We start from the raw sequence: 57671 nt of genomic DNA on the forward strand, positions 1-57671 counted from the left end.
GCCCCTTTTCGTCGCAGACCACGCCGTAACCCTGATCGATCTGCTGATTTTCGGTTCCCCGGTCGCGCGAAAGCGCCATCCACCCGGCGTCAACCAGCACCCATCCCTTTTCCGGCTTGGACCCGATCACGGTCGCCAACACGGAAACCGCGATATCGTCGATGCCACAGACCCCGACCCCGTGCTGGACGAGATCGAAGAACATGTAGACCCCAGCGCGCAACTCCGTGACCCCCTCAAGATTGCTGGCGAAGTGTGCGGTCGGCGTCGAACCGAGGCTGACGATCGGGCAGGCATGGCCGTGAGCGCGCAAGGTTTCGGCCGCGCGCACCGTAGCTGAACGCTCGTTTTCGGCTGCTTTGACCAGCGCATCGGGCGTGCTCAAGGTATAGGACTCGCCCGCATGGGCGAGGACGCCGACGAGATTAGCGCCCGCTTCGACGACCCTGTTGGCCACTCCGAGCAACTTCGGGTCGTCCGGCCTCAAGCCGCCGCGATGGTGATCGCAGTCCAGTTCGATGAAGACGGACGGCGTCACGCCGATTGCTTGGCGCACGTCGGCCAAAACATCAGCCTGCTCCACAGAATCGAGCAGCAGCTTCAGGTCGACGCCAGTACGGCGACAAAGCTCCATGGCGCGCATGGCCGAAGCCGGTGAGATACCAACCGCATAGGTCATGTCTCGAAAGCCATTGCCCGCGAAATACTCCGCCTCAGCGATGGTCGAGACCGTGATCGGACCAGGTTCTGGATGGAACGCGCATCGGGCGACGTCGATGCTTTTGGCCGTCTTCATATGCGGGCGCAGCACCACGCCAAGCTTCCTGGCGCGCTCGGCCAGACCCTGGATGTTGCGCTCGAGCCGCCCATGGTCCAGAAGCAGCGCTGGGGTGACTAAGGCGTCGATGGTGGTAGCCCTTTCGCTCACTGCCAGGTTTGCCGCCACCTTGTTCATAGTCTCGTTTCCTAAGTGAACGACTGGTTTGCCAACGCATACATATGGGCGGGCCGCTCAGGGACGGGTCGTTGCCCTTTGACCATGGCGGTCGCACTGCCGGATCGCCGAAGACCAAGGCTCTCAAGCCAGTCGCCCAATCCATCCTCGGCATAGACGTCGATGCGAACGAATTGATCGTGAAGCTTCGAAAGCTGGGCGAGGATCAAAAGCCGCGCGTCCTCCACGCTCTCGGCTGCACAGGGGCCGACGACATAGCCACGGCCAAACCTCCTGGCGATAGCGTAGCCTGCAATTCGTCCATTGCGCTCAATGACCAATGCGTTGCCCACATCAGCGAGGGCAGCGACCATCGATAGCCGGGGCATGCCCGTTGCCCGTTCGTCGAAGGCCTGGATCGCCGCGAGGTCGGAGGTTGTGGCTTGACGGATGCCGTCGCGGGGACTCCGTGTCACGGCAACAGTCAGCGACCCCTGGTGCTGAAGCACCGTGCCCCAGGCAGTGAAGCCGCGTCGCCTGTAGAGCGCCAGCCCCTCTTCGGTTGAGTTGAGCAGCACGTTGCGACCGTGTGTCGCCTCAAGCAATCCATCAAAGAGCCGGGCGCCGTTGCCGCCGCCTTGCGCGGACCCAGTAACTATGATCATCCCGAGCGTGGCATAGGAATGTCCGTAACTCCACGACATGGCCGTGCCAATCAATTGTCCTGCCCGCTCGAGGACCAGGCCATTGCCGACCATCACGGCAAATTCCCAATCCTCCTGGCGGTAGGGCCAAGCCATCTCCTGCGACAGCTTCAGCGCGCCCGGCAAATGGCGGGTTTCCAATTTCATCAGCTCGGTCGGGGCGCTGACGATATGTCTGTCATGCTCAAAGGCCATAAGGTGCAACGCTGTCACTTGATCCAGAGTCGGATTGAAGTCGAACCTTAGAGTCACGCCCGGCGGACAGATTTCGCTGCTGTTTTGCCCCTTCAAATCAGCGGGATTATTCGTTTTTAGCAGTTCCTCGGCATGCCAAATCGCGCAAATCGGGCGAGGAATACCTGGCACTTTGAATCGCCGCTTCATGGTTGCCCGCGATCGGCCTCACGTCCGCAACATCCCAATGACATCGCCGCAACACTCCCCGGTGATAAAACGCTTGATGCTCAGGAGGAATTTTTGATGATCTACATCAGCGAAGAGGAGGCAGCCGCCCTCGTCACGCATGAACTTGCTTTCGAGGCGGCGCGCGAGGCCCTCGTGGCGGCGGCATCGCGGCAGAGCTTGGTCTTTCCCGCTGTTCTCGGACGCGCACAGGACGCGACCAATACCTTCTCAATCAAATCCGGTTCGTCGGCCGACCTCACCGGAGTGAAAATTGGCTCCTTCTGGCCGGGCAATCCGGCACGTGGCCTTCCCCGCCACAACTCCACCATCGTGCTGCTCGATCGGCATACAGGTCGGCTCGGCGCCATAATCGAGGCCGGGAAGATCAACGCCTACAGGACGGCCGCCGCCGACGCAGTTGCGGCCGATCTTCTTGCGCGCAAGCAAGCCAAGGTTCTTGCGATCTTCGGCGCCGGCAATCAGGCGAGCTTCGAAGTGATGGCGCTGGCACGCATCCGCCCAATCGAGACCGTGCTGGTCGTCGCCCGGCCTTCGCCGCGGCGCGACGCTTTTGTCGATCGGATCGGCGAATGGGGACTGAAGGCGCGCGCTGCCTTGCCGGAAGAAGCCGTGCGCGCGGCCGACATCGTGGTGACGGCGACACCCGCGCGCGAACCGCTGTTCGATGCCGCTTGGGTGGGGCCCGGAACGCATATCGTCAGCATGGGGTCGGATGCTCCGGGCAAGCGCGAATTGCCGAGCGAATTATTTCCCGAGGCGCGTCTTTTTTGTGATCTGCTTTCCCAGTCCGTCGAGATCGGCGAGTTCCAGTACGTGCGCGACGAGATCGACGCTGTGCTTGCGGTAACACCAATCGGCGAGGTCATTGAAAGGCGCGCGCCCGGACGCCGCTTCGACAATGAGATCACGGTCTTCGATAGTTCCGGTATCTCCCTGCAGGACCTCTACATGGCCGACGCGCTGATCCGCGCAAAGGCGTCCCGCCGCTGATCAGCTTCGCACCGACAGGCCCCAGCCCGATCGATTTCCGACACAACTGGAGTGCTCTCCGGCAACAAGGTGACCCGCTCTACAGTCGTGTCTGCGGCGGGCACGCCAAAGGCGTTGCCCACGTGGTATTTCGGGCGATCAGCGGCTGGCGCGCCAGAAGGCGAGACGGTCCTGCAACCGATAGCTCTGGATAATCGCCGGCATGAACCACGGATTGCCACGATAGAGCGGGACAGCCGAAGGCGGTCGAAAGTCGAACGCCGTGCGCGACTGCTCGCCATGCCCCATCAACTTGTGCGCCGCACGCATGCCAATCCATGGCGCCCAGACCACGCCCGAACCGCAGAAGCCGGACGCATAGACCACACCGTCCTTCTCGAAGATGCGGGGCAGCATGTCTCGGTTCATCGCCACATTGCCGAACCAGCAATGCGAAAGGCGCACGTTCTCCAACTCCGGGAAAAGGTTCACCAGTCCCTTGCGTAGGAGAAGTTTCGGCGCTGCGGGATCGCCGACGCGAGAACTGTCACGGCCGCCCAGCAGGATACGTTTCCCGTCGGGCGACGGGCGATAATAGAAACCGAGTTGCCGGTTCTCGGTGATCGTCATCAGCTTCGGCATCAGTCGCGCCATGACATCGGGCGCAAGTTCTTCGGTGACGATGATCCGGCTGCGGACCGGAACCAGGCGGCGGCGCAGGAAGGGAGCGGCGCCGTCGGTATAGCCGTTGGTACAGACCAGAACCTGCCGTGCATCCACCGTCCCAGCCGACGTCACGACGCGGAAGCCCGAACCGTTCCCCTCGATCGACTTGACCACTGTATGCGAATGGACCGTCAACCCGGATGCGAGCGCCACCCGCAGGAGCTCAGCATGGAATTTTGCGGGGTGCAGGCCGCCAATGTCCATCCGGACGGTTCCGCCGCGGTAGAAGTCGGTGCCGATATAATTTCGCTGCTCGGCATGCGGAACGGCGTAGGATTCGATCCCCAATTTCGTCGCCAGCGTCTCGGCGCCGCGCGCCATGTTCCCATACTGTTCATATCCGAAAGCGCCTTTGAATTGACCAACCAGTCGGAAGTCGCAGTCGAGCCCTTCGGTCTTGATGAAGTCGTAGAGGAATTCGCGTGCGACCTTGCCCTCGGCCTCGATCGCCACGGCCTTCTCTTCCCCGAAGCGCCGGGTGATCGTGGCATAGTCCGGCCGGATGCTCCCGCTCGTAATCCCGCCGTTGCGGGTAGAAGCACCCTCGCCCGGATTCATCGCATCAAAAGCTGCGACCGAGCGCCCTTCGCGCGCCAGCGCAAGCCCGGCCGAAAGCCCGGCATAGCCCGCGCCGACAATCACCACGTCGAGCTTCCTTGCCAGCGGCTGCCTCGGCAGCGGCATGACGGGCGCCGCTTCCCACCAGTAGGGTGTGTTCTTGTCGGCGATATGAGGTTCTTGCACGTGGCTGACTTCTCGCTGCATTGCGGGGTAAAGATCTGCGGTCGGTGAAACTTCAGATGTGGTCGTCTCGGACGTCGAGTGCATCACGCAGCCCGTCACCGATGAAATTGAAACTGGTTACCGCAATGGTGATTGCGGCTCCGGGAATGATTGCCAGCCAAGGTGCGCTGCCCAGATATTGCTGGGCGCCATTGAGCATGTTGCCCCAGCTAGGCAATGGCGGCTGGATCCCATAGCCGAGGAAGCTGATGTAGGCTTCCATGAGAATGGCACGCGCGACCGTCAAAGTGGAAGCAACGATAATCGGCCCCATGGCGTTGGGCAGTATCTCCCGGAACATGATGTGGGTGCCGCTCAATCCCAGCATTCGGCCAGCCAGGACGAACTCGCGTTCGCGTAACGAGCGGACCTCCGCTTCCACAATACGAGCAACCTCCATCCAACTGGTGAGGGCGATAATGACGGTGATCATCACAGGACTGGGCTTCAGTGCGGCAGCCAGCGCCAGCAGCAGAAAGATCGATGGGAATGACAGGAATCCATCGACCGTGCGCATCAGCGTGGCCCCAACCCAGCCGCCGCGATAGCCGGCAATCACGCCCACCAGGGTGCCGATGAGCGTCGACAAAACCATGGCAAAGAAACCGACCAGCAGCGAGATTCGTCCCGCCATCAAAAGCCTTGCCGCCACGTCGCGGCCAAGCGGATCGGTGCCTAGAAAGTGGTAGCCCGTCAGCGGGGGGGCAAAGCGGGCCCGCAGATCGATATACAGTGAGTCATAAGGCAGGAGATGGGGGCCGAGGACGCAAGCGAGGCTCAGGAAGATGATCATCGCCAACCCGAGCAGTGCCAAGCGATGCCGCATGAAACGAAGTGCCGCGCGGTTGTTTCTCCAGCGGCTTGGAGCTGCATTTGCGGTGAGAGCGGTCATATCGGCTGTCTCCTGTCGGGGAAGTTGCGCGCTCAAGCCAGGCGAATGCGCGGATCGACAATAGCGACGACAATGTCCGCGATCAGGTTTCCAAGCAGAACGAGGATGGCGGAGAACATCAGCAGCCCCATCACAACCGGATAGTCGCTGTAACCAAGGCTATCGAGGAACAACCGTCCCATTCCTGGCCAGGTAAAGACGGTTTCGGTCACGAGCGCGCCAGTGAGGACGCTGGGAAGCTGCATCCCGGCCAAGGTAATCATCGGCAAAAGTGCGTTGCCGACGACATGCTTCATCAGAATCCGGCGTTCACTCAACCCCTTGGCCCGGGCCGTCTTGACGAAGTCCTGGCTAATGGCGTCGAGAGTAGCCGTCCGCATGTAGCGACTCCAGATCGCGACATGGACCAGCGACAGCACGATACTTGGCAGGATCAGATGGTGGAGATAGCCCAGGATCGAGGCATCGCCGATCTCGGACATATTGCCCGCGGGCAGCCAGCCCAACTTCAGGGAAAAGATATAGATGCCGACGAGGCCGAACCAGAAGGTAGGGACCGACAACGCGACCATGGCACCGACAGTTGCGAGATAGTCGAACAGCGAGTAGCGGCGTGTGGCGCCCCGGATTCCGATCCAGGCGCCAATGGAGATCGCAATCGCGGTTGAGGACCCCATCAGCAGCAGCGTGGCAAAGAGATGGCTACCGATCACCTTCAAGACCGGCGCTCCGTCACGGAAGGAGTGACCCCAGTCGCCCCGCACCAGCCGCCATGCCCAGTCCAGATATTGGATCCATATGGGTCGATCGAGGCCCAGCAACCCCTTGAGCCGCTCGATGTCCTGCTGGGTCATTCCGGGATCGAGCCCAAATTGGGCCAGCGGGCCGCCGGGAAGGAGGTTCAGAATGCCGAAGCCGATGATCGAAACGATCACAAGCAGCACCAGGCTCTGCGAGAGGCGATTGAGCAGGAAGCCGCGCATTCGAGTCCTCCGTTGTGGGTTGACTATTTTAGTCTGTTGCCGCCGCCGCGACGGAATGGGGCGGCGGCAACTGCGTGGATTAGGCCTTCCACTGCCAGGCCGCGGCATTCCACGATGCGGTGCGGGTGTTGGCGTTGGGCTCGAAGCCGTCCAGCCCTTTCTTGCGCCCGAGGACGATTGTGTAGGCGAACAGCGGCAGGAAGGGCAGATCGTGGCGCACCACTTCCTGCACGCGATTATAGATCCCGCGCCGTTCTTCCGGATCGAAGCTGCGAGCACCCTTTTCGAGCAGGGCATCGACCTCAGGATTGGAATATTGCCCGGTGTTCGAACCGTGTCCGCCTTGAGCGGCGATTGCCTTCGTATGCAGCCGGTTTGTGGCGTCTGGGTCCGCGGCAATCAGATAGGTGACGCCAACCATGGCGGTGTCGAATTGCGACTTCAGCCAGAACTCGCCCCACATGACTGCAGCCGGTAAATTCGAGATCGTCATCTCGACGCCGATCTCGGCAAACGTCTGCTGCAGAAACTGCTGCGTCTGCTCGCGAAGGTTGTTGCCAGACGTTGTCGAGTTGGAGAAGGACAGCCGAACTCCATCCTTGGCGCGGATTCCATCCGGGCCCGGCTTCCAGCCGGCCTCATCCAGAATCTGACGCGCCCGGTCCAGATTGAACTCCTGAACCGGCAGGTTCGGGTCGTAATAGTAGGACTCCTTCGGCATGAAGGTCTCGGTGAGAGTCCCAACGCCGTAATAGATCGTGTCGACGATCGCCTTCCTGTCCAAGGCGGCGTAGAGCGCCTGGCGCACTGCCAGGTCCTTGAACTGCGGGCGGCCCAAATTGAGGTAGATCGACTCCAGCGATGCCCCTGTCTCCAGTGTCACCACGCGGTCTGGTAGCTCCCGGGCTTCAGTATAATGGTCGGCGGTGATGAACGACTGATCGACCAGGTCCACGTCGCCGCTCTTGAACTGCGTGTAGAGCACCGTCATGTCGGGGATGTATTTGAAGATGAGCTGCTCGACATAGGGACCTTCGCCGGCGTACTCAGGATTGGCGACGAGCTCGATGTGATCGCCCGCGACGCGCTGGCCCCATTTGAATGCGCCGGTGCCGACCGGCGCCTGGTTGAACGCGGCTGTGTTCGGATCGGCCTCTTTCCCCAGAATGTGCTTTGGCACGATAAAGGTTTCGGCCAGGAACGAAAGATAGGGTGCAAAAGCCTCCTTCATCCGCCATGTGATCTCGGTGGGCGAAACCACTGTGATGTCCTGGACGAGCGAATGGCCGCTCGTACGCCAGGCGCGAAACTTCGGATTCGTGATGAGTTCAAGCGTGAATTTCACGTCCTCGGCCGTGAAGGGCTCACCGTCGTGCCAGCGGGCATTGTCGCGCAACCGGATGCGCCAGTTGAGACCGTCCTCCGAAATGCCGCCGTTCTTCTGGCTTGGCACCTCGGCTGCGAGGTTTGGATGTAGGCCACCTTGGGGATCCATGCGGACCAGCGCGTCGAAAACCGAGAAATGGACCGCGTCATCGACTTCGATATGCGCCATCAGCGGATTGAACACGGTCGGCTCTTGCGAGAGACCGACGATGACGCGACCGGCCGGGCCTGCAGGAGGAGTCTTGGCGAAGGCGGGCTTGCCCAACAGATTGGGCGCGATGAGGCCTGCAGCCCCGCCTAGCGCCATCAGTCGCAGCGCTTCGCGCCTCGAGTAGTTGGACGTAGTCGATGAATTTTTGGTCATTGTAGTTCCTCTCTTGTTATCTCTTATGCGTTTGCTGCTACTGGACGGGCATTGCCCGGCCGCTCCCCTGGAATGGCCGCCACGAGTTGGCGCGTGTAGGCTGCCTGCGGATTCAGGAATATCTGCGAGGGCGGTCCGCGCTCGACGATGCGACCCTTCTGCATCACGGCGATCTCGTCGCAGATCTGGCTGGCGACGCGCAGGTCGTGGGTGATGAAGAGCATCGACACGTCGGTCTCGCGCTGGATCTGGTCCAGAAGTTGCAGGATCTGCGCCTGGATCGACACGTCGAGCGCGGAGACCGCCTCGTCGGCAATCAAAAGCTTCGGCTTGAACATCAAAGCCCGGGCGATGCCGATGCGCTGGCGTTGCCCACCAGAAAACTCGTGCGGATAGCGGTCGAAGGCGCCGGCATCGAGACCGACATGGGCCAGAAGCGTCCGCGCTTCTTCGCGCGCCTGGGCAAAAGGCATCCCGTGTGCCACCGGGCCTATCGTGATGATGTGGCCGACCGTTGAGCGTGGGTTCAGAGACGCGAAGGGATCCTGAAAGATCATCTGGATCCGTGGTCTGAGCGGGCGGAACTTCGCTTCGGAAAGCTTGGCTATGTCAGATCCCTCGAACAAAATCTCGCCGCCGTCGCTGTCCAGCAATTTGATCAGCAGCCGGCCCAGCGAGGATTTGCCCGAACCGCTCTCGCCTACGACCCCCAGGGTGCGGCCAGGCGCCAGTTCGAACGAAACCTCGTTCACTGCTTTCACAATTCGCTGCGCGCCGAACAGCGCACTGCCGCCACGATAGGTCTTCACCAGACCCTCAACCTTCAGGATCGGCACCTTGCTGGCGGACTCCGCACGAGAGCGATCCTCGCCGGTCAGATGCGGTACGGCCGCGATCAGGCGCTGGGTATAAGGATCCTTGGGCGCCTTCAAGACCTGCTCGGCGCTGCCCTGCTCGACGATGTGACCTTTTTCCATCACCACGACACTGTCTGCGATCTCGGCCACCACGCCGAAATCGTGGGTGATGAACATCACGCTCATGCCCTTGCGGCGCTGAATGTCGCGGATCAGTTCCAGGATCTGTGCCTGGGTGGTGACGTCGAGCGCGGTGGTTGGTTCATCCGCGATCAGCACCGTCGGCTCGAGCGCCAGGGCCATGGCTATCATGACGCGCTGCCGCTGCCCGCCCGAGAGCCGGAAAGGGTACTGGTGATACATGAGTTCGGGATCTGGCAGGCCCACTTCGGTGAGCAGCTCGATGGCGCGGTCGCGGCAGGTTTTTGGCGTACCGTATCCATGCGCGGCCATGACCTCGTCGATCTGTGCGCCCACGGTCATCAAGGGATTGAGCGCCGAGAGCGGATCCTGAAAGATCATCGACACGACCCGCCCACGCAGGTTGCGCAGCTTGTCGGGCGACATGCCGATGATGTTCATCCCCTCCAACTGTATTGAACCCGATGAGACGCGGATCACCTTGGGCAGGAGCCCCATGATCGCGTTCGCCGTGACCGACTTGCCTGATCCGGACTCGCCTATGATGCAGAGGATTTGACCGCGTTTCAGATCGAAGGAAATGTTCTTGACAGCATGGGTTCGTTCCATGCCTTTCGGCAAATTCACCGTGAGGTCGCGCACCGAAAGCGCCACATCGTGAGAGGCTACGGCCTGGATGCTTGCGACCATCTGGATCACCTCCCCTTTCAACCGAGCGCGTCCACCCTGTTGCTGACCGCAACATCGCCCCTTGAGCAGCAACGCGTCACCGTAGCAGCCGTAGCCTGGCCATCTCGGCGCTTCGCGCGCTGAGGCTGCGAGAGACGGATTCTACTCATCTTGGCGGCTCCCTTATGAAGTCCGGTCCCCGTACCGGACATTGTTCCCTTTTCCTGGAGAACGCTCCAAACGGGCAAGCTCTGCCTATCGGAGGTCCTCTGGAGCTTGCCTGCCGTAAGGAAGGGTACCCCGTTCTTGCAGCCAGTTTGACTGTTCTGTTTCCGCAGAGTCTTCGAAACTTGGCCCTCGGGCGGCAGGAACTTCTGAAAAGAACATCCAGTTCGGCATTTCACTCTGTTCCCGTTTCGACGCAGAAACCGGGATCAGCCGACCAAATCCTTCATCCGGCAATACGCGCCCATGAGGGATAGGACCAAGGCTTTCCGGTGTACATCGGCACCATGTGCAGGCCATGCCGCCGAGCGGATTGGTGACCAGGCGGCCCATCGCAATGTCGGCCAAGGCGCTGCGATCAAGGTCGACGACTGTGCCGTGTGCCGCCCATGCCGCAGATGAGGCGACTGCATGAAGTGTACTCCTGCCGGCTCGCGCAGCGAACTTTTCGCGCAATAATTGCCTGTCCTGGGAGGTGCTAAACGCAGGATATTCCGTCCAGGCACAAATTCCGCAGCCTGCCTCTGCGGACGGGAGGTTAGGATGGTTCAAATTACCGGAGTCTCATCCATGTCCGCGCCGCTCATGCACATCGACTGCAGCCCTTCTCTCCCTCGCGAGGCGGACGTCGTCGTAATCGGCGGCGGCGTGGTGGGCGTGTTCAGCGCATATTATCTGGCGCGCCGCGGCCTCAAGGTCGCCCTGGTCGAGAAGGGGCGTATCGCGGCCGAGCAGTCCAGCCGCAACTGGGGCTGGTGCCGCCAACAGAACCGCGATGCACGTGAGCTGCCGATGGCGACCAAGAGCCTCGACTTCTGGGAGAAGGTAGCACAGGAAACCGGCCAAGACACCGGCTTTCGCCGCTGCGGGCTCCTCTATCTCTCACAAGACGAAAATGAGCTGGCAGGCTGGGCAAAGTGGCGCGATTTTGCGAGAACGGTCGGGGTCACCACGCACATGCTGAGCCCGGAAGAAGCCACCGAACGGGGCAAAGCGACGGGCCGCAAATGGAAAGGTGGCGTGTTCTCGCCAACTGACGGAACGGCGGACCCTTCCAGGGCGGTGCCGGTTGCGGCGCGCGGCATCATAACGGCGGGCGGCACCCTACATCAGCACTGCGCGGCGCGCGGGCTGGAGTTGAGCGCCGGCCGGGTGAGCGCCGTGGTGACCGAAGCTGGCACCATCCAGACAAAGACCGTTGTCATGGCCGGAGGCGCGTGGGCTTCTTCCTTCTGCAACCAGCTTGGCATGCGCTTCCCGCAAGCTGCCGTGCGTCAGTCCATTCTAGCCGTGGCACCAGGCGCAAACGGTCTGCCGGATGCCCTGCATACCGCGCGCGTCTCTCTGACGCGGCGCAGCAACGGTGGATACGCGCTGGCGATCAGCGGGCGGGCGCGTGTCGATCCAACGCCGCAGCAGTTCAGGTTCAGCCGCGAGTTTGTACCTATGTTCGCCCGCCGCTGGCGCAATCTCACCCCAGGCGCCTTCGAGGGCTGGCGTCAAGGCCATGAAAGCCTGCGCAAATGGGCCCTCGACGACATCACGCCAATGGAACGGAACCGGATTCTCGACCCAAAGCCCGACATGGGACAGCTTCGGCTGACATATCGAAGAGCCTGCGAATTGATCCCCGAATTCCAACGCGTCTCGATCTCCGACGTCTGGGCGGGTTATATCGACAGCACGCCCGACGGCATTCCCGCGATCGGTGAGGTGGAGGGGATTCCGGGCTTCATCCTGGCGGCGGGATTCAGTGGTCACGGCTTCGGGATTGGCCCCGGCGCGGGGCATATGATCGCCGACATCATCACAGGCGGCGAGCCTATTGTCGATCCGCGTCCTTATAGGCCCGAGCGTCTGAAGACCGCTGCGTGGGGCAAGGTCGCTGAATTCTGAGAAGACCGTCTTGCCAAGGTACAATCGATCGCACACGAGATTGAGGTCACGAGGCGGCCAGCACCAAAACAGGGAAGTGACGATGCGCGAATATGAGATTGCCGCTATTCCTGCCGACGGGATCGGCCCAGAGGTGATTGCCGCAGGTCTCCAGGCGCTTGAGGCGCTGCAGCAGCGCTGCGGTGACTTCAAGCTGCGCGTCCAGCACTTCGACTGGGGCTCAGATTACTACAAGGCCCACGGTCGCATGATGCCCGAAGATGGGGCGGCGCAACTGAAGCGCTTCGACGCTATCTTCTTTGGCGCGGTAGGCGCTCCCGATCTGCCCGACGATATCACGCTCTGGGGCCTCCGGCTGCCGATTTGCCAAGGCTTTGATCAGTACGCCAACGTGCGGCCGACCAGAATCTTGCGCGGGATTGTTTCGCCGCTGGAGGGCGTTGGCCCTGGCGACCTGGATTGGGTGATCGTGCGTGAGAATTCCGAGGGCGAGTATTCGGGCCACGGCGGCCGCGCCCATCGTGGCCTCCCCGAGGAGGTCGGAACCGAGGTCGCGATCTTCACGCGCGTCGGCGTCACCCGCATCATGCGCTATGCATTCCGGCTGGCGCAGTCACGGCCGCGAAAGCTCCTGACAGTTGTTACGAAATCCAACGCGCAGCGTCACGGCATGGTAATGTGGGACGAAATCGCAGCCGAGGTGGCGCGGGAATTCCCGGACGTCGCGTGGGACAAGATGCTGGTCGATGCTATGACGGTGCGTATGACGTTGAAACCTCGGAGCCTGGATACGATCGTCGCCACCAATCTTCACGCCGACATATTGTCGGACCTTGCAGGCGCGCTCGCGGGCAGTCTCGGCGTTGCACCGACCGCCAACATTGATCCTGAGCGGCGCTATCCCTCGATGTTTGAGCCAATTCACGGCTCGGCATTCGACATCGCCGGCAAGGGTATTGCCAACCCGGTCGCCACCTTCTGGACCGCTGCCCAGATGCTCGAACATCTGGGCGAGAGCGCAGCGGCCGTGCGGTTGATGAGCGCTGTGGAAACGGTGACGAGTGAAGGCGTGCTGACGCCGGACGTGGGAGGGACAGCGACCACGCAGGAGGTGACGGACGCCGTCTGTCGGGCGATCCGCGGTTCGAACGTGTGACAGGTTTCCAATGAAGCTCGACAAGATCGATATCAAGATCTTATCCCAACTGCAAAAGAACGGGCGGGTCACCAATGTTGAGCTTGCCGACTTGGTCAACCTTTCGCCGAGCCCTTGCCTGATGCGGGTGAAGAAGCTTCAGGCGGAAGGCTTCATCACCGGCTATTCCGCCCAGATCGACGTGTCCAAGCTCGGACAGACTCTAACAATCTTCACCGAAGTCACGCTCAAGCACCATCAACAGAACGACTTCGCGAGATTTCTCACCGCAATTCAAAAAGTCGATTCTGTCATCGAATGCCATCTGGTTTCAGGCGGTTACGACTATCTTGTGAAGTTTGTCACAGCGGGCATCAGCGAGTATCAGACGATCATGGAGCGCATGATCGAATTGGATATCGGGATCGACAAGTATTTCAGCTTCGTCGTGCTGAAATCACCGATCGTGAAATCCCATTTGCCTCTCGATGTCATTTTCGACAGATGAGAAGGCTGCTCCGCAGTCTTGGACCCTCGAGAGCCGCGCGCCAGCGCTCCCTCTTGCTGTTTTCGCCGCGCTTGTGCAACGGCAAGATTCCACATACCGGCAAATTGCTTGGCATTTGGCAGACGGCGCCATGACCTGAGAATTTTCTTTGGGGCCGCCAGGCGCCTATCGGATTGACCGAGATCGCTTCGGCGATGGCAATGATCATCCCTTCATCGCCGCCCGCACGTCTTTGTCTTCTAGGGTTTGATCCAGCGTCATCCGCGTGCGCTCGAGGATAGCATCGATGTCGTCGTCCGTGCAGCAGAGCGGCGGCGCATAGCCGAGGATGCCGCTGTTGAAGGCACGGATGACAAGGCCGTTCGCCCACGCGCGCTCGAAAATGCGGCGCCCCGGATCGGCCGCCGCGGGCAGCGGCGTCTTGCGTACCTTGTCGGTGACCAACTCGATTGCTGCCAGCATGCCGCGACCGCGAATGTCGCCAACCAGCGGGTGGTCGGCGAGCGAGCGAAGGCCTTCCATCAAGCGCTTCCCGGCCTTGCGCCCGTTCTCGAGCAAGCCATCTTCATAGAGACGCAGACATTCGAGCCCGACCGCCGCGCTCACGGGATGGGCCGAATAAGTATAGCCATGGCCGACGGCCGCTTTGCCGGCTCCGTCCGCGATCGTATTGTACACGCGGTCCGACATGAAGACAGCGCCCATCGGCACGTAGCCCGAGGTCAGTCCCTTCGCCGTGGTCATGAAATCCGGCACGACCTCGTCTTTCTCACAGGCGAAGAGCGGGCCGGTGCGGCCGAAGGCAGTGATAACTTCGTCGGCAACGAACAGAATGTCGTGTTCCCTGCATACGGCGTGCAGAGCCTTCAGCCAACCTGTCGGTGGAACGAGGACACCGCCCGAACCCTGGATGGGTTCGGCGTAGAAAGCCGCAACGCGGCCTGCGCCGAGTTCCGCGATTTTGGCCCGCAGGGCCGCGACCGATGCATCGATGATCGCCTGCGGGTCGGAACCGACGGGATTGCGATAGGTGTAGTGCGAAGGAATTTTGTGCTGCCAATCGTATGGCACGCCGAAACCCGCATGGAAGGCTGGGATCGCTGTCAGGCCTGACCCTGCCGTCGAAGATCCATGGTAGCCATACTCGACCGAGATGAACTGGTCCTTTTGCGGCTCATCCTTGGCATGGTAGTAATAGCGAATGAAGCGGATCGTACTGTCGACCGCGTCAGAGCCGCCAAGCGTGAAATAGACATGGTTCAAATCGCCGGGCGCCAGTTCGGCAAGCCTGGCAGCAAGGCGAATGGCAGGCTCGGATCCCAGCCCGAAATATCCCGTCGCATAGGGAAGCTCTCTCAGCTGCTTTGCCGCCGCCTCAACAACGCTTTCCTGGCCGTATCCGATGTTGACGCACCATAGACCGGCAAATCCGTCCAGCAGGGTTTTTCCGCTTGCATCGGTCACTGTTGCACCCTTGGCGGATTTGAGCACCCGCACGCCCGTCTCCTCGTGGCTCCGATAGCATGAAAACGGGTGAACCAGATGTGCGCGATCGAGTTCGATCAGTGAGTTTGCCAGCATTTCTTTCCTCCCGATTCAGCGTAGTGCCTGACTGACGAGAGCATAGGTTGGGTGTGGCTTGGTTTCATCCTTGAGCTCTTTTTCAGCGTGATCTGCTGCGCGGTCATGATTCATTCCGAGCCTGAATTCTCCTAGGCCGAAGATAGGCGGCCGCGGGCGGCAGTTCCTCCCGACCAGAACCTGAGCGATAGGCGTTTTGACTTTCCTATGTCGCCGGCGCCGCATCTTATGCCGATGCACGGCTGAAGGATCGCGCTCCCGCCGAAGCTCGAAACGAACTCAGGCGCAACTCTCTGCCAAAGCTCTCACGCAATACAAAACAATCTGCTTCAGGGCGCATCGAATGCGGCGACTAGTCTTCTCCGGTTCTCATTATGATCCTTGCTGTTAAAGGCACGCAGTGCCGACAGGATTGGAAGGATCGACGCCCATGACCCAGTTCAGACCGAAATACATTACCTTCGACTGCTATGGCACGCTGACCAACTTCGACATGGCCGGCGCGGCGCGGCGCGTTTATGGTGCGCGGCTATCCGCAACCGGGATGGCGCAGTTCATCAAGGATTTCTCGGCCTATCGCCTCGATGAGGTTCTTGGCGCCTGGAAGCCCTATAGCGAGGTCGTGCACAATTCCGTGGAGCGCGCCTGCAAGCGCAACAACGTGACGTTCCGGCCCGAGGATGCCCAGCGCATCTATGCAGAAATACCGACATGGGGTCCGCACACGGATGTCCCGGCGGGCCTGGCCAAGGTCGCCAAGGAGATTCCGCTGGTGATCCTGTCGAACTCCATGAAGAGCTTGATCATGTCGAACGTGGAGAAACTTGGCGCACCCTTCCACATGGTCATCACGGCCGAGGAGACCGGCGCCTACAAGCCGCATATGAAGGGCTTCGAGTACATGTTCGACAAGCTCGGCTGCGGCCCGGAAGACATCACGCATGTGTCGTCCTCATTCCGCTACGATCTCATGACTGCCTATGACCTTGGCATCAAGAGCAAGGTCTGGGTGAATCGCGGCCACGAGCCCGCGAACCCCTTCTACGAATACATCGAGATCAAGGACATCGGCGGTCTGGCCGGCGCCGTCGGACTGGAGCCTGTTCGGGAATTCGCCTGAACGTCTGTTTGCTGGCGCAGTCGCACCAGACTGAGGCACTCCCAAACGTTAATAATCACTGATCGCAATAGAAAAGGGGCGGTTTTCACCGCCCCTTTCTTGTTCAAGCGCTTTGGGTGCTGCAGGGGTTTCCACCTGCATACAAGACAACTAACTAAGCCCGCCAACATGAAGCGTCTTGACCTCGAGATATTCCTCGATGCCGAGCTGCGATCCTTCGCGCCCCACCCCTGACTGCTTGACACCACCGAAAGGCGCAACCTCGGTCGAGATCATGCCTGTGTTGAGCCCGACCATGCCGAACTCCAGCGCCTCGGCCACACGCCATGACCGCTTGAGGTTGTCGGTGTAGAAGTAGGCGGCAAGGCCGAATGGCGTACCGTTCGCGATCGCGATGGCCTCTTCGTCCGTCTCGAAGCGAAAAAGCGGCGCCACCGGACCGAAGGTTTCTTCCGACGCCAGAAGCATCTCGGTCGTAGCCTCTCCCAGCACGACGGGCCGTGCATATTGCTTGCCGTCGGGCACCGTCTCGCTTTGGGCGATGATCCGTGCGCCTTTCGCCTGTGCATCCGCGATGTGACGCTCGATCTTGTCGATCGCGGCCGCGTTGATCATCGGGCCGATCTCAGTGCCGTCATCGGTCCCTGCGCCAACCCTCATCCGCGCTACGCGCTGGCTCAGCTTTTCGGCGAAAGCGTTGTATACGCCTGCCTGCACGAGAATCCGGTTCGCGCAGACGCAGGTTTGACCGCCATTGCGGAACTTGGATGCGATCACCCCTTCAACTGCCTTGTCCAGATCGGCGTCGTCAAAGACGATAAAGGGTGCGTTGCCACCAAGCTCGAGGCTGAGCCGCTTGATGCTATCGGCCGCGCCACGCATGAGCAGCGCACCGACGCGGGTCGAACCGGTGAATGAGATCTTGCGCACCGTCTCGTTGGCCACCAGTTCGTTGCCGATTGCGATGGGCATGCCGGTCACAATGTTAATCACGCCGGCAGGGATACCTGCCCGTTCCGCCAGAACGCCGAGCGCCAGCGCCGAGAATGGCGTGAATTCCGATGGCTTGATGACAACCGTACAACCCGCGGCCAGCGCCGGTGCCACTTTGCGCGTGATCATCGCGTTGGGAAAATTCCACGGCGTGATGATGGCGCAGACGCCGACAGATTCTTTCAGCACTAGAATGCGACGATCGGCCGTGGGTGACGGAATCGTCGAGCCACCGATCCGGCGCGCCTCTTCCGCAAACCATTTCACGAAAGATGCGCCATAGCGGATTTCCGCCACCGCCTCGGCAACCGGCTTGCCTTGTTCCAGCGTCAGCAGGAGCGCGAGATCCTGTTCGTGCTGGCGGATGAGGTCGTGCCAGCGCTCCAGCAGTCCTGCACGCTCGGCATGGGTCTTCTTCTTCCAGCTTTTGAAGGCCCCAGCCGCGGCATCGATTGCCGCTCTCGTCTCGTTCTCCCCCATTGCGGGAACGGTGCCGAGAACACTTTGGCTGGCGGGGTCAATGACATCGACCGCGCCCTTCGTTTCCGCATCCCGCCAGACACCGCCAATCAGCGCCTGCTGCCGGAAAAGGTCGGAGTCGTTGAACATGCCAAGCTTCGTCATAGCATTCATGGTCTTTCCTCTGCTCTTTCAGCTTAATCCTGCCAGCACGGCCTGCGTGATTGCTTCAGTGCTGTCCTTGCCTGGGATCGTGCCAATCCCCCGCGCAGTTGCGGTCTCGATTGCCGACATCACTTCTGCCGCAGCCTGCCCCTCGCCCAGGTGCCCGAGCATCATCGCACCGGACCAGATCGCGGCGATCGGATTGGCGACGCCGAGATGCGCAATGTCGGGCGCCGAACCATGGACCGGCTCGAACATGGAAGGCGCGCTGCGATCGGGATTGATATTGGCGGAGGCGGCGTAACCCAGCCCGCCCTGAATGGCCGCTCCAATGTCCGTGAGGATGTCGCCGAAAAGGTTCGATGCGACGATTACGTCGAGGCTTTCCGGCGCCAGCACCATGCGAGCGGCAATGGCGTCGATGTGGTAGTGCGAGACCTCCACATCGGCATAGTCTTTCGCCACCTCCCGCGTGACCTCATCCCAGAAAACCATGGAGTGTTTCTGCGCGTTGGATTTGGTGACAGATGCGAGCTTGTTGCGACGCGCCCGCGCCTGTTCGAAACCGAAACGGATGATCCGTTCGACACCCGTACGCGTGAAGATCGCAGTCTCAACCGCGACCTCATCGGCCGTGCCGGAATGAACGCGCCCGCCGGCGCCGGAATATTCGCCTTCCGTATTCTCGCGGATGCACAGGATGTCGAAACGATCAGAGCGGAGCGGCCCCTGAACGCCCGGCAACAGCCGGTGCGGTCGTATGTTGGCGTACTGCGTGAACCCTTTCCGGATCGGCAGGAGCAGTCCGTGAAGCGATACTGAGTCGGGCACTTCCGCGGACCAGCCCACAGCGCCGAGATAGATCGAATCGAATTTTCGAAGTGTCTCGATGCCGTCTGACGGCATCATTGCACCGGTCTCCAGGTAGTAGGCGCACGACCATGGGAATCTTGTGTCATCAAGGGCGAAACCGCCCCGCTTAGCCGCCGCCTGCAGCACCTGCCATGCCGCCTGCGTCACGTCCTTGCCGATGCCATCGCCGGGGAGGAGCGCTATCTTGTAGATCTTCATTGATGGAGGTCCTCGTTCGCACTAGCGTCATCGGAACAATAGTGGACCGCCCGCCGCATTTTCCGTCGAGGACGAGCCGCCCGACGGCGTCGAATCGCGTCGGGTGGGACTTGGAAAGTCGATTGTTCTGAACTGCGCGCGCTATTCGGCCTTGAGCGTTAGGCTTAGTCGTAAACGCTGACGTAGATCTTGCGCACGGTTTCGATCGTGCGCCAGACGCCGACGAAACCGGGTTTCATCACAAAACTGTCGCCGGTGCGGTAGGTCTTGGTCTCACCGCCCTTCTCCTCGATTTCGACGAGACCCGAAACGATGTGGCAGAACTCCCAGGTAGTGCCCTTGATAGAATGCGTCTCGCCGGGCGTCGCCTCCCAGACGCCGGTCAGAACTTTCTCACCTTTCGAGGCATCTTGCGCCCAGGTCTTGAAGGATGGATTGCCGGAAATGAGCCGCTCCGGAGCCGGTAATGCCTCCTTCGGCGCGAACCCTGGAGCTGTGTCGATCGTGATCAGAAGTGACATGTGATGTTTCCTGGTTAGTAGCCGAGTGTCCGATCGACGAGGCCGATCAGTTCTTCTCCGGCGCGGTGGCGCCGGATATTGTCGACGACGGATTGCGCCGCCGTATGCGGTTGCGTCGCCGAGGCGATGTGCGGCGTTATCATCACCCTCGGATGCGACCACAGCGGATGGTCTTGCGGGAGCGGTTCTGGATCAGTGACATCAAGCATCGCCGCAGATACGTGACCGGTGTCGAGCGCGTTGATCAGCGCGGCCTGGCCTAGTTGCGGACCCCTGCCGACATGCAGCAGCTGCGCCCCGACGGGCAGTAAGTCGAAGAACTCTGCATCGAGCATGCCGTGCGTTTGTTCCGTGAGAGGGAGCAGGCAGACGAGAATATCCGTTTGCTTCAGAAAGCCCGCGAGTTGGTGCGTGCCGTGAAAACAGGCGACGTCCTCGATCCGCTTTTCGCTGCGGCTCCACCCGGCAAGCGGAAACTGGAACGGCTTTAAGCGCTCGATAGCCGCGCGGGCCAGCATGCCAAGGCCGAGAAAGCCAACCCGGCGATCGGCCGCCTGTCGGGCGACAATCGGTTGCCAAAGGCACCTTTTCTGCTGCTCGAGATAAGCGGGCATCTCCCGGTGGAGCGCCAACACGCCGAGCGCGACGTATTCCTGCATCATGCGTATGATGCCGTCCTCGACCATGCGCACCAGCTTCACGTGGCTTGGCACCACGTCCTGCTTGAACTGGTCGACCCCCGCTCCGATGGAAAAGAGCACTTCCAGATTGCGGTAGCGCGACATCTCGTCCGGCACTGTCCAGGTGATGAGATAGCGCACCCTCTCCGGCTCCATCTCGTCCCCTGAATGGAAGAATTCCAGATCCGGGAGCTGGCGCGCAAATATCTCGCGAAAGACCGCAGCACGCGCGGTATCGGAATTGAAAAGAAACGCCATGACCGCCCCTCCCTCAGGCCGCAAGACGCGCGCCGAGCCCCTCGATCATCTTCCGGCAAGCGGCGAGTTCACCAATCTCGATATATTCGTCGGCACGATGAGCACGCCCGATGTCGCCAGGGCCGCAAATGATCGCATCGATGCCGGCCTGCTGGTAAAGCCCTGCCTCTGTGCCGTAACTGACCGCTGTGAGCGGCTCCTGACCCGTGAGCTCCGTCAGAACGGCCGCCAGCTCGCTCCCGTTCGCGGGCGCAAGGGCGGGATAGGTGCTCAGTTCGTGCCACGCCACATCGAAGCCGCTGTCTCGCAGGGCGAAAAGCCAGGCCTTGACCGGCTCAAGCAGGGAGGCTGGAGGAACGCCGGGCACGGCACGCGCCTCGATATCGGCGGTGCAGTGGCCAGGGATGATGTTGACCGCCTGTCCACCGGCGATGACGCCCACATGCAAGGAAGAATATGGGGGCTCGAAATTTTGATCTAGCGGCCCGTCGGCGAGCGATTGGCCGTAGGCCACGGCGTGCGTGATGACGCCGGCCATGGCGTGCACGGCATTGAGTCCGAGATCGGGGCGTGAGGAATGGCCGGATCGCCCGATCACCTCGAGCCGCGCGGCCGCCTTGCCCTTGTGCGCGCGCACAGGCTGCATCCGGCTCGGCTCGCCGACAATCGCGCCAACCGGCCTCTCGCATAAGCTCGGCAACGCGGCCAGGAGATGCGGCACACCACGGCACCCCGCTTCTTCGTCATAGGAGAATGCGAGATGAACTGGCTGCCGCAGGTTCATCGCCGCAAGTGCTGGGAGCGCGGCCAATGCGCAGGCGAGGAAGCCCTTCATGTCGGTGGTGCCGCGGCCGTAAAGCCTGCCGCCCTCGCTGCGCAGGACGAATGGGTCCGAGCTCCATTCCGGCTCGCCGGCCGGCACGACATCCACATGTCCGGAGATGATATAGCCCCGACGCTGGCGCGGGCCGATCGTGACGAAGAGGTTGGACCGGTCGCCCTCGGGACCGGGTAGAACCGTCACCTCGGCTCCGGCTGCCTGACAGTAGTCGCGGATCCAATCGACGATCGCGCCGTTTGGCGTGCCCACAACAGAGTGAAATCCAATCAGTTTCGCGAGGATTTCTTCCACGTTCATGGCGGTCCGCTCTGCTCGCACATTATCACCGGGTGCAAGCAGCCTATCCGCAGCCGGCAGTGTTCCCTGCCGAATTGCGTCGTGCTTTGGCCGAAGATTGCGAAAAAGCACCTCGAACCAGCGAAACCTGCTGGCTTTCCCGTATAATGCTGCGGCAAAAGAGGCATGTCACGACGTGGCGATCGATAACAGGATCAACACCACGTGCCTTGCGCATTCGTTGAAGGAGCGGATCGACTGAGATGCAGAGATCAGTACGCCTGAAATCCTTCGAACTGGCCGCGCGGGACATCAATGATGTCGACGTTGAGCTGCTGCACGCGCTGTCGATCTCGGTTCGCTGGCCGCATCGGCCCAAGGACTGGAACCTACTACGTCGCGCCGGCCAAGGCATCGTTGCCGTTGATGGTATTGGACGCGTTTTCGGCAGCGCGATGTGGTTTCCTCAAGGGGACGATTTCGCCACCATCGGCGTAGTGATCACAACGCCCCGCACGCAAGCGCAAGGAGGCGGCCGATGGCTCATGGACTTGGTGCTCGAGCAGTGCGGCAATCGCAACTTGGCACTCAATGCTACCCATGCTGCGTATCCTCTTTATGTCTCACTCGGTTTCACGACCGAGGCGACTGTATACATGCGCCAGGGGGAGGTCCCACAGACACTCCCAACAATGCCGGCCCTGGACGGTCAATTGCAGGCGCTATCGAGCGACAGGCTGAAGGAGATCACGGCGCTGGATACGCGCGCGTTTGGGACAAACCGGGAGAGGCTGCTCGCGTTGCTCGCAGCCGACGCCTCAATCTACACTTTGAGCCGCGGCGGCGAGATCGTCGGCTATTCCATGTGTCGCGAGTTCGGACGTGGCCATGTGATCGGCCCCATGGTCGCGCGCAACGATCCAGACGCGGTCCATCTCGCAGCTGTCCATCTGAGAAATCTTGCAGGACGGTTCGCCCGACTCGATACCCGGGAGAAGGATGGGGTGTTTGCCGCATTTCTCCAGCAGTGCGGCCTTGTCATTGCCGAGACCGTTACGACCATGTCCAAAGGGCTCCGATTCCTGAACCGGGAAGAAAACAGACCATGGGTTTATGGATTGGCCGGCCACGCCTTGAGCTGAGTACATAATCAACACCGCTGAAAAGCGCCGCTGGCAGACTGTGGGGTGGTGCCGTTCCCAACCCTTGTCGCCTTGGCGTTGGCATCTCTGGTTTGCCGTTCGCTTTGGGGCGGGCAATTCTTTGTTCGGACCTATCCACCATGCATGGCCGGCGGATGCATCACAGGCTCACTTATCAGACCAGAAAGTAAGGGCTCGGAAGTGCGGGCCAAGCACAGATGCTACGCTTCGCTTGCGGCATAGTTGATCGACGTGATCGGCAGTCCGCTGCTTCGGTGTTGTCATACAACTCACGCGCTAACCCACGGCAAAACATTTTGCGCGACAGACGGCGGGGGCAGCTCCTGCGTCCGTTGACAGTCGTCATGCTCGGTTGGAGGATGAGGAAGGTCAACGGCGATAGCCATACGGGAAGGCAATGGTCCAACCGCCAGATACCGGACACCGTCCTGGCAGCGTCGTAGCGGTCATCGTCATTTGTTTGATCATCGTTGCTTTGTTCTACATAGGCTTCAGATACTCAAGGCCGGGCCAGGGTACTCTCGTTATTCCTGGCGGTACGCAGCAGCAACCGTGAATTCGCCCCCGGCGCGCCGATGCGGAGCCGTTCTCGGACTACCAAAGGTGCCCTGGCGGGACTGGGGGCCCCGCAGAATGGTCCGACTCCACCAAGCACTAGACCGCCCTGATCAGCCGGAGCAGAGAAAGTGCTTCGAAAAAGGTTCCCTTGCGAAAGGCGAGATAGGTCGGCGCTTCGACACCGTGGAACCGGCGCTTGAAGGCCGCCTGACCCTGCAGGTTGAAACGGGTGCGATTGACCCACGGCGATTCATAGGCGCGCTGGAAGGCGCGCCGCCAGAAATCATTTTCGGCAAACCCGCTAGGTCCGACTTCGACAAGCGGCGACAGGCCGAGGGTGACGACGGAAACACCTTCGTCGCGAAAGCGATCGACCGCGAATTTGGTCAGTCCGATCTCGGCATGCGCCGAGGCATCAATGTGCTTGCGCTTGAACGAGGTCGTGTAGCCGATGACCTTGCCGCCACTGAACAGCGGATCGAAATCCAGCAAGGCGACGAGCTCTCCATCCGGACCGTGCAGGACGAAGCGGCGCATGTCGACGCCAAGGTGATCGGCAAAAGGCCTGTTGAGAAATCTCATCTCCCAGCGCTTGACGATGCGGTCGGCCCGCCAATTCTGGGAGAGCCTGGCAATCTCGTCGAGGAAGACGGTCCCGTTGTCCTCCGCGAAGGAAAACCCCTTCCTCAAGAGCCAGCGTTCGGAATAGCGCACTGTCTCATTGCGCTTTCCGGAAAAATCGTGGCCGGGCAGGACAAGCCTGGTGTCGACGCCGAGGCGGTTGACCTGATAGCCAAGCCCGGCAAGCACACGCGCCGTCTGTTCGCTGATCTGCACGAACCACGGGCTGTCGGTAACTTCGATGAAACGTCTGATATAGTCGCGCCGATCGGCCGGATCAGCTACTGGATCACCGAGCGCGAAATGATGTCGCGTTTTGCTGCCGTAAGCGATGTAGCCCTGGGCATCGCCGAAGTAATGAAGCCCCTTCTGCACGGCGGTCGAATAGGCAAGGGAAAAATCGCCATAGCGACGAACCAGCGCCAGGCGCTCGACATGGTTCAGCTGCAGCCGCGGTATTTTAGGCCCGCAGTTTTCCAGGAATTGATCGAGGCGTCTTCGCAGTGACGGCATGGTCGACATTCGCGTGCCGGCTAGGCCGATGAAAGAGCTGACGGACCCCAAACCGATCATATTGCCGCGAGCTGATCCTGATCGCAGGGCGGCATGATTACCCGGCCGGAACTGCCAGATTCCTAGGCGCAATCTGCCAACGGTCCGGCACTAAGGCGGCACCACGCATTGTTGCCGACGCCCAGCCTGACGGCAGGTTGCTGCTGCGCCCTTGGCGACACGAAAATCAATGCCATTTTCGGAAGCGCCCAGGTCACCTGGCAAGCTCTTATCGAACCGCGCTCTGAGAAGATTCTGCTTGATCGGAAGCCAGGAACTCGTCGCGTTCTGCTATCCACAAATCGGCGTAGTCGACATTCTGCCACTCGGCAAACCACGGGCCGCCGCTGGTATAGTGGACCGCCTTGGGTGTGCCGACAGCAGGCTTTTCGTTCCAGCCCTCGAGCCAATTCCACTCTACCGGCAATGAACCCAAATCTTTGTCGGCAACCCACTGCATTCGGTGAAGATAGGCGCCACTTTCCTGATTCACGACCTCTGGCGTGAGCGATTTGACCGAAGGATGCGCGCAATTGAACAGCATCAGCGACGACCAGTTTTTCCGAGGATAGGACGTCTGGGCCACGCCATCCATCTTGGTTGTGGCCTTCGGCGTATAGTCATGCTGGACGCAATAGACCGCCTTGTCCGAGTCCGCATACTTCAGCAGGCCTGCGACGTCACCAAGCCACAGGAAATCGCAATCGCAAAACAGGGCCCAACCCGTGTAGTCGGCGAGAAAGGGCGTCAGAAAGCGCGTGTAGGTGAACTCCGTTGAGGCGAGCGGATCTTTTTCCCGCCAGTACAGCCCGCGGGCACGCATCTCGTCCTGTTTGATCGGAATGACGGAGACAGGCGCCGACGCATGTTTGAGCAGCGACTGCCGCGCGACGTCGTACGCGATCGTCTCACGGCTGTCCCATCCGATAAATACCCTAAACGCATCAGTCATATTCACTACCCTGGCTTTCGATTTTAACGGTCGTACACTAGCTAGTTGGCGATGGCTCGGCAACAATGGCGGTCACCAAGCCGGTTTCTCACAGATTTGTCCTGGCCTCAGCCTTGCTTTTTTGGGGGGACCTGGCCTCGCATTCCCAATGCGACACGCGCCCATTTCTGATAGGTGTAGCTGGCCGAATACGCGGCCACCATCGCACCAATGGAACCGTCCAGAAATCCCAGCCGGAAAACATAGCTGCGCACATAAGCCCAGACGGAGCGCAAGACCGCCTTGCCTATCGAGCTTTTCTTGCCCTCGGCAAGCAGTTGCGCGGCGGACGCCTCTGCGTACCGGCCGATCTTGTCGTGGGCATCTGCCAGGTTGGTGATCGAGTCATGCTCGATCGGCTGGGATAATCGGCTGACGTTCCCGTTCACCAATACCTTCTCGTGCACGGTGTCGTCGCTGAAGCGCCCGGAGCGGCGACGGAAGAGCCTGAGCACCAGATCGGGCGACCAGCCGCCATGGCGGACAATGTGACCGCAAAAGCGCGATCTTCTCGGTATTTCGAAGCCGTCATAGCCTTTTGAGTCGGCGATTGCGGCCCTGATTTCCGCGCCGAGCGGCGCCTCCACCCACTCGTCGGCATCCAGCGAGAGGATCCAATCCCCCGTTGCCACGGCCAGCGCACGGTTTTTTTGCGCGCCGAAACCGGGCCAATCGACGGTCGTCAGAACCTTTGCCCCCAGATCACCGGCAATCTCCCTGGTCCTGTCGCTGCTGTTGTTGTCGAGAACGATAATCTCATCGGCAAAATGGACCGACCGAAGGCATTGCGCGACGGACGCCTCCTCGTTGCGGGTGATGATAATGACCGAGAGCGCCGGCACGGTCAGAAGGTTCCGGCATCAAAGCTGCCACTGTCATTCGAATGCATCTGCAGTATCGGCTCCCGCTCCGTTAGCACTGAGAGTACTAACCTGATCCAACAAAGTCGAAAATCATTTCAGATCAAGGCTTTCATAAAGCGCCATCATTCGCTTGATCATGATATTGAAATCATAGTGCTCGGCCGCCGCTCTCACCCGGGCCGCGGTCTCAGGTCGTGACGCCAACTGCAGCGCGTATGCGAGCGCTGCTGCGAGGTCGCGTTGGCTGGCCGCATCACAAACGAGCGTCGGCTCGAACCGCTCGACAAGCTCGCGCGCTCCACAGCCGGTGCTTACCACGGCGGGCAAGCCGCTGGCCATGGCTTCGATGACCACCGTACCGAATGGATCATAGATGGAAGGCAGCACGGCAATATCGGCCGCACCGTACCACGGCAGCATGTCTTTCTGCGGTCCCAGCATCTTGAGCCGTGCTGCGAGACCGAGCCTGTCACCGGCCTGCCTGAAGGCGTTGGCGCGCGAATCATGGCCGATGACCCACAATTCAGGCTCGCCATCGAGCCTGGCGACCGCCTTCATCAGTGCAAGCAGTCCCTTTCGCGCAAAGCCCGAGCCGACAAACAGGACGACCGGCCTGTTTTCGTCGACGCCGAGCCGCGCGCGGATTGTGGCCCGATGCAGTTGGCGCAGCTGCGGGCTGAAACGGTCGAGATCCACCCCGTTGGGGATATGGTGCACGCGTTCCGCCGGATAGTTGTAGTGACGGACAATGTCGTCTGCCACCATTTTCGAAATGGCAATAACAGCTTTGAGCCGCGGACTGGCATAGGTTGCGCGTTCGAGGCGCAGCGTCTGGCGGTGAAAAGGGCTCAGCGCCATTGCCGCCCTGCGAAGCCGCGTCTCGAAACGCCGCCGCTCGGCAAGATAGGCGGCATGAACGCCCTCCCCGGCCCGGAAGACGTCGCAGCACGGCAGGCGATCGTTGCTCTGCACCAGCGCCGGCGGCATCTCGGCGATTTTGCGGCAGGCAGCTTGAGCAAAGGAAGCCGCCCGCAGCGAACGCGGAAACCGGCGGCCGGCACAATGGATGAATTCTATGCCTTCATAACGCGGCCAATCGCCGGAGAGCACGGCCACCGGCCGCTGACGCGCGGCGAACGCGGCCATGATGTTCTCCAGCATGATCTCGCCGCCACCGAAAGGCGCATAACGCTGGCGCACGAACAGGATCGGCCTGTCGAATTGAATTTCGGTGCCACGAATGCCGGCGTGCATGGGGTCTGGGCTCCGGCCTTGTTGCCATCCGACGATGTCTATAGAGGCCAGCGCGCGTCGGCAACAGTTGGAAGCTCATCCGCCGGAACTCAGAACAGGCCTGTGTCCATTGTCCGCGACTGCTTGCGATTTGCCTAACGGTGCTGCATGTAGAAATTAACTGCAAACAGCGGATCAGCGCCAGCTCCAGCCGGGCGGTGACCGCCATGAGGGGGAATCGACGGCTTGAGCAAACCAACCTGGCCCGCCATTGTCCGCCGGACGATTACCGACACCGCCATATATCGGCTGAGACACACCTTCGGAAGACGGGCAGAAGTGTCATCGCTGCGGCCGATAACGCCCCTTAAAGCGAATGACCTGCCTTTGATCCTCGTCATCCGCAACGAGGCGGACAGGCTCCGCCCGTTCCTGAAGCACTATCGCGAACTCGGCGTCACCAGATTCGCCGTCCTCGATGATCGCTCGACAGACGGAACAGCTGAGCTTCTGGCCGAGCAGCCAGATGTCGATCTATTCAGCTCGCCGATCACCTATTCGCAGTCGGACCTGGGAAACCTTTGGCGGCAGCTTATTGTGCAGATTTATGGTCAGCCTCGCTGGTATCTGACCGTCGACGCGGACGAATATCTTGTCTATGACGGCATGGATCAGCATCCGCTCGGTGCGATGGCTGACTGGCTCAAGCGGCGCAGAATGACACGCCTGCTGGCGCCGATGATCGACATGTATCCGAGCGGAAACATCTGGGACGTACCCTTCGATCCCGTCGTGCCGCCGTGGCAAGTTGCGGACCATTTCGATGGCAGCGGCTATGAGGTGACGAGGAGCCCCCGGCATCTCAAGATCACAGGCGGCCCGAGGACTCGGCTTTTCGCCAGGCAGCACAAATTGACGAAGTTTCCTCTGATATATGTTGATCGCCAGACGATTTTTACGTCGATTCACTCACCGCTGCCTTACTGGCGAAACTATATAAAGGGATTGGCCGGCCTGCTTCATTTCAAGTTCTTCGCCGATTTCAACGACAAGGCGCAGGTCGCGGTCGCGGAAGGTCAATATTGGAACGGCGCTTCCAAATATCGCCAGTATCACGAGGTATCGAGCGCTAAAGCCGCTCTCAGCGCGATGAGCGAACAGTCAACGCTGTACGAAGGAGCTCACAGCCTGTTCAAAACGGGTTTGATCGACAAAATTGATTGGTAGACGGCATTTCCAGCAGATGCCGAACCGACATCATGCATAACCGAATGTTTTCATTAGCTGGGCACCTCGTCCTTGTACCAGGTCCTGTAACTCGGCGTTTCCAAGTTCGGAGCGCCATCTCCCGCTCCCGTCATAGATCGGCTGATTGACCTGTTGGTTCCGGAGCACCTCATGTTGCGTCTCAACGCTGGCGTCGGTCGGCTTGAACCATTGCTGCGGGTTCTTGTGGTAGTCGAGGAGATCCGGGCTGAAGGTCACATCGAGAAAGCCGCAGATCTGCTCGACGACTTTGGCCGGATTCTCGACCAGGTCCTCATAGCGATAGATCAGCACATCCGGCTTTCCCCGTTCCGCAAGAACCAGCGCATTGTCGTTGATCCAGCGGTCGAGAGCCTCCTTTGGGTCGCCAAGTCGCTTGATCAGGGACGCTACGACGTCGCGCCCATCTCGCACCGGCATGACGAAACGCGCGCCGGGCACGAGCCGGCGAATGCGGGCGACACGGCGGATATGCCGCGGTGTCTTTTCAAGCAGCACGTTCTTTCCAGCATCGAGCGCCGCCCGCTTCAGTTTCCAGAAGCGGAACATGGCCAGTGGCGTCCATTTGAAGAAAATGTTGGTTTCCTGGAGCGGCAGGTAGACGTCAGGATGCGACGCAAGGATCGTCGCAATCAACGTCGTCCCGCTATGGCCGCAGCCGCAAATGAATCCGGTCCGCATCACCATGTCGGCAATGCTCGCTAACCCAAGGCGACCTGGGCGCGGTTATCGACGCGAGCGTAGCACAAGCCGTTCGTGCTAAAGACCTTGTCCAGCTTGTCCCAATATTCGAACTTAGCCAACTGCTCGTCACAATAGGCCACGTCGTCCTCGGAAAGATATTCGCCGTAACCGCCTATCTTGCCCTTGCGCACCTTGAAGCTTTCGGGATCATTCGCATCGCGGGGCTGTAATATCTTGCCGTATCGATCGGACAGATCACCGGTCGATTCACTCACTTTCATCTTGTCGAAAGTTCGGTTGTTCGCCACCTCGACAAGCGTCCTATCGTCAGCCTGCAGGTTCAAGAATCCAAGGATCGCGCGAAGGACACCAGCTGTATCCCGATGCATGTCTTCGTATTGAAGATACCGGATTTCGCGCATCCGGGGCATTGCCGCAAACCAATGCAGGTTAAATCTGATGATCTTTTCGATCCCATGATTGTCGCTTCTGATAAAATCGCTGAACGATCCCGCCGGAAGCATGTGGCGCTTCTGAACCTGAAAGTACCCCGAGACCACCGTATCTCTTGGATCGCGAACAAGCATTATTGTTCTTCTCTTCTTGTATCGAGATTTATTCTCTTTGAGGCTCGATTTCGGTCGAAGTAACTTGTGGTCGGTTCCGTCGTGAATGTATTGAACTTCAACCCCGAGATCGTCCAGCATGACACGCAGCCAGGTGCGCCCTGATTTTGGAAAGGATACGATAAGAGGAAGAGGCGGCGCTTTGGCCTGAAACAATTTCAGAAAGGACATGGGAGAGACCTCCTTTAGATTATCAGAGCTGGCGCCCGAACCGCTGCCGGCCAGACCGACCCCATCGCTGGGCGTCTAAACCTACGGCTGGTTCGAACACAAGGCAGAAATGCTGGCAAGAATTGCGATCCTCTGCGGGGCGAATTGGGCCTTTACTATATCCCGGTTCGGAATGCCTTATGTTTTTTTGGCCTGTTGCGACGACTGTTCGACACGGGCGCTCCATTCCGCGGTCCGTCGGCCGAACCCCTTAATGCGCATCGCGTCGTTGCGTATTCAGTGATGCGCTTTTGGACGACATGCATTAGCCACTCACTTTTGTGACCCATGGCGCCAGAATGGACTCGGCCTCGTCCATCACCACGGACCAGGGGCGTTCCCGTTTCGAGACCAGCACGGCCGATGGATAGTAGGGCGTGCGGTCGCCCTCGACCGGCCAGGAGCGCTTGAAGCCGTCGCCCAGAATGAAAACCGAGGGGATGCCGAGCGCGCCGGCCAGATGCGCTCCGGTATTGCTGATGGTCACCACGGCGTCCATCGCGGCAACCTGCGCGGCGAAAAGGTCCATGTCGACGAGCTGATCGACCGATCTGTCATGAAGAATGCGCTCCGGCTCACCGTCGGTCAGGATCTTCAGATCGGTCTCGATCTGGCCGTACTGCAGCGAGACGAACCGGAGGTCCGGTCGGCCGATCAGGTTTCGCCAGGCGGCAAGCGGCGGCAGGTCTTTGCCGGGATTGGAGCTGCCCCATGCGATACCGACCAACGGCCGCCCTTCCTTCCGGTAGCGGGCGCGAAGTTCAGCGACCCGGGCCGGATCCGGCTTAAGGGGCACGAAATGCTCGCGGATCGTCGCCTCGTCGGTCTCGAAAACGGCAGTCAGATGCTGGACGCCGGCGAAGGCCTGCGCCTCGCCATAGGCAGCCTTGCCATCAGCGCCGACCGGCCGCACATCGGCGGTCGGAAAAGTGCGCTGAAAGAGCGGTACTAGGCGGCGCTCGACCAGCACGATCGAGCGGGCGGCGCGCGCCAGGGCACAGCCCACGGAACTCGCATGATGGATCGCGGTGGCCAGACCCTGCTTTTCGGTTTCCATCAGATCGACCAGCAGTGTCTGGCCAGAAATATCCTGGCCCAGCCACTCGCCATCGACGCGGCCGTTGACGATGTGGCGTCGTGCGATCCTGAGTTCGGCGGCTGCGCCATAGGCGCCCATCCGCATCAGCGCCTTGCTGAGCTCGTCGATCAGGTGGACCTCGCCCCTCGACTTCGCAATGGATCCAAGAGCCAGGGCTTTCGGCAGTGCCGCCGGCCAATCGCGGGACTCGACGCTTCGCCGATAATCCGCCATCTGATCGGCAATGTCGCCGTCGCGCCAGCGAAGGAAGAGCTGCCGGCGGTGACGTCGGAACCAGACCTTGTATTTGTAGCCTGCAAGCGCGACAGCGCGGCGCAACCGGCCGAGAAGTTGGCTACCCTCCATCGCCAGCTCCGCCGATGATTTGCATGACCCGTCCGCCTGCTTCCTGCACTGCCGACGCCCAGGCTCGGCCGCCTTTTCGGACCAGTCGAACGCTCGGATATGCGGCGACGATCTCGCCAAAGGCCGGCCAGGACAGCCGAAACCCGTCGTCGAGCATGACAATCGTCGGCACGCCGAGCGCTCCGGCGAGGTTGGCGCCGGTATTGCTGATCGTCACCACCGCGTCGAGCGCCGCGATTTGGGCGGCAAAGCGGTCCATGTCCGTCAACTGGTCGACGGAAGCGTCATGGATGATGCGCCCCGGCGCGTGGCGCTCGAACTCGGAGAGGGCCGGCCCGACATCGCCATATTGCAAGCTGACGAGGCGCCCCGGCAGGCTGCCGAACAGCGTCCGCCAATCGTCCAGAGCCGGCAGATCCTTGCTCTTGTTCAGGCTTCCCCAGGCAAATCCGATCAGGGGACCTGGGCCGCCATCGAGATAGGTGCCGCGCAGCTCGGCAACCAGTCGGCGGTCCGGCTCCAGCGGAACGAAGGGCGCGCGTGCCGCCGGGTCGTCCGGCCAGAAATGCTTTGCGAGTGTCTCGAAACCGGCAACGACATCGGCGTCCACCGCCGCCATGTCCTCTTCCCCTTCAATCCTGACATCGAGCGCAGGATATGTTCTGCGATAAAGCGGTGCCAGTCGCGGCTCGACGAAGACGATGCATCGACCGGCAGCCGCGATGACTGGACCAAGCAGCGACGCGAACTGGAAAAAGATCGCCAGGTCGCCTTCGCGACGATCGACGAGAAGCGTGCGACCCGCAAGATCACTGCCATTCCAATCGGGCCTGCCGCGCAGTTGCTTGCTCGCCGCCATCAAGTGCCAGATGCGATTTCCTCCGTCGAGACGCCTCAGTCCACGCCCCGCTTTCTTGATCAGCCCGAGATCGCCAAGCTGCTCACCAAGCACGCCAAGCGCCAGTGCATGGTCACGAGCAGTTTGCCAGTCACCACGCTGCACGCTTTCCTCCATCAGCCTCATATGCCTTTCGGCACTTTCGTCGGCGTGGCGCGAGGGACGTCTAAGAAGTTCCTTTGCCCGCTCGAGAACCTTCTGCAGCCGCTTGCCGACGGCGCTCTGCGGGCGCAGATCGGCGGTTTTTGCTTTCTGAAGGATGGTTCGTCTGTTCTGCACGGCGATGTTCTATCGTCCTCGGGGAGCGTCGGAAAGCGTCGACAGGATCGACGAGAGCCGCCGGCCGGCCTCGTCGAGCACCAGCGACCAAGGGCGCCCCTCCTTGCGAATGATAATGCCCTTCGGATACCAGGGTGTCCGGTCGCCGGTCACTGGCCATGCCGTCTGAAAATTATCGTCGATGAGGAAAACAGTCGGCACGCCAAGGGCTCCGGCAAGATGGGCCGCCGTATTGCTGATCGTCACGACAGCATCGAGTGCGGCGACCTGTGCGGCGAAACGGTCCATGTCGACCATCTGGTCGACGCTGTCGTCAAAGATCAGACGCGTGTCATTGCCGTTGCGAAGGCGCCGCAACGCCGGCTTGATCTGTCCGTACTGGAGCGAAACGAATGTCGCTGGCGTCTGGGCGATGAACCTTGCCCATTCCGGGAAGTCAGGCACGTCCTTGGTGTGGGATTTGCTGCCCCAGGAGAGACCTACAAGCGGCAGATCCGTCATCGAGCGATAGCGCTTGCGGAATGTCTCGACGAATTCAGGATCCGCCCGCAGCGGCACGAAGTCGGCAGCAAGTTTTTCGGGATCGCGTCCGAACACCCAGGCGAGATCTTCGAAAGTCGCACGTTTGTCGCCGACCACATCCTGCTGCGCCGGGATCACGGTCGCCTTCGGGAACGTTCGCTGCAGAATCGATACCAGGCGCGGCTCGACCCGAATTGTTGCGCTTTGCGCATAGGCAGCGGCAGCGCCGGCCAGTCGGGCGTGGCGGATAACCCGGCCAAGGCTGCGCGGGTCATCCTCCACAAGATCGATCAGCAGTGTATCCGATCCGAGATTCTCGCCGGTCCATTCGTTGGCGCTTTTCCCTTTCCGCAGCCGGCGAGCGGAAAGCCGAAGCTCAGCTGCCCGCGCAAAGTTGCCAAGCCGTTCGAATGCCTGGCCCGCCTTCTGCATCAGCTCCGGATCGCGATTGTGATCGGCCGTGACAGCCATCTCATTGCTAGCGGCTTCAAGGCCTTTCCAGTCCCTGCGTACGATCAGTGCCTCAACCTTGGCTTGCAGCTCAAGAATGGAACACGGCTGCTTGGGACCGGAGAACAACCTGCGCACCGCCTTTTTGTACCGGCGCACCTGAAGGCCCAGTCCACCGATCACATACCGGACATAGGAACCGTGATAAAAGCTGGTCATCGGCCTTCAGCGCAATACGCTCTGCCGCAGCTTTTTGCCGCTTTCGACCATCGGATCGGGCGCCTCCAGGTGGAATATCGAACGATATATCTCGCTGTGCTTGGCAAGCTGGTCATGCGTTCCAGCATCGACAAGCTGTCCGGCGTCAAACACGAGAATACGATCGGCCGCCTTGATTGTAGACAGCCTGTGCGCAATGCAGATCACCGTGCGCTGAAATGTGTTGTCGAAGGCTGCCTCCATGACTGCCCGTTCGTTTTCACCGTCAAGCGCCGATGTCGCTTCATCATAGACGATTACCGCAGCATTCTTGAGCAAGGCGCGTGCGATGGCGACGCGTTGTTTCTGGCCGCCCGACAGATTGGTGCCGCTCGGCCCGACAAGCGTGTCGAGCCCGTTTTCGAGCGCAGACGCAAAGCTGGTGACCCGCGCGAGATTCGCAGCGGACTCGATTTCCTGATCGGTGGCGTTTGGGCGGCCGTCGCGAATGTTGTCGCGGATCGAGCCTTCGAACAGGAAGACGTCCTGTGACACAAGTGCGATATTGTCGCGAACGTCGGCCAGGCTGATCTTCGAAATGTCCTTTCCGTCGATCAGGATCCTGCCCTTGGCCGGCTCCATCAGGCGCAGGATCAGATTGACGATGGTGGTCTTGCCGGCGCCGGAGCGGCCGACGATCGCCAGCTTCTCACGAGGTCGCACGTCGAAGGAAACACCGTCCAGCGCCGGGCTGTTGCCGTCATAGGAGAAGGCCACATCTTCAAAGCGGATACCACCATCGACGTCGACCAGGCGCTCGCCCGCGATTGCGAGTCGCCGCTGCTCGGGCGTGTCGATCAAATCATACATCTGCTCGACGGCAACCATTTGCTTCTGGACGTCGACATTGACCCGGGCCAACCGCTTGGCAGGCTCATAGGCAAGCAGGAACGCGGTAATGAAGGCCATGAATTCGCCAGGCGTCTTGCCGTTGCCGAGGGTCTGCCAGCTGGCATACATAACGAAAAGCCCGATGATCACGCCGCCGCCGGTCTCCATCAATGGGCTCATCAATGCTGATGTCCGGTTGATCTGGATGCCACGTCTTTCCATCTTGCGGACGGCCTTTGCAAAGCTGGCAACCGCTTTGTCCTCGAGCTGGAAGGACTTGATGGTGCGGATGCCTTCGACGGCTTCCGTGCCGATCGACTGGACCTGTGCGGCCAATTCCGTCTCGCCCCTCGCCAGCGCCTTGAGCTTCCTGGTTATCGCGCCGACTGAGAGGAACAGCATCGGCAGAACCGCCACGGATATCAGCGACATTACCGGGTCCTGCTTGACCATGACGCTGGCCAAAGCAATCAGGGTCAGCAGATCAGAGACGGCGCTGCTCGTGAGGGTGAGAATAACGGTCGCCCCGGCGCGCGCGTTGAACATGATTTTGGAGATGAATTTTGCCGGATGCTGGTTGGCGAAACGGCTGATGTCGAAACGCACCATTCGAGAAAATTGACGGTTTTGCAGGTCCGAAACGATAGCCCGGCGAATCTTTCCCGTCGTGACGGTCTGGCAGTAGGCAGCTATGCCCTTGACCAGGAAAATGCCGATGATGACGACGCTGATACCAGATACAGCGGCAGCGTCTCGTTCAACATAGATGGTGTTGATCATGACTTTCATGATCCAGGCCGTCGCGCCGACCGCGGCAGCAGCAGCGATCGAGCAGAGCAAACCTGTCACATACAGCATCTTGTGCGGCGGCAGATTTTCGCCAATCAGACGCTTGATCAGCGGATATGCCGGGACCGTTGACACTCGTTTCTTTGCAATCATCTTGTCGCCGCCCGTTGCGATCCCGTCCGGTCTTCGTGTTGTCTTGAAGCACGAGACGGTTTCGATCACCTGTCTGTGGCTTCGTTCCCGACCACAGTCAATGCCGAACCGGATCCTTGCACGTCATCGGCTTATGACCGTCGGTTCCTCGCATGCCAAGCCATGCGGCTCTTGCGCCATTCGTCGTCGGCCGCGCTATGCCTAGTCAGTGTTTCGCGAGGATCATGAGATGGCTTCCAAGAGGCGATGTGTGATTGCTTTTGATTGAAAAGCCCACATCCGAAAGCACCGCGATCATCTCCTTGTCCTTGCCAGGAGGAACGCGGGCAACGATCGTTTGAGCACGCCCGGCGATATCGCACAGCACGCGTCGCGCCTTGTCCGCGCCGAGGCTCCACTGCATGTGATGGTAGACCGCCAGCAGCATGACGATGTCGTACTGCGGTTGGAGAACATTTTGCAGCTTCCGGCTACCAAGATCGAGACAATCGAACCGGCTTTGGACTGGACAACCCAGGAAGATCATCCTGGCCGTCTCGATATGCGGCTTAAGAATGTCGATCCCATGGATCGAACTCGGTCCTAGCTTGGATAACTCATAGGCGACAACACCCATGTTGCAGCCAACATCGAGAATGGATTTGCCGGCATAGTCGACCTCTGCGGAGAATAGCCCGTCCAGCCGGTCGTCCCACGTTCCCTTGAATCTCTTTTGCTTATTTGACCACCACAAATCATTGTTCTCCAAAAGCGGCGCCGGACTGGTTTCCTTGACGGAGGACGACTGTGCGCTGGGCCTTGGCCCCGGACCAGTTGCTGGCGCGCAAACGACACTGTCCAGAACGTCCTGTAAACGTAACCGCGGGAGAAAGGAACTCCAGATCACAGCATCCTGCGAAGACGTTTCGGGAAGTTGACGAACACCAGCCCGACAAATCGACAAATCGGTTGGAAATCCCAATGTCGCTTGCCGCCCCCTACCCGGGCCTGCCCTCGAGTTCCTGAAACGCGCGGATAGCCCGGGCCGACACACGAAGGGGCATAAATAATGCCCCGCCGGCAAGGCAAGCCATGTTTGTTCTTGCTTTGTGCCGGCAGCTATGCTACTAATTTGCCTATGGTGCTGATTTGCACCAACGAGCGTCTTGCCGCGGCATGCGGTTTTTCAGCCAGGCTCGATCAAAGCTCGCCCGCATTGCGGGGCTTTGGCCAATCACGGTCGAGTGCCAGCCTTTTCGGCAGCTTCCGAAAAGGGAAATCGGAAAAGCAGCTTCCGGTTCTCGTCACAGATTTCGAAGGAAAGGCCCGTCAGGACCGGGTTGCCGCTGAGCAGGCCCTCGGCCAGGATTTCCTTGGCCGAAGCCATGGCGTTATCCTGAGCCGCGGACAGACCGTCCAACTCCTGACCCTCGAAATCTTCCGTCAAGCGGCCCTCGTTGTTTCGGAAATGGAAAAAATATCTCGGCATGGCTGCTCCGGTTGGTCGGTTTCTCTAGTCGCGAGCGCCTCAGGAATAGCGCCGGATTCGTACCCGACGGCGTCCGTACGGTTTTACATTGGAGTTCATCGCTTTCTAGCCCTTCATGCGTTAGGCCAATCGAACAGCACCCCATAATTCGAACGCACATGCCGCTATCATGTCGTCCAGGGCTTTTCCGAAGGCCGGGCAATTCGGCATGATAGCCGTGATCGCGATCTCAGCCGCTGCGGCGGAACCGGATCGTGGCGCCAACGACCATCGTTCTCCCTCGATTCGGCACAATGTCCGTCTTCCGGGGTCCGTCCTCCGGGTGAAGGTCCGCTGCCATTGGATAGCAGCGGACCACTCGGCTGGGTGAGCCAATGGCCCGAGGCGGGGGCGTCTCGGACCGCCACCACGATAGCTTCGAGAGCCCACTCGTTCCACAGGACGCTGTCGTTGGTAATTTTCGTACACTGAGCATCGCCGCAGACAGTCTGCGACCGTGGGAGTTTTGGGCTATGCCGCGTCGCCGGGTAGTGGTCAGCTCCGGCTTTGATAGCTGTACATGCCCGCGCCGATCGCGACCGCTCCTACGGTGATCAGAATCGATGGCACTCCCATCAACGTGGCGACGATCCCCCAGACGATGGCGACGGCAATTGCGCCGGCTGTCCCCAGGACCAGTCTAAGCCGTTTCGACATTATCCGTCCCCAAAAGTGCATCTTTGGCCTTTTCTGGTCGAAATACCGCAATGCGGCACCATTGTCTGCGCTTCGTCAAACTTTTTATGCCGCCCCGAGCCCCGACCGCCGAGGCGTAGGCGATCCGTATGCGGCCTTGTCGCAAACACCCACTCGACATTGAGGAAGCTTGGGCGCGAGCCCGAGAAGCAGGCGTCAGAAAGCGAGGTATCTATGCAAAATTTTTGGAATTTACTCCGGTTCACGATCATGGGCGTGGCGGCCACGACAGCCGGAATAGCCCAGCTCAAAAATCTGTTCGCGAAAGCGCGTCGGTCGCCGATCGGGCGCTCCGGCTGAATGCCACCCTTGCTCTAACGCGGCGGTGGGATGCCTATCGCCTCAACGCGTGGTCGCGATGCCGATCCTCTCCGCTCATCGGCAACGGCCGATCGCCCTCGAGCAGGCGGGTGATCCGGGCGAAGCCGGCAAAAGCCTTTCGCGCTTCCTCGGCCGACATCCGGCCGGCCATGGCCGCAGCGCAGCAATTCACCGCACACTGGTAAACCGGCCCGCGCCGCCCGGCCGGCCATTTTCGCAAGAATGCCATTGCTTCGGCAACGCTGTCGATCTCCTCCACGGGCTGTCCCTGTCCGCGCAAAATCCGCACGGGCGAAAAGAATTGCAAGCGGTCCATCATTTCCTCCCCGTCGACCGGATGCGTGCGATCGAACCCCACTAAACTCGCGAGCCGGGCTTTGGTTCCGGCCAAGGAGGGCTTGGCCTGAAAAATGGTGGCCGGACGAGACGAGCAACGATGGAAGCGCCAGGCAGCCCCAATTGGGGTGACATCTCGCCATCGTACGGGAACGTTAGCGCGACTGATGCATTTCGATGCCACGAGCAGTCTTTTTGAGGGAAATGCCAAAATATGAGAATAGCCCATGTGGCGCCGCTCCATGAATCCGTGCCACCCCGGTTCTATGGAGGGACGGAACGCATCGTTTCCTACCTGACCGAGGGATTGGTCGAGCTTGGCCATGACGTGACCCTGTTCGCCAGCGGCGATACCAAGACATCGGCGAAATTGGTGGCGTGTCGCGAGCGCGCGCTCCGTCTCGATCCGCGCCCGCACAAGTCCGAAATCGCAGCGCATCTTTCGATGCTTGCGGAGGTGAGGAACCGTGCGCAACAGTTCGACGTCATCCATTTCCATCTCAGCCACTTCCTGCATTTTCCTTTCTTTGAAAATATGCACGAGCGGACAGTGACGACACCGCATGGCAGGCTCGACTATGTCGACCTGGCCCCGGCCTACGAACGTTTCCCGCGCTTTCCTATGATCTCGATTTCCCGCAGCCAGAGAAGCGGGCTCGCCAAGGCCAATTGGCTGGCGACCATCCATCACGGGCTGCCGATCAATATCTATGAGCCAACTTTCGAGACGAATGCGGACGAGCCGTATCTGGCCTTTCTCGGCCGGCTGTCGCGCGACAAGCGCCCGGACCGTGCGATCGAGATCGCCTTGCGCTCCGGGCTGAAACTGAAGCTTGCGGCAAAGATCGGCGACGACGACCGCGCTTTTTTCCACGACACGGTCGAGCCGCTGATCGACGGCGACCGTGTCGACTACATCGGCGAGATCGAAGAGGGCAGAAAAGCGGAATTCGTCGGCAAGGCGGCCGGCCTGCTGTTTCCAATCGATTGGCCGGAGCCGTTCGGTCTTGCCGCGATAGAGGCTATGGCCTGCGGCACACCGGTGATCGCCTGGAAATGCGGTGCCCTGCCGGAGATCATCGACCACGGCGTGACCGGTTTCCTTGTCGATACGGTCGATGTTGCGGTCGCCTCGATACCGGAATTGCTGCGCCTCGACAGGCGAAAGGTGAGAGCCGTATTCGAAAACCGTTTTTCTGCCACGAGAATGGCCCACGACTATGTGGCTGCCTATACGCGCCTGATCGGCGCTCCCGGTGAAGCGAGACCGTCCGGATCGGCGCCCATTGTGGACGTTGGAACGAAACGACAGAGCTTGTGACGTATGAATCAACTCGACGAGCGTAAGCTTGATCCCGCTGTAGCCCTCGCCTCCCTCGACGAGGTTGCGCCCCGGGAGCCGCACCGGCTGTTCGCCCTCAAGCAAGGCGACTGCTTCGCGGTGGCCGACGCCTATGGCGACATCCGCGGCGCCGGCGACGGCTTTTTCCGGGACGACACGCGTGTGCTTTCGGAATTCCGGCTGACGGTCGGTGGCCGGCAAATGTCGCTGCTGGGGGCATCGCTCAGCCAGGACAATGTGCTTTTCACCTCGAACCTGACCAATCTGCCGATCCAGAGTGTCGGTGGCCGGGACATTCCGCAGGGCGCGATCCACATAGAACGCGTCAGGCTGCTTTGGCAGGACCGGCTGTTCGAGCGCATCACCCTTTCCAACTACAGCCAGGAATCGTCGGCCATTCGGGTTTCGTTGCATTTCGCTGCAGATTTCCGCGACATGTTCGAGGTGCGCGGCTCGACCCGGCTCAAGCGCGGAATAGCCCACGCCGCCGAGACCAGTCCGACATCCGTGGTGCTTCGATATGACGGGCTGGACCAGCTCGTGCGCCTGTCGGCGATCTCGTTCTCGCAGGCCCCGGACAACTTGACCGCCAGCCGTGCGGATTTCCTGGTTGCGGTGACGAAGCGCAGCAGCGAGGTCCTCTATATCGAAGTCGGCCCGGAAATAGCGGAGACACCCGACCGCGACCGTTTTCGGGCTGCCGCCGCTCGCGCTCGCTTCGGAATGCGCGCCAAACGCCGCCACGGTGCGACGGTGCACAGCTCCGGCCGCGTCTTCAACGACTGGATCGAACGCGCGCGGGCCGATGTGGCGTTGCTGACCACCGAGCTTGCAACCGGACCTTACCCCTATGCCGGCATACCCTGGTTCTCGACGGCATTTGGCCGCGACGGGGTGATTTCCGCACTGCAGATGCTGTGGCTGAATCCTGGGCTGGCGCGCGGCGTGCTCGCCTTTCTCGCCCAGCATCAGGCAACCGAAACGTCGCCGTTCAGCGATTCGCAGCCGGGCAAGATCATGCACGAGACCCGCAAGGGCGAGATGGCGGCGCTGCGGGAGCTCCCGTTCGGTCGCTATTACGGCGGTGTCGATACCACGCCGCTCTATATTCATCTCGCTTGCGCCTATGCGGATCGTACCGGTGACATGGCCTTCATCGACCGCCTGTGGCCATCGCTGTGTGCCGCGGCCGAATGGACGGAGGAGACAAGCCGCGCGACCGGCTTCGTCACCTACCAGCGCGGCGCCGAGACCGGCCTCGCCAATCAGGGCTGGAAAGACAGTTTCGATTCCGTCTTCCATGCCGATGGCCGCATGCCCAAGGGGCCGATCGCCCTGGTCGAGGTGCAAGGCTATGTCTTTGCCGCGTTCCGTGGGCTAGCGGCGCTCGCCCGCCGCCGCGGCGAGGACGACAAGGCCGATCATTGGGAGGAACGCGCCGAAACCATGCGCGCCGCGGTGGAACGCCATTTCTGGATGGACGATCTCAATTTCTATGCCCTGGCGATCGATGGTGCAGGCGAGCTCTGCAAGGTGCGGACGTCGAATGCCGGACATCTTCTCTACGTCGGGCTTGCCGAGCCCGAACGCGCGCAAATGGTCGCCGATCAGTTGCTGTCCGCCTCCTTCCACTCGGGCTGGGGAGTGAGGACGCTGGCCGACGATGCGATATTCTTCAACCCGATGTCCTACCACAATGGCTCGATCTGGCCGCACGACACCGCCATGTGCGGGGCGGGCCTGGCACGTTATGGCGTGCGCGACAGCGTGGTCCGGCTGATGAGCGGCACGTTCGAATCGGCTGTCCATTTCAACATGCGGCTGCCGGAACTGTTCTGCGGCTTTACCCGGTCGCCGGGCGAAGCGCCGATCGCCTATCCTGTCGCGTGCCTGCCGCAGGCCTGGTCAGCGGGATCGGCCTTCATGCTGATGCAGGCCTGCCTTGGCCTCGAAATCGACGGCTGGAACAGCGAAATCCGGGTCACCCGCCCAAGGCTGCCGATCGGCATCGACACGCTGACATTGCGGCATCTGGGTGTCGGCTCGATGGTGGTCGACCTCACATTCCAGCGTGTCGGCGACCGGGTCGTCGCCTTTCTCGCCGATCGGTATGAGGGGATGGTGCCGCTCATCGTGCGCACTTGATGCCGCCGCGCTGCGGCGCATCGAAAATGACGCGCGGTGTTGCAATCGCCCGGAACCGATAGCCTCTTTGTGCGTTGCAAAAATGGGCAGCGGGGGATGCTGTCGTCGTCACACGGCAGCGAACCAGAAAAACAAATAAAAAACGGCTATCGGCCGGCCGGAGGCGAGATCACATTCCATGTCAGATTATACCGTGAACCTGCTCTGGGTTTTGCTGATTGCAAGTTTTGGCTTTTCCGCTTTTGCCATTCTCCTATCCATATCCCGCCAGCGCCGCGGCGCAACGGCGGCCGCATACACGCCGAGCGAGGATGTCGCATCGGAAGCGGCACGCAAGGTCCTGCGCGAGTTCGAAAAGAACGGCCAGTCGGCCGATGCGGCACTGGTCACATGGTCGCCCGACACTTTGCGCAAGATCCTGGCCGACGACCTGCCGGATGCACAGGTCATCGTGGTGTCCAACCGCGAACCCTACATCCACAACATCAAGGATGACGGGGTCCAACTTTTGGTGCCGGCCAGCGGGCTGGTTTCGGCACTCGAACCCATCACCCGCGCCTGTGCCGGCACCTGGATCGCCTATGGCGGTGGTACGGCAGACCGCCTAACCGTCGACAAGGACGACCGGGTGCAGGTGCCGCCAGGCAATCCGTCGTACACGCTGCGCAGGGTCTGGCTGACGGAGGAGGAACATCAGGGTTATTATCTGGGCTTCGCCAATGAGGGCCTATGGCCGCTTTGCCATATCGCCTTCACCCGTCCCGTGTTTCGCGCCTCGGACTGGGACGCCTACGAGGCCGTCAACCGCAAGTTCGCCGATACCGTGGTCGCCGAAGCCCGCAACGAACGGCCGATCGTGCTGGTGCAGGACTACCATTTCGCGCTACTGCCGCGCATGATTCGCCAGCGCCTGCCGGACGCGATAGTCATCACCTTCTGGCATATCCCTTGGCCCAATTCGGAAGTGTTCAGCATCTGTCCGTGGCGTGAGCGGATCCTGGAAGGACTGCTCGGCAGTTCGATCATCGGCTTTCATACCCAATTCCATGCCAACAACTTCACCGAAAGTGTCGACCGCTTTCTGGAGAGCCGGATCGAACGGGCAGACGCGGCAATCTCCTATGGTGGGCAGACCACATTGGTCCACGCCTATCCTATTTCCATAGAATGGCCGGCCCAATTGTTGGCAAAACTGCCGCCTGTGGAGGAGTGCCGCGCCCGCGTACGCGACAGATTCGGCCTGTCTGCGGATACCAAACTATGCGTTGGCGTCGAGCGCCTCGACTACACGAAAGGCATTCTCGATCGCTTCCATGCCTTGGAGGAATTATTCACCAGATATCCCGAATGGATAGGCAAGGTGGTCTTCCTGCAGATAGCAGCGCCTAGCCGGGGAACCTTGCCGACCTATCAGCAGCACCACGACGAATGCCGCCGCTACGCCGAAGAACTCAACCAGCGCTACGGCAGCGAGACCTACAGCCCTGTCCTGATGATTGCCGAACATCATCGGCAGGAGCAGGTCTACGAGGTCTATCGCGCCGCCGACATCTGCATGGTCACCAGCCTGCACGATGGCATGAACCTTGTTGCCAAGGAATTCGTCGCGGCGCGCGACGACGAACAGGGTGTGCTTTTGCTCAGCACCTTCGCCGGTGCCTCGCGCGAACTGCTGGAAGCACTGATCGTCAACCCCTACGATGCGGCCATGATGAGCGAGGCGCTGTTGCAGGCGCTGACGATGACGCCGGAGGAGCAGCGCGAACGGTTGCGGCCGATGCGCGAGATGGTCCGCGACAACAATGTCTACCGCTGGGCCGGCAGCATGCTGCTGGACGCCGCGCGCCTGCGCAAACGCGGCGATCTCGACAGGGTGACCGGAACAGGCGAGCGCCCGCCATCCAACACCAACAATGTCATCTCGATGTTCGAGCGGGCACGGAAGACAGCGTCATGAAAAGCTTTGAACAACCGCCGGCGTTGGACCTGTCGGAAGGGCAATGGGCGCTCTTCCTCGACATCGACGGAACCCTGCTTGAACACGCTGCCCATCCCGACGCGGTGTTCGTCGGCGAGGACTTGCGCAATCTGCTCGGACGTATCGAGCGGCGGCTGGATGGTGCGGTCGCGTTCATCACCGGCCGATCGATTCCCGCCGTGGACAAGCTGTTCCATCCGCTGAAGCTGCGGATCGCCGGACTGTATGGGCTGGAGCACCGGCTTACGCCGAGCGGCCCGATCGACGCCGCCGACGCGCCGGCCGACATCGCCGCCCTTGCCGACGAGATCGAGGCCGAACTGGGCAGCGGCAAGGTCTATGTCGAACGCAAGGGGCCCGTCCTTGCCGTTCATACAAGAGCAGCACCGCAACTGCTTGCGCCCGCAATCCGGCTGGTCGAACAAGCATTGGCCCGGCTTCCGAAGGGTTATCGGGTGCTTCCGGGAAACGCCGGCGTCGAGCTCATGCCCCTGGAAGCCGTCAAAGGTGCTGCCATCCGGCGCTTCATGGACATTCCGCCCTTTGTCGGCCGGCGGTCGATATTCCTCGGAGACGATACATCGGACGAACACGGTTTCGAGGCGATAAACGAAATTGGCGGCATCTCCATCCGCGTGAAGCCAAACGGACCGACGGCCGCAAACTATGCCCTCGACGACGTGACCGGCGCGATAGCCTGGCTCGAGGCCAGTTTCGAGACGTCGGCGGTATCCGGTGCTCGACCGGCCAACAAGCAGGCAGAGGCCGAATCAAGGCCAAAGATCAACATCGCAGCCACGGCGTCGCCCAGTCGATAAGCGCGTTTCTCATTGAATGTCTTTAAGCCCAAAGCCGGCAAATCGTCTGCTTGCCGGTTCCCCTGCGTCAGGCTTAACCCGCGTGCAATGCGTGGAGGCGCGGGTCGTAACAAGGGGAGGACATTGCAATGACCATACAAGGCGCATCACCGGACCTGTACACGAGGATCTCGCCCCGGCGAAGGTTCGAAACTGGGGACCGTTCTCGATCTTCAACGTCTGGACGTCGGACGTCCACAGCTTGTGGGGCTACTATCTGGCGGCCAGCCTGTTCCTGTTTTGCGGCGGCTTCGTCAACTTCATCATCGCCATCGGCATCGGTTCGCTGATCATCTATGCGTTGATGAACATGGTCGGCTATGCCGGCGTGAAGACCGGGGTGCCCTACCCTGTCCTGGCGCGCGCCTCCTTCGGCATCTGGGGCGCCAACATACCGGCGCTGGTGCGCGCCATCGTCGCCTGCTTCTGGTACGGCGCGCAGACGGCGGCCGCCTCCGGCGCGATCGTAGCCCTGTTGATCCGCTCGCAATGGTTCGCCGACTTCAACCAGAGCACACATTTCCTCGGCCACTCCGGGCTCGAGGTGATCTGCTTCGTCGTCATCTGGGCGCTGCAACTCCTGATCATCCAGAAAGGCATGGAAACGGTGCGCCGCTTCCAGGACTGGGCCGGACCGGCCGTGTGGGTGATGATGCTGATCCTGGCGATCTATCTTTGCATCAAGGCAGGCACCTTCGCCTTCGCCAGCGACATCCCGATGGATGTGCTGCTGGAAAAGACAAAGGACGCGGGCGTGCCGGGTACGCCGGGCTCCTGGACCTCGCTGTTTGCGGTGGCGGCGATCTGGGTGACCTATTTCTCCGCGCTCTATCTCAACTTCTGCGATTTCGCGCGCTACGCCCCGGACAAGGCATCGCTGCGCAAGGGCAACATCTGGGGCCTGCCGGTCAATCTTATCCTGTTCTCGCTGGTAGCCGGCGGCACCACGATCGCCGCCTTCGACGTCTATGGCGAGGTGCTGCTGCATCCCGACCAGATTTCGGCGAAATTCGACAGCTGGTTCCTGGCGGCGCTCGCAGCCCTGACCTTTGCGGTGGCGACGCTCGGCATCAATGTTGTGGCGAACTTCGTGTCGCCGGCCTTCGACTTCTCCAACGTCTTTCCACGGCAGATCGACTTCAAGAAGGGCGGCTACATCGCGGCGCTGATCGCGCTGGTGCTCTATCCATTTGCGCCCTGGGAAGGCAGTGCCGCCTCCTTCGTCAACATCATTGGCGCGACGATGGGGCCGATCTTCGGCGTGATGATGGTCGACTACTACCTGATCCGGAAGGGCGAGGTCGACGTCGAGGCACTCTACAGGGAGAATGGCGAGTTCCGCTTCCAGGGCGGCTGGCACGTCAATGCCTTCATCGCCGCCGGTATCGGCGCGGTCTTCTCCTCGATCCTGCCCAACTTCACCAGCCTGCTGCCGTCATGGTGGGGCGTCTATGGCTGGTTCTTCGGTGTCGCAATTGCCGGCGTCATCTATTATGTTCTGCGCACGATGGCACTCGGTGCCGGGGCCAGGATAGCCAAGGCCTGAACGGATTTTCGGGGCGGCGCGAGCCGCCCCGTTTATTCTGCGACTATCTCGGCAAGGCGGCGCACCGTATTCCAGTTGCGTGAGGTGCCGATGCCGAGCCGTTTGTGGCTCACCGCCGCAAGCAGCCGCGAACTCGGCGTCTCGCGCGAAAAGACGATCCAGATGTCGCCGTCGACAATCCGCAGCTTCTCGTCCTTGCCGACATAGGCCTCAAGTGCCGTGGCGGCGCCGGCGGGAACCGGCGCCCGCATTACGCGCACCGCCACCTGGTCCGCGGCCTCGGCCGATTCGGCTGGGAACGGATTGCCGGCCGCCAGCCTCAGCCAGGCGTCGGCGCGGCGCACGATGATGTCGACGTGGCGACCGAAAGTCTTTGCGAACGCCGCCTCCAGCCGCTGCTCCAATGCCGCGAGTTCTGTTTCTTGCGACTCGAAAACCAGATTGCCGGTCGCTACAAGCGTGCGCGGGTTGTTCAGGCCCAGGCCTTCGGCCATTGCCTTGAGATCGGACATGACGACGCGCCGCCCCTCGCCCAGGATGATGCTGTAGAGCAGCGCGACGTAGGTTTGCATGGCGGCTCATCGGCCTTTTAGACCAAACGGCTCTGTTCCACCGCCGCTTCAATGAAGCTGGCAAACAGCGGGTGGGGGTCGAGCGGCCGGCTTTTCAGCTCGGGATGATACTGCACGCCGATAAACCAGGGATGGTCGGGGTATTCGACCGTTTCCGGCAGCACGCCGTCCGGCGACATGCCGGCAAACACCAGACCGCAATTCTCGAGCCGCTCCTTGTAATCGACATTGACCTCATAGCGGTGACGATGGCGTTCGGAAATCTGCGTATCGCCATAGATCTCGGCGATCTTCGATCCCCTGGCGAGGTCGGCCTGGTAGGCACCGAGCCGCATGGTACCGCCGAGGTCGCCGGTTTCCCTGCGCTTTTCCAGCATGTTGCCCTTCAGCCATTCGGTCATCAAGCCGACGACCGGCTCTTCGGTGGGGCCGAACTCGGTCGATGACGCGTGCTCGACGCCGGCCAGCGAACGCGCCGCCTCGATGCAGGCCATCTGCATGCCGAAGCAGATGCCGAAATACGGCACCTTGCGCTCGCGCGCGAACTTCGCCGCCAGGATCTTGCCCTCCGAGCCGCGCTCGCCAAAACCGCCGGGGACGAGAATGCCATGGACCTTCTCCAGCCACGGCGCCGGGTCTTCCTTCTCGAATATCTCGCTTTCGATCCAGTCGAGCTTGACCTTGACCCGGTTGGCGAGGCCGCCATGCGACAGCGCCTCGATCAGCGATTTGTAAGCGTCCTTGAGGCCGGTATATTTGCCGACGACCGCAATGGTCACTTCGCCTTCCGGATTGTGGATGCGGTTGGACACCGCTTGCCACCGTTCCATGCGCGGCTTCGGCGCCGGATCGATGCCGAAGGCGGCCAGCACTTCCGAATCCAGCCCTTCGTGGTGATAGGCCATCGGAACGTCGTAGATATGCGGCACGTCGAGCGCCTGGATGACCGCGCTTTCGCGCACATTGCAGAACAGCGACAGCTTTCTGCGCTCTTCCTTGGGAATCGGCCGGTCGGCGCGGACCAGCAGTATATCTGGCGCAATGCCGATTCCGCGCAACTCCTTGACCGAATGCTGCGTCGGCTTGGTTTTCAGTTCGCCCGCCGTCGGGATGTAAGGCATCAAGGTCAGGTGGACGTAGACGGCGTTGTTGCGCGGCAGGTCGTTGCCGAGCTGGCGGATCGCCTCCAGGAACGGCATCGCTTCGATGTCGCCGACGGTGCCGCCGATCTCGCACAGTACGAAATCGTAGTCGTCATTGCCGTTGAGGACGAAGTTCTTGATCTCGTCGGTAACGTGCGGAATGACCTGCACGGTGGCGCCGAGATAGTCGCCGCGTCGCTCGCGCTCGATGATGTTCTTGTAGATGCGGCCGGTGGTGATGTTGTCCTGCTGGTTGGCCGAGCGGCCGGTGAAGCGCTCATAATGGCCAAGATCGAGATCGGTCTCGGCCCCGTCATCGGTCACGAAGACTTCGCCGTGCTGGTAGGGCGACATCGTGCCGGGATCGACATTGAGGTAGGGATCGAGCTTTTTGATACGTGCGCGATAGCCTCGCGCCTGCAAGAGAGCCCCAAGGGCCGCTGCAGCAATGCCTTTTCCAAGTGAGGAAACCACGCCGCCTGTGATGAATACATATCGCGCCATGGGAGTCATCGCTTAACGCGGCCGAATTGATTCCGCCAGAGAAAAAACCGCCGCGAAGGCTTTTTCCCAAGAAGGCGCTCTGGTCGTTGGCGTGTCAAAACAAAAGGGCCGGCGAGGCCGGCCCTTTTGGCACGATCTGTCAACGCGTCAGATGATGACGACCTTGGTGCCCACTTTCACCCGGCGGTAGAGGTCCATGACGTGCTCGTTGATCATGCGGAAGCAGCCATTGGAGGCGCTGGTTCCGATCGACTGCGGCGCAATGGTGCCGTGAATGCGCAGATGGGTGTCCTTCTTGCCGTCGTAGAGATAGATGGCGCGCGCACCGAGCGGATTGTCGCCGCCGCCGGGCATGCCGTCCTTGTACTGGCCATAGTGCTTGGGTTCGCGCTTTTGCATGTCCAGCGTCGGAATCCAGCGCGGCCATTCCTGCTTGTCGCCGACGGCAACCGTACCCTTGAACTGCAGGCCTTCCCGGCCGACCGCAATGGCGTAGCGGCGCGCCGTCGAGGAGGATTCGACGAGGTAGAGACGACGGGCGCTGGTATCGATGACGATGGTGCCGGGGTTGTAGCCGGTGAATTCGACCTCCTGCGGCACGAATTCCGGCTTGACCTTGAACTGCCGCTTGGCCTGCTTCCTTTCGAGCGCGGCGTCGAGCGCGCGCGTCTCCGGAAGCAGCGACATCGACGAAGAGGATGTGCCGCCGAACAGTCCCGCGAACAGCCCGACGCTCTGCGGCTTCTGCCCGACCGGTTCGCTGCGCAACTCGCCATTGTTGCCGGTCAGCGCAACGTTCATGGCCTCGGCCGGGATCGGCTCGGCCGACTGGATCGGCGCGATAGGCGTAATCGGTTCGATGATATTGACGGTCTTCTTCTTGGCCGGCGTGGCGTCAGCCACCTTGGCCGTCGCGAGCGGCTGGGTCTTCTTGGCAAGGAATGCCTGCCGTTCGGCATCTGCCTTGGCTTTCGCCGCCTCGCGCATCGCCAGCTTCCTGGCCTCAAGTGCCTTGGCGCGAGCGGCTTCCTTGTCGGCTGCTATCTTGGTTTCGATCTTGCGGATCTGTGCAAGGTCGTCCGGCGTCGGATCTTTCTTCTTCTTGAGAAGCTTCAATTGCGTCGCATCGCTTTTGGCAGCGACGTTGACGACGTCGGTTGTTGTTGCGGCTTTATGGGCCGAGTTTGCCGTCGGCATGGCCGCGTAAGCGGGCGCACCTAGGCTGAGCACGGCACAAAGGCCGGCCAAAATGAAGCTGCGAAGCTGCATGGGGAATATCCGATCGTTCAATGCTTGTTGCCCACGGCGTCGCCCGGCGCCCCCCAAGGACGCCGAGAATGCCGCGCGCAATCTATAGTCGATTAGCCGGAAGCGCCTCAAGCGTAGGGCGCGGTCGAATCTTCGTGATCGTGCGGCATTTGCCGCGACTGTGTTCAAACGACAACAGATCGCGGCATAAGCGGCATAAGATGCCCGATTACTGGTTGGGGACCTGCGGCGTGGCCGGCGCGGTGGCGCCGTTTGTCGCTGGCGGCGTTGCCGGAGCTGTTGCCGGAGGGGTCGTTGCCGCGCCATTGCCGGACGGCGGGGTCGGCGCCGTGGTGCCCGAAGGTGGCGTCGGCGTCGTGGTTCCGGTCAATTGGTTGAGTACGCCCTTGCCTGCCCCGTCCGAGGTCGCTGGCGCGCGATCGAGAATGTCGATCGGCTTCTCGCCATAGCGCGCCACGATCGACAGTGTCAGCGAAGTCACGAAGAAAGCCGCGGCCAGGATCGCCGTCGCCCGCGTCAGCGCATTGGCGGCGCCACGCGCGGTCATGAAGCCCGATCCGCCGCCGATGCCGAGGCCGCCGCCTTCGGAGCGCTGCAGCAGCACCACGCCGACAAGCGCGAGCACGACCATGAGGTGGACGACGATCAGTACGGTTTCCATAATTTATCCTGGCAAGGCGTTGCGCGGCCGCTGATTTGGAGGCGGCTCAATACAATGCTTTGACGGCATTTCCAAGCCCGTGGCCGGAATATGGGAAGCAATGCGTCCTTTGCAACGATTTCGGCGCCGGCCGTCGCTCAAATCCAGCAAGCAGTCCCGGTATCAAGCGATGTTTCGATAGGCTTCCGCGATGCCGAGGAAGTCCGCCGCCTTTAGGCTGGCGCCGCCGACCAGCGCGCCGTCGACATTCCTGACGCCGAGCAGCTCGACGGCGTTGGACGGCTTGACCGAGCCGCCGTAGAGAATGCGCATCTTGGCCGCCGTATTGCCAAGCTTCCGCGCCAGTTCTTCGCGGATATGCGCATGTGCCTCGGCGACGTCAGCGGCGGTCGGGGTCAAGCCGGTGCCGATCGCCCATATTGGCTCATAGGCAATGACAGTGTTGGAAGCCGTGGCGTTTGGTGGGACCGAGCCCGCAACCTGGCGCGACAGCACGTCGAGCGTGGCTCCTGCTTCGCGTTCGGCACTTGTCTCACCAATGCAGACGATGGCCACCAGCCCGGCGCGCCATGCGGCCGAGGCCTTGGCCTGCACAATGGCATCGTCCTCCTTGCGATCGGCGCGGCATTCGGAATGGCCGACGATGACATGGCTGGCACCTGCATCCTTCAGCATCTCGGCCGAAATGCAGCCGGTATAGGCGCCGCTTTCCTCGGTGTGGCAATCCTCCCCGCCGGCCCGCACCGGCGTGCGCGATAGAATCTCGGCGGCGTGCGCAAGCAAGGTCGCCGGCACGCAGACAACCGTTTCGGTCTCGGCGTCGAGCCCGCTCATGAAGCCGTTGCCGATCATCCTGAGCTCGTTGAGCGAGGCGCTGGTGCCGTTCATTTTCCAGTTTCCGGCGACGAGCGGGCGGATTCCAGGCGTCATGGGATTTGTTTCTCCGGGCAATTTCCAGCTGGCCTTCACTATCAAAATCAGGCCACAAAGCAATCGACAGTGGGCAGGAAGGGCGCTATTGCGCTTGTTTCAGACTCGGCGCATGCGAAATGCGCACAAATCGGAAGTGCTCATGCTTGGTATGTTGAGAAGCGCGGCGGGGACCTGGGTCGCGAAACTGCTGCTGTCGTTGTTGGTGTTGAGCTTCGCCATCTGGGGCATCTCGGGGCGGCTGATGGGCGGTCTTGCCGGCCATGACGCTGTGATTACGGCCGGAGGCACCAAGGTCTCGATCAACGAATACCGCCTCGCCTACGATCGCCAGCTCAGCGTCATGTCGCAGCAATTCGGCCAGCGCATCAGCCGTGAGCAGGCGACGGCGCTCGGCATCGACAACCAGGTGCTGGCGCAACTCGTGTCGGGCGCCGTCCTCGACGAGCAGGCCCGCAAGCTCGGCCTCGGCCTGTCAAAGGACCGGCTGGCCGAACTGACGCGTGAAGACCCGGCATTCAAAGGGCCTGCCGGAACCTTCGACAGGAGAACCTTCGAGTACCTGCTTCGGCAGATCGGCATGCGGCCGGAAGACTATTTGAAGAACCGCGCCCAGGTGGCGGTCCGCCAGCAGATCGTCGAGGCGGTTTCGGACGGCCTCAAGGCCCCGGATACATTCTTCAAGGCGGTCGCGCTCTATCGCGGCGAAGATCGCACCATCGACTACCTGACCTTGCCGAAATCGCTTGTCGAGCCGATAGAAGCGCCGTCCGACAGCGTGCTTTCGGCCTATTTCGAGGCAAACAAGAAAACCTACGCCGCGCCCGAATACCGCAAGTTCTCCTATGTCAGGCTCGAACCGCAAGACATCATGGATTTGAGCGCGGTGACCGACCAACAGGTCAGCGACGACTACAACAAGAACAAGGCGCGCTACACCACGCCGGAGATGCGCACCATCGAGCAGCTTGTATTCAAGACGCCTGATGCCGCAAAGGCGGCGCTCGATTCGCTCAGGACCGGCGCGACCTTCGACAAGATCGTCGCCGCCGAAGGCAAGACGCCGGCCGACACGCTGCTCGGCACGCTGGCCAAGGACAAGATCGCCGACAAGGCGGTTGCCGATGCTGCCTTCAAGCTCAACGTCAATGAAGTCAGCCCGGTCGTGCAAGGCGCCTTTGGCCCCGTTCTGTTGCGCGTCACCGAGATCAAGCCAGAAGTGGTGAAGCCGCTGGCCGAAGTGTCCGAGCAGATCCGCAAGGACCTGGCACTGGGCGAGGCAAGCCGCATCTTGCTCGACGTGCACGACAATTACGAGGATACGCGCGCCTCGGGCAGCTCGCTCGCCGAGGCAGCCGCCAAATTGAAGCTGAAGGTCGTCACCATCGACGCCATCGACCGCACCGGCCAACGGCCGGATGGAAGCATCGTCAAAGACCTGCCGGAATCGCCGGCGCTCATCAAGGCGGTGTTCGAATCCGAACCCGGAACCGACAATGAAGGTCTCACCACCGCCGATAACGGCTTCGTCTTCTACGATGTGAGCGCAATCACGCCGGCCCGCGACCGGACGCTGGACGAAGTCCGCCAGAAGGTCGTGGCCCACTGGACCGCGGCGGAAACCACCAAACGGCTCACCGCAAAAGCTCAGGAGCTCGAGAAGCGTCTCAAGGCCGGCGCCCCGCTCGAGGTGATCGCCGGTGAGCTCAAGCTCGAAAAGCAGACCAAGCGCGGTGTCAAGCGCGATGCTGACGACGTCGATTTCGGTAAGGAAGGGGCCGCCGCGATGTTCGGCGTCGGCGAAGGCGGCACCGGGCTGATCCCCTCGCCCACCGGCGACGGACAGATCCTGTTCAAGGTTGCCGAGGTATTCGAGCCCGCCGGGGCCGACGCCAGCTCAGTACCCCAGGACGCACAGAAGTCCTTCACATCCGGCATGTCCGACGACCTGCTCGACCAGTTGGTGGCGCAGTTGCAGACGCAATATGACGTCCGCATCGATCAGACGGCCGTAACCCAAGCTCTGGCCAGATGAGCGCGCTGAAGATCCACATCGCCAAGGTCGCCGCCGGCAGCGCCCTTTCCTTCGAGGAGGCGCGCGAAGCCTTCGACATTATCATGTCCGGCGATGCTACCCCCGGCCAGATCGGTGGCTTCCTGATGGCATTGCGCGTGCGCGGCGAGACCGTCAGCGAGATTGCCGGCGCCGTCGCCACCATGCGCGCCAAGATGCTGCGCGTCGAAGCTCCCGAGGGCGCCATCGACATTGTCGGCACCGGCGGCGACAATTCGCACAGCGTCAACATTTCGACCGCATCCGCTTTCGTCATCGCCGGCAGCGGCGTGCCCGTCGCCAAGCACGGCAATCGCGGACTGTCCTCGCTGACCGGCGCCGCCGATGTGCTGATCGCATTGGGCGTTAAGATCGACATCCCTCCGGAGACGATCGGCCGCTGCATTCACGAGGCCGGCGTTGGCTTCATGTTCGCGCCGGCGCATCACCCGGCGATGAAGCATGTCGGCCCGACCCGCGTCGAGCTCGGAACCCGCACCATCTTCAACCTGCTAGGCCCGCTTTCCAATCCGGCGAGTGTCAGACGGCAGATGGTCGGCGTGTTTCTGCCCGAATGGATCATGCCAGTGGCAGAAACGTTGAAGGCGCTTGGTGCCGACCATGCCTGGATCGTCCATGGCGACGGCTATGACGAGATCACCACCACCGGCGAGACGCAGGTCGCCGAATTGGCCGGCGGCGAGATCCGCAGCTTTGTGCTGACTCCGGAAGCCGTTGGGCTAAAGCGTCACACCAAGGACGAGTTGCGCGGTGGCGACGCCGCCCACAACGCCCAGGCACTGCGCGACATGCTAGACGGCGCTGCTGGCGCCTTTCGCGATACGGTGCTGATGAATGCCGGTGCCGGGCTGGTGGTGGCGGGCAAGGCGACGACGCTTGCCGACGGCATGGTGACGGCGGCGCAGGCCATCGACAGCGGCCGCGCGCTGAAAGTCCTCGACAGGCTGGTCGAGATTTCGAACGGTTAAAACCATGTCCGACATCCTGCGCAAGATCGAGGCTTACAAGCGCGACGAGATCGCGGCGGCCAAGGCGCGCGTCCCGTTCGCCGAAATCAAGGCACGGGCGACGGATGCGGACGCGCCGCGCGGCTTTCTTTCCGCCCTTGAAGCAAAGCGCAAATCCGGCAGGTTCGCGCTGATTGCCGAAATCAAGAAGGCTAGCCCATCCAAAGGCCTGATCCGTGCCGATTTCGATCCGCCGGCGCTGGCCAGGGCCTATGCGAAAGGCGGTGCCGCCTGCCTTTCGGTGCTGACCGACGCACCCTCCTTCCAAGGCGCCCCCGAATTCCTCACCAGTGCCCGCGCTGCGGTCGAGTTGCCTGCCTTGCGCAAGGATTTCCTGTTCGACCCCTATCAGGTCTACGAGGCCAGGGCATGGGGTGCCGATGCCATCCTGATCATCATGGCCAGCGTCGACGACGCGTTGGCAAGAGAACTCGAAGCGACAGCTTTCGGGCTCGGCATGGACGCGCTGGTCGAAGTGCATGACAAGGCTGAAATGGAACGCGCGCTGCAGCTGTCGTCGCGGCTGATCGGCATCAACAACCGCAATCTCCGGACCTTCGAAACCAGCCTCGAGACCTCGGAACGGCTGGTAGCGATGGTGCCGGCCGACCGCCTTCTGGTCAGCGAGAGCGGTATCTTTTCGCATGACGATTGCCGACGGCTGGAGCGGAGCGGCATCGCCACTTTCCTGGTCGGTGAGAGCCTGATGCGTCAACAGGACGTGGCCGCGGCAACGCGCCTGCTTTTGACGGGCAAGGCGCCGGCAGAGGCGATCTGACGATGGCGGCGGCCCTCACCCATCTTGGCGCGCACGGCGAAGCCAACATGGTCGATGTCGGCGACAAGGCTGAGACGGTGCGCACGGCTGTCGCGGAGGGCTTCGTATCGATGCGGGCCGAGACGCTGGACATGATCCTCGCCGGGGATGCCAAGAAGGGCGACGTGCTGGGCACCGCTCGCATTGCAGGCATCATGGCGGCCAAGAAGACACATGAATTGATCCCGCTCTGCCACCCGCTGCTGCTGACCAGGATATCTGTCGATATCGAGCCGGACACAGCGTTGCCCGGCCTGAAGGTGACGGCATTGACCCGTGTCAGAGGCAAAACCGGCGTTGAAATGGAGGCCCTGAGTGCCGTCTCGATCGCTTGCCTGACCATCTACGACATGGCCAAGGCGGTCGACCGCGCCATGGTCATCTCCGGCATCAGGCTGGTTGAAAAGAGCGGCGGCAAATCCGGCGACTACAAGATCACCGGAGACGGGGCCACCGAGGCAGGCCGATAATGGCGCAGGTCCCCGTTGCCGAGGCGCTCGAGCGCCTGCTGGACGGCGCAGCAGCGCTGCCGGGCGAACCCGTCGCGCTGCTGGATGCTGCTGACCGCGTGCTGGCGGAGCCGGTTGTGGCGCTCCGCACCCAGCCGCCGTTCAACGCCTCCGCCATGGACGGCTATGCGGTGCGGGCGATTGATATCGCGTCCGTACCGGCAAGGCTTTCGGTGGTCGGCATGGCGCCGGCCGGACGCGGCTTTTCCGGCTCGGTGCAGCAGGGGCAGGCCGTGCGCATCTTCACCGGCGCGCCGCTTCCCGAAGGCGCCGACACCGTCGTCATCCAGGAGAACGTCCGCAACCTCGGCGGCGGCAGCGTCGAAGTGACGGAGCCGACGGTGCAGGGGCGCAACATCCGCCGCCTCGGGCTCGATTTCGCCAAGGGCGATGTCCTGCTCCCCAAAGGCCGCCTGCTCGATCCGGCCGCTTTGTCGCTGGCGGCATCGGCCAACCACCCCGAGGTCGGCGTAGTCAAACGGCCGCTGGTCGCCCTCATCGCCACCGGCGACGAATTGCTGCCGCCGGGCAGCGATCTTGGCCCCGACCAGATCATCTCGTCAAATGCCTATGGCGTCGCCGCCGCCGCACAGTCGGTCGGTGCGCGCGCTCTCGACCTCGGCATCGCGCCGGACCGCAGGGAGGCGATCGCTGCGCTGGTCGAAAAGGCGGTGAAGGCTAGCGCGAACGTCATCGTCACGCTGGGCGGTGCCTCGGTCGGCGACCACGACCTCGTCCATGACGTGCTGACCGGGCAAGGCATGACGCTCGATTTCTGGAAGATCGCCATGCGGCCGGGCAAGCCGCTGATGTTCGGGCGGCTGGGCAAGATCCGCTGCATCGGCCTGCCCGGCAATCCGGTGGCGAGCCTGGTCTGCACCCAGCTCTTCCTGAAGCCGCTGCTGGCGCGGCTCGGCGGCCGCGCCTTTCAGCAGGATATGCGTCAGGCACGGCTCGGTGCTGCCATGCCGGCCAACGATCTCAGGCAAGATTATGTGCGGGCTGTTGTCACAGACGACGCCGATACGCTCGTGGCGACGCCGTTCGGCATCCAGGACTCCTCGATGCTGAAAATGCTGGCCGATGCCAACGGGCTGATCGTTCGCGCGCCGTTCGCGCCTGCCGCGGCGGCGGGCGCTCCCTGCGACGTGCTGATGTTACGCTGAACCTCCTCACTCCGAGATCAAGGTTTGCGTCAGCGGATGGTCTGGATCGGCCAAACCGTCGATGATGTTGAAATGATGTCGGTCAGGCTCGACCACCGAGCTGGTCGCGGCACCCAGGCCGATCCAGATATTGGCCAGTAACGCGCTCTGGCGCAGGAATTCGGCGCGCTCGCCGCCGCCGGCCCAGCAGGTCAGGCGGGCCTTGTCCGTCGGGCGCAGCAGCACCGGGCTTTCGGCCTGCGCCTCGGCCTCATCGATCGCCAGCGTCTCGTTCATGCCAGTGCGCATGATCGGGCGCAAATCGTGCACTCCCGAGATCGACATCACATGACGAACGC

The 57671-nt window shown here is 61.4% G+C and carries 49 protein-coding genes and 1 pseudogene (2 of these 50 cut by a window edge); 17 read left to right on the forward strand and 33 right to left on the reverse strand.

Annotation, left to right across the window (positions count from 1 at the left end; all coding sequences use genetic code 11):
- Together AC0L2P_RS06665 and AC0L2P_RS06670 are read right to left on the reverse strand one after the other, a co-directional pair.
- Window positions 1-955, reverse strand: the 5' portion of a protein-coding gene (locus AC0L2P_RS06665) for an alanine racemase (RefSeq protein WP_473500425.1). Its footprint begins 224 nt before the window's first position; only the first 955 of its 1179 coding nucleotides appear in the window; its start codon is at window positions 953-955; the stop codon falls past the left edge of the window.
- A gap of 11 nt (window positions 956-966) precedes the next feature.
- Window positions 967-2022: a GNAT family N-acetyltransferase gene (locus AC0L2P_RS06670; RefSeq protein ID WP_473500426.1), complete on the reverse strand. Its 1056-nt coding sequence runs from the start codon at window positions 2020-2022 to the stop codon at window positions 967-969.
- Between the two features lie 96 nt (window positions 2023-2118).
- Here AC0L2P_RS06670 and AC0L2P_RS06675 point away from each other — a divergent pair, with 96 nt between their 5' ends.
- Entirely contained in the window at window positions 2119-3054 is a 936-nt protein-coding gene (locus AC0L2P_RS06675) for an ornithine cyclodeaminase family protein (protein WP_473500427.1), read from the forward strand.
- 138 nt (window positions 3055-3192) lie between these two features.
- Here AC0L2P_RS06675 and AC0L2P_RS06680 read toward each other — a convergent pair whose 3' ends face one another.
- From AC0L2P_RS06680 to AC0L2P_RS06700, 5 genes are all read right to left on the reverse strand, one after another.
- The gene (locus AC0L2P_RS06680; RefSeq protein ID WP_473500428.1) at window positions 3193-4524 is read right to left on the reverse strand and encodes an NAD(P)/FAD-dependent oxidoreductase; all 1332 of its coding nucleotides are present in this window, start codon (window positions 4522-4524) and stop codon (window positions 3193-3195) included.
- A 31-nt stretch (window positions 4525-4555) separates the two neighbouring features.
- Window positions 4556-5434, reverse strand: a complete 879-nt coding sequence (locus tag AC0L2P_RS06685; protein WP_473500429.1) for an ABC transporter permease — start codon at window positions 5432-5434, stop codon at window positions 4556-4558.
- 32 nt (window positions 5435-5466) lie between these two features.
- Window positions 5467-6417, reverse strand: a complete 951-nt coding sequence (locus tag AC0L2P_RS06690) for an ABC transporter permease (protein ID WP_473500430.1) — start codon at window positions 6415-6417, stop codon at window positions 5467-5469.
- A gap of 79 nt (window positions 6418-6496) precedes the next feature.
- On the reverse strand, window positions 6497-8167 hold the full coding sequence (locus tag AC0L2P_RS06695; RefSeq protein ID WP_473500431.1) for a peptide ABC transporter substrate-binding protein: 1671 nt from the start codon (window positions 8165-8167) through the stop codon (window positions 6497-6499).
- A 23-nt stretch (window positions 8168-8190) separates the two neighbouring features.
- On the reverse strand, window positions 8191-9855 hold the full coding sequence (locus AC0L2P_RS06700; protein ID WP_473500432.1) for an ABC transporter ATP-binding protein: 1665 nt from the start codon (window positions 9853-9855) through the stop codon (window positions 8191-8193).
- Window positions 9856-10629: 774 nt separating this feature from the next.
- Between AC0L2P_RS06700 and AC0L2P_RS06705 the strand changes: the two genes are divergently transcribed.
- The 3 genes from AC0L2P_RS06705 to AC0L2P_RS06715 all read left to right on the forward strand — a co-directional run bounded on the left by AC0L2P_RS06705 (window position 10630) and on the right by AC0L2P_RS06715 (window position 13598).
- Window positions 10630-11955, forward strand: a complete 1326-nt coding sequence (locus tag AC0L2P_RS06705) for an NAD(P)/FAD-dependent oxidoreductase (protein ID WP_473500626.1) — start codon at window positions 10630-10632, stop codon at window positions 11953-11955.
- 82 nt (window positions 11956-12037) lie between these two features.
- Window positions 12038-13111, forward strand: a complete 1074-nt coding sequence (locus tag AC0L2P_RS06710; RefSeq protein WP_473500627.1) for a tartrate dehydrogenase — start codon at window positions 12038-12040, stop codon at window positions 13109-13111.
- A 10-nt stretch (window positions 13112-13121) separates the two neighbouring features.
- Window positions 13122-13598: an Lrp/AsnC family transcriptional regulator gene (locus tag AC0L2P_RS06715; protein ID WP_473500433.1), complete on the forward strand. Its 477-nt coding sequence runs from the start codon at window positions 13122-13124 to the stop codon at window positions 13596-13598.
- A 204-nt stretch (window positions 13599-13802) separates the two neighbouring features.
- On the opposite strand, the gene AC0L2P_RS06720 is transcribed toward AC0L2P_RS06715, so the two are convergent.
- The gene (locus tag AC0L2P_RS06720) at window positions 13803-15179 is read right to left on the reverse strand and encodes an aminotransferase class III-fold pyridoxal phosphate-dependent enzyme (protein WP_473500434.1); all 1377 of its coding nucleotides are present in this window, start codon (window positions 15177-15179) and stop codon (window positions 13803-13805) included.
- Between the two features lie 430 nt (window positions 15180-15609).
- Here AC0L2P_RS06720 and AC0L2P_RS06725 point away from each other — a divergent pair, with 430 nt between their 5' ends.
- On the forward strand, window positions 15610-16299 hold the full coding sequence (locus AC0L2P_RS06725; RefSeq protein ID WP_473500435.1) for a haloacid dehalogenase type II: 690 nt from the start codon (window positions 15610-15612) through the stop codon (window positions 16297-16299).
- A gap of 150 nt (window positions 16300-16449) precedes the next feature.
- Here the strand turns inward: AC0L2P_RS06725 and AC0L2P_RS06730 are convergent, their stop codons facing one another.
- The 5 genes from AC0L2P_RS06730 to argE all read right to left on the reverse strand — a co-directional run bounded on the left by AC0L2P_RS06730 (window position 16450) and on the right by argE (window position 21584).
- Complete coding sequence (locus tag AC0L2P_RS06730) at window positions 16450-17925, reverse strand: NAD-dependent succinate-semialdehyde dehydrogenase (protein ID WP_473500436.1); 1476 nt, start codon at window positions 17923-17925, stop codon at window positions 16450-16452.
- Between the two features lie 18 nt (window positions 17926-17943).
- Window positions 17944-18987 (reverse strand): tartrate dehydrogenase, encoded by a 1044-nt coding sequence (locus tag AC0L2P_RS06735; RefSeq protein WP_473500437.1) that lies wholly within the window; start codon window positions 18985-18987, stop codon window positions 17944-17946.
- A gap of 164 nt (window positions 18988-19151) precedes the next feature.
- On the reverse strand, window positions 19152-19508 hold the full coding sequence (locus AC0L2P_RS06740; RefSeq protein WP_473500438.1) for a cupin domain-containing protein: 357 nt from the start codon (window positions 19506-19508) through the stop codon (window positions 19152-19154).
- Between the two features lie 14 nt (window positions 19509-19522).
- Window positions 19523-20446, reverse strand: a complete 924-nt coding sequence (locus AC0L2P_RS06745) for a 2-hydroxyacid dehydrogenase (protein ID WP_473500439.1) — start codon at window positions 20444-20446, stop codon at window positions 19523-19525.
- Window positions 20447-20459: 13 nt separating this feature from the next.
- Window positions 20460-21584: an acetylornithine deacetylase gene (argE, locus tag AC0L2P_RS06750; protein WP_473500440.1), complete on the reverse strand. Its 1125-nt coding sequence runs from the start codon at window positions 21582-21584 to the stop codon at window positions 20460-20462.
- 242 nt (window positions 21585-21826) lie between these two features.
- Here argE and AC0L2P_RS06755 point away from each other — a divergent pair, with 242 nt between their 5' ends.
- Window positions 21827-22705 carry a GNAT family N-acetyltransferase gene (locus AC0L2P_RS06755; protein ID WP_473500441.1) on the forward strand — a complete coding sequence of 293 codons (879 nt, stop codon included), beginning with the start codon at window positions 21827-21829 and terminating at the stop codon, window positions 22703-22705.
- A 675-nt stretch (window positions 22706-23380) separates the two neighbouring features.
- Here AC0L2P_RS06755 and AC0L2P_RS06760 read toward each other — a convergent pair.
- The 4 genes from AC0L2P_RS06760 to AC0L2P_RS06775 form a co-directional block, all read right to left on the reverse strand.
- Window positions 23381-24418 carry a phosphatidylglycerol lysyltransferase domain-containing protein gene (locus AC0L2P_RS06760; protein ID WP_473500442.1) on the reverse strand — a complete coding sequence of 346 codons (1038 nt, stop codon included), beginning with the start codon at window positions 24416-24418 and terminating at the stop codon, window positions 23381-23383.
- Between the two features lie 268 nt (window positions 24419-24686).
- The gene (locus AC0L2P_RS06765) at window positions 24687-25409 is read right to left on the reverse strand and encodes a glycosyltransferase (RefSeq protein ID WP_473500443.1); all 723 of its coding nucleotides are present in this window, start codon (window positions 25407-25409) and stop codon (window positions 24687-24689) included.
- Between the two features lie 107 nt (window positions 25410-25516).
- Window positions 25517-26290: a glycosyltransferase family 2 protein gene (locus AC0L2P_RS06770; RefSeq protein ID WP_473500444.1), complete on the reverse strand. Its 774-nt coding sequence runs from the start codon at window positions 26288-26290 to the stop codon at window positions 25517-25519.
- A gap of 111 nt (window positions 26291-26401) precedes the next feature.
- Window positions 26402-27565, reverse strand: a complete 1164-nt coding sequence (locus AC0L2P_RS06775; protein ID WP_473500445.1) for a glycosyltransferase family 4 protein — start codon at window positions 27563-27565, stop codon at window positions 26402-26404.
- Between the two features lie 225 nt (window positions 27566-27790).
- Between AC0L2P_RS06775 and AC0L2P_RS06780 the strand changes: the two genes are divergently transcribed.
- Window positions 27791-28771: a glycosyltransferase family 2 protein gene (locus tag AC0L2P_RS06780; protein WP_473500446.1), complete on the forward strand. Its 981-nt coding sequence runs from the start codon at window positions 27791-27793 to the stop codon at window positions 28769-28771.
- 30 nt (window positions 28772-28801) lie between these two features.
- On the opposite strand, the gene AC0L2P_RS06785 is transcribed toward AC0L2P_RS06780, so the two are convergent.
- From AC0L2P_RS06785 to AC0L2P_RS06830, 10 genes are all read right to left on the reverse strand, one after another.
- Window positions 28802-29491, reverse strand: a complete 690-nt coding sequence (locus AC0L2P_RS06785) for a sulfotransferase family protein (protein ID WP_473500447.1) — start codon at window positions 29489-29491, stop codon at window positions 28802-28804.
- Window positions 29492-29511: 20 nt separating this feature from the next.
- Window positions 29512-30291, reverse strand: a complete 780-nt coding sequence (locus tag AC0L2P_RS06790; RefSeq protein ID WP_473500448.1) for a sulfotransferase domain-containing protein — start codon at window positions 30289-30291, stop codon at window positions 29512-29514.
- 304 nt (window positions 30292-30595) lie between these two features.
- Window positions 30596-31774, reverse strand: a complete 1179-nt coding sequence (locus AC0L2P_RS06795; RefSeq protein ID WP_473500449.1) for a glycosyltransferase family 9 protein — start codon at window positions 31772-31774, stop codon at window positions 30596-30598.
- Complete coding sequence (locus tag AC0L2P_RS06800; RefSeq protein WP_473500450.1) at window positions 31764-32951, reverse strand: glycosyltransferase family 9 protein; 1188 nt, start codon at window positions 32949-32951, stop codon at window positions 31764-31766. The genes AC0L2P_RS06795 and AC0L2P_RS06800 overlap by 11 nt, the downstream gene beginning before the upstream one ends.
- A gap of 9 nt (window positions 32952-32960) precedes the next feature.
- Window positions 32961-34142: a glycosyltransferase family 9 protein gene (locus AC0L2P_RS06805; protein WP_473500451.1), complete on the reverse strand. Its 1182-nt coding sequence runs from the start codon at window positions 34140-34142 to the stop codon at window positions 32961-32963.
- Window positions 34143-34148: 6 nt separating this feature from the next.
- Window positions 34149-35936, reverse strand: a complete 1788-nt coding sequence (locus tag AC0L2P_RS06810; protein WP_473500452.1) for an ABC transporter ATP-binding protein — start codon at window positions 35934-35936, stop codon at window positions 34149-34151.
- Between the two features lie 223 nt (window positions 35937-36159).
- Window positions 36160-36702 (reverse strand): class I SAM-dependent methyltransferase, encoded by a 543-nt coding sequence (locus AC0L2P_RS06815; RefSeq protein ID WP_473500453.1) that lies wholly within the window; start codon window positions 36700-36702, stop codon window positions 36160-36162.
- 465 nt (window positions 36703-37167) lie between these two features.
- Window positions 37168-37422 (reverse strand): DUF6894 family protein, encoded by a 255-nt coding sequence (locus AC0L2P_RS06820; protein WP_473500454.1) that lies wholly within the window; start codon window positions 37420-37422, stop codon window positions 37168-37170.
- A 534-nt stretch (window positions 37423-37956) separates the two neighbouring features.
- Complete coding sequence (locus tag AC0L2P_RS06825) at window positions 37957-38118, reverse strand: hypothetical protein (protein ID WP_473500455.1); 162 nt, start codon at window positions 38116-38118, stop codon at window positions 37957-37959.
- Window positions 38119-38491: 373 nt separating this feature from the next.
- Entirely contained in the window at window positions 38492-39043 is a 552-nt protein-coding gene (locus AC0L2P_RS06830) for a DUF982 domain-containing protein (RefSeq protein ID WP_473500456.1), read from the reverse strand.
- Here AC0L2P_RS06830 and AC0L2P_RS06835 point away from each other — a divergent pair.
- From AC0L2P_RS06835 to AC0L2P_RS06855, 5 genes and pseudogenes are all read left to right on the forward strand, one after another.
- A complete protein-coding gene (locus AC0L2P_RS06835) occupies window positions 39029-40135 on the forward strand; it encodes a glycosyltransferase family 4 protein (protein WP_473500457.1) in 1107 nt (368 codons plus the stop codon). The two genes, AC0L2P_RS06830 and AC0L2P_RS06835, sit on opposite strands and share 15 nt — an antisense overlap.
- Before the next feature lie 3 nt (window positions 40136-40138).
- The gene (locus AC0L2P_RS06840) at window positions 40139-42301 is read left to right on the forward strand and encodes an amylo-alpha-1,6-glucosidase (protein WP_473500458.1); all 2163 of its coding nucleotides are present in this window, start codon (window positions 40139-40141) and stop codon (window positions 42299-42301) included.
- 178 nt (window positions 42302-42479) lie between these two features.
- On the forward strand, window positions 42480-44258 hold the full coding sequence (locus AC0L2P_RS06845; RefSeq protein WP_473500459.1) for an alpha,alpha-trehalose-phosphate synthase (UDP-forming): 1779 nt from the start codon (window positions 42480-42482) through the stop codon (window positions 44256-44258).
- Window positions 44255-45097 carry a trehalose-phosphatase gene (gene otsB, locus AC0L2P_RS06850; RefSeq protein WP_473500460.1) on the forward strand — a complete coding sequence of 281 codons (843 nt, stop codon included), beginning with the start codon at window positions 44255-44257 and terminating at the stop codon, window positions 45095-45097. Before AC0L2P_RS06845 ends, otsB begins: the two co-directional genes overlap by 4 nt.
- Before the next feature lie 128 nt (window positions 45098-45225).
- Window positions 45226-46682 (forward strand): annotated as a pseudogene (locus tag AC0L2P_RS06855) (NCS1 family nucleobase:cation symporter-1).
- 32 nt (window positions 46683-46714) lie between these two features.
- Here the strand turns inward: AC0L2P_RS06855 and AC0L2P_RS06860 are convergent.
- From AC0L2P_RS06860 to tpiA, 5 genes are all read right to left on the reverse strand, one after another.
- A complete protein-coding gene (locus AC0L2P_RS06860; protein ID WP_473500461.1) occupies window positions 46715-47254 on the reverse strand; it encodes a DUF1697 domain-containing protein in 540 nt (179 codons plus the stop codon).
- A 17-nt stretch (window positions 47255-47271) separates the two neighbouring features.
- A complete protein-coding gene (locus tag AC0L2P_RS06865; RefSeq protein WP_473500462.1) occupies window positions 47272-48900 on the reverse strand; it encodes a CTP synthase in 1629 nt (542 codons plus the stop codon).
- Window positions 48901-49047: 147 nt separating this feature from the next.
- Window positions 49048-50169, reverse strand: coding sequence for a L,D-transpeptidase (locus tag AC0L2P_RS06870; RefSeq protein ID WP_473500463.1), 1122 nt, complete (start codon window positions 50167-50169; stop codon window positions 49048-49050).
- 208 nt (window positions 50170-50377) lie between these two features.
- A complete protein-coding gene (gene secG / locus AC0L2P_RS06875; RefSeq protein WP_473500464.1) occupies window positions 50378-50830 on the reverse strand; it encodes a preprotein translocase subunit SecG in 453 nt (150 codons plus the stop codon).
- A 162-nt stretch (window positions 50831-50992) separates the two neighbouring features.
- A complete protein-coding gene (gene tpiA / locus AC0L2P_RS06880; RefSeq protein WP_473500465.1) occupies window positions 50993-51760 on the reverse strand; it encodes a triose-phosphate isomerase in 768 nt (255 codons plus the stop codon).
- Between the two features lie 142 nt (window positions 51761-51902).
- Between tpiA and AC0L2P_RS06885 the strand changes: the two genes are divergently transcribed.
- From AC0L2P_RS06885 to AC0L2P_RS06905, 5 genes are read left to right on the forward strand one after another with little or no spacing between them, the layout of a single operon-like run.
- The gene (locus AC0L2P_RS06885) at window positions 51903-53795 is read left to right on the forward strand and encodes a SurA N-terminal domain-containing protein (RefSeq protein WP_473500466.1); all 1893 of its coding nucleotides are present in this window, start codon (window positions 51903-51905) and stop codon (window positions 53793-53795) included.
- Complete coding sequence (trpD, locus tag AC0L2P_RS06890) at window positions 53792-54802, forward strand: anthranilate phosphoribosyltransferase (RefSeq protein WP_473500467.1); 1011 nt, start codon at window positions 53792-53794, stop codon at window positions 54800-54802. Before AC0L2P_RS06885 ends, trpD begins: the two co-directional genes overlap by 4 nt.
- Window positions 54803-54806: 4 nt before the next feature.
- Window positions 54807-55619: an indole-3-glycerol phosphate synthase TrpC gene (trpC, locus tag AC0L2P_RS06895; protein WP_473500468.1), complete on the forward strand. Its 813-nt coding sequence runs from the start codon at window positions 54807-54809 to the stop codon at window positions 55617-55619.
- Between the two features lie 2 nt (window positions 55620-55621).
- A complete protein-coding gene (moaC, locus tag AC0L2P_RS06900; protein WP_473500469.1) occupies window positions 55622-56128 on the forward strand; it encodes a cyclic pyranopterin monophosphate synthase MoaC in 507 nt (168 codons plus the stop codon).
- Entirely contained in the window at window positions 56128-57333 is a 1206-nt protein-coding gene (locus AC0L2P_RS06905; protein WP_473500470.1) for a molybdopterin molybdotransferase MoeA, read from the forward strand. The genes moaC and AC0L2P_RS06905 overlap by 1 nt, the downstream gene beginning before the upstream one ends.
- A gap of 6 nt (window positions 57334-57339) precedes the next feature.
- Here the strand turns inward: AC0L2P_RS06905 and AC0L2P_RS06910 are convergent, their stop codons facing one another.
- Window positions 57340-57671: the end of an alpha/beta hydrolase gene (locus AC0L2P_RS06910; protein ID WP_473500471.1), read on the reverse strand. Its footprint extends 499 nt past the window's final position; 332 of the gene's 831 nt are visible here — the last part of the coding sequence; the start codon falls outside the window, past its right edge; its stop codon occupies window positions 57340-57342.

This window comes from Mesorhizobium sp. WSM4836 (assembly GCF_055811815.1).

What these genes read in the sequence shown, in the direction of transcription:
- AC0L2P_RS06670 (WP_473500426.1), bottom strand. Translation starts at nt 2,022, where the DNA reads ATGAAGCGGCGATTCAAAGTGCCAGGTATTCCTCGCCCGATTTGCGCG.
- AC0L2P_RS06675 (WP_473500427.1), top strand. Translation starts at nt 2,119, where the DNA reads ATGATCTACATCAGCGAAGAGGAGGCAGCCGCCCTCGTCACGCATGAA.
- AC0L2P_RS06680 (WP_473500428.1), bottom strand. Translation starts at nt 4,524, where the DNA reads ATGCAGCGAGAAGTCAGCCACGTGCAAGAACCTCATATCGCCGACAAG.
- AC0L2P_RS06685 (WP_473500429.1), bottom strand. Translation starts at nt 5,434, where the DNA reads ATGACCGCTCTCACCGCAAATGCAGCTCCAAGCCGCTGGAGAAACAAC.
- AC0L2P_RS06690 (WP_473500430.1), bottom strand. Translation starts at nt 6,417, where the DNA reads ATGCGCGGCTTCCTGCTCAATCGCCTCTCGCAGAGCCTGGTGCTGCTT.
- AC0L2P_RS06695 (WP_473500431.1), bottom strand. Translation starts at nt 8,167, where the DNA reads ATGACCAAAAATTCATCGACTACGTCCAACTACTCGAGGCGCGAAGCG.
- AC0L2P_RS06700 (WP_473500432.1), bottom strand. Translation starts at nt 9,855, where the DNA reads ATGGTCGCAAGCATCCAGGCCGTAGCCTCTCACGATGTGGCGCTTTCG.
- AC0L2P_RS06705 (WP_473500626.1), top strand. Translation starts at nt 10,630, where the DNA reads ATGTCCGCGCCGCTCATGCACATCGACTGCAGCCCTTCTCTCCCTCGC.
- AC0L2P_RS06710 (WP_473500627.1), top strand. Translation starts at nt 12,038, where the DNA reads ATGCGCGAATATGAGATTGCCGCTATTCCTGCCGACGGGATCGGCCCA.
- AC0L2P_RS06715 (WP_473500433.1), top strand. Translation starts at nt 13,122, where the DNA reads ATGAAGCTCGACAAGATCGATATCAAGATCTTATCCCAACTGCAAAAG.
- AC0L2P_RS06720 (WP_473500434.1), bottom strand. Translation starts at nt 15,179, where the DNA reads ATGCTGGCAAACTCACTGATCGAACTCGATCGCGCACATCTGGTTCAC.
- AC0L2P_RS06725 (WP_473500435.1), top strand. Translation starts at nt 15,610, where the DNA reads ATGACCCAGTTCAGACCGAAATACATTACCTTCGACTGCTATGGCACG.
- AC0L2P_RS06730 (WP_473500436.1), bottom strand. Translation starts at nt 17,925, where the DNA reads ATGAATGCTATGACGAAGCTTGGCATGTTCAACGACTCCGACCTTTTC.
- AC0L2P_RS06735 (WP_473500437.1), bottom strand. Translation starts at nt 18,987, where the DNA reads ATGAAGATCTACAAGATAGCGCTCCTCCCCGGCGATGGCATCGGCAAG.
- AC0L2P_RS06740 (WP_473500438.1), bottom strand. Translation starts at nt 19,508, where the DNA reads ATGTCACTTCTGATCACGATCGACACAGCTCCAGGGTTCGCGCCGAAG.
- AC0L2P_RS06745 (WP_473500439.1), bottom strand. Translation starts at nt 20,446, where the DNA reads ATGGCGTTTCTTTTCAATTCCGATACCGCGCGTGCTGCGGTCTTTCGC.
- argE (WP_473500440.1), bottom strand. Translation starts at nt 21,584, where the DNA reads ATGAACGTGGAAGAAATCCTCGCGAAACTGATTGGATTTCACTCTGTT.
- AC0L2P_RS06755 (WP_473500441.1), top strand. Translation starts at nt 21,827, where the DNA reads ATGCAGAGATCAGTACGCCTGAAATCCTTCGAACTGGCCGCGCGGGAC.
- AC0L2P_RS06760 (WP_473500442.1), bottom strand. Translation starts at nt 24,418, where the DNA reads ATGCCGTCACTGCGAAGACGCCTCGATCAATTCCTGGAAAACTGCGGG.
- AC0L2P_RS06765 (WP_473500443.1), bottom strand. Translation starts at nt 25,409, where the DNA reads ATGACTGATGCGTTTAGGGTATTTATCGGATGGGACAGCCGTGAGACG.
- AC0L2P_RS06775 (WP_473500445.1), bottom strand. Translation starts at nt 27,565, where the DNA reads ATGCACGCCGGCATTCGTGGCACCGAAATTCAATTCGACAGGCCGATC.
- AC0L2P_RS06785 (WP_473500447.1), bottom strand. Translation starts at nt 29,491, where the DNA reads ATGCGGACCGGATTCATTTGCGGCTGCGGCCATAGCGGGACGACGTTG.
- AC0L2P_RS06790 (WP_473500448.1), bottom strand. Translation starts at nt 30,291, where the DNA reads ATGTCCTTTCTGAAATTGTTTCAGGCCAAAGCGCCGCCTCTTCCTCTT.
- AC0L2P_RS06795 (WP_473500449.1), bottom strand. Translation starts at nt 31,774, where the DNA reads ATGGAGGGTAGCCAACTTCTCGGCCGGTTGCGCCGCGCTGTCGCGCTT.
- AC0L2P_RS06805 (WP_473500451.1), bottom strand. Translation starts at nt 34,142, where the DNA reads ATGACCAGCTTTTATCACGGTTCCTATGTCCGGTATGTGATCGGTGGA.
- AC0L2P_RS06820 (WP_473500454.1), bottom strand. Translation starts at nt 37,422, where the DNA reads ATGCCGAGATATTTTTTCCATTTCCGAAACAACGAGGGCCGCTTGACG.
- AC0L2P_RS06825 (WP_473500455.1), bottom strand. Translation starts at nt 38,118, where the DNA reads ATGTCGAAACGGCTTAGACTGGTCCTGGGGACAGCCGGCGCAATTGCC.
- AC0L2P_RS06835 (WP_473500457.1), top strand. Translation starts at nt 39,029, where the DNA reads ATGAGAATAGCCCATGTGGCGCCGCTCCATGAATCCGTGCCACCCCGG.
- AC0L2P_RS06830 (WP_473500456.1), bottom strand. Translation starts at nt 39,043, where the DNA reads ATGGGCTATTCTCATATTTTGGCATTTCCCTCAAAAAGACTGCTCGTG.
- AC0L2P_RS06840 (WP_473500458.1), top strand. Translation starts at nt 40,139, where the DNA reads ATGAATCAACTCGACGAGCGTAAGCTTGATCCCGCTGTAGCCCTCGCC.
- AC0L2P_RS06845 (WP_473500459.1), top strand. Translation starts at nt 42,480, where the DNA reads ATGTCAGATTATACCGTGAACCTGCTCTGGGTTTTGCTGATTGCAAGT.
- otsB (WP_473500460.1), top strand. Translation starts at nt 44,255, where the DNA reads ATGAAAAGCTTTGAACAACCGCCGGCGTTGGACCTGTCGGAAGGGCAA.
- AC0L2P_RS06860 (WP_473500461.1), bottom strand. Translation starts at nt 47,254, where the DNA reads ATGCAAACCTACGTCGCGCTGCTCTACAGCATCATCCTGGGCGAGGGG.
- AC0L2P_RS06865 (WP_473500462.1), bottom strand. Translation starts at nt 48,900, where the DNA reads ATGGCGCGATATGTATTCATCACAGGCGGCGTGGTTTCCTCACTTGGA.
- AC0L2P_RS06870 (WP_473500463.1), bottom strand. Translation starts at nt 50,169, where the DNA reads ATGCAGCTTCGCAGCTTCATTTTGGCCGGCCTTTGTGCCGTGCTCAGC.
- secG (WP_473500464.1), bottom strand. Translation starts at nt 50,830, where the DNA reads ATGGAAACCGTACTGATCGTCGTCCACCTCATGGTCGTGCTCGCGCTT.
- tpiA (WP_473500465.1), bottom strand. Translation starts at nt 51,760, where the DNA reads ATGACGCCTGGAATCCGCCCGCTCGTCGCCGGAAACTGGAAAATGAAC.
- AC0L2P_RS06885 (WP_473500466.1), top strand. Translation starts at nt 51,903, where the DNA reads ATGCTTGGTATGTTGAGAAGCGCGGCGGGGACCTGGGTCGCGAAACTG.
- trpD (WP_473500467.1), top strand. Translation starts at nt 53,792, where the DNA reads ATGAGCGCGCTGAAGATCCACATCGCCAAGGTCGCCGCCGGCAGCGCC.
- trpC (WP_473500468.1), top strand. Translation starts at nt 54,807, where the DNA reads ATGTCCGACATCCTGCGCAAGATCGAGGCTTACAAGCGCGACGAGATC.
- moaC (WP_473500469.1), top strand. Translation starts at nt 55,622, where the DNA reads ATGGCGGCGGCCCTCACCCATCTTGGCGCGCACGGCGAAGCCAACATG.
- AC0L2P_RS06905 (WP_473500470.1), top strand. Translation starts at nt 56,128, where the DNA reads ATGGCGCAGGTCCCCGTTGCCGAGGCGCTCGAGCGCCTGCTGGACGGC.